The 56,694-nt window shown below is 61.7% G+C and carries 53 protein-coding genes (2 of these 53 running past the window's edge); 24 read left to right on the top strand and 29 right to left on the bottom strand.

The annotated features are described in order from the left end of the window. The 3 genes from C476_RS08495 to C476_RS08505 all read right to left on the bottom strand — a co-directional run. Positions 1-773: the 5' portion of an alkaline phosphatase family protein gene (locus C476_RS08495; RefSeq protein WP_049911692.1), read on the bottom strand. Its footprint begins 838 nt before the window's first position; 773 of the gene's 1,611 nt are visible here — the first part of the coding sequence; the start codon lies at positions 771-773; its stop codon lies beyond the left edge, outside the window. A 187-nt stretch (positions 774-960) separates the two neighbouring features. Continuing rightward, the gene (locus C476_RS08500; RefSeq protein ID WP_008011907.1) at positions 961-1,968 is read right to left on the bottom strand and encodes a lipid II:glycine glycyltransferase FemX; all 1,008 of its coding nucleotides are present in this window, start codon (positions 1,966-1,968) and stop codon (positions 961-963) included. A 233-nt stretch (positions 1,969-2,201) separates the two neighbouring features. After that, positions 2,202-2,786 (bottom strand): metal-dependent hydrolase, encoded by a 585-nt coding sequence (locus tag C476_RS08505; protein ID WP_008011909.1) that lies wholly within the window; start codon positions 2,784-2,786, stop codon positions 2,202-2,204. 119 nt (positions 2,787-2,905) lie between these two features. Here C476_RS08505 and C476_RS08510 point away from each other — a divergent pair, with 119 nt between their 5' ends. Together C476_RS08510 and C476_RS08515 are read left to right on the top strand one after the other, a co-directional pair. Beyond that, positions 2,906-3,949 carry a DUF1616 domain-containing protein gene (locus C476_RS08510; RefSeq protein WP_008011912.1) on the top strand — a complete coding sequence of 348 codons (1,044 nt, stop codon included), beginning with the start codon at positions 2,906-2,908 and terminating at the stop codon, positions 3,947-3,949. A gap of 96 nt (positions 3,950-4,045) precedes the next feature. Next, complete coding sequence (locus C476_RS08515) at positions 4,046-5,866, top strand: MFS transporter (RefSeq protein WP_008011914.1); 1,821 nt, start codon at positions 4,046-4,048, stop codon at positions 5,864-5,866. A gap of 18 nt (positions 5,867-5,884) precedes the next feature. On the opposite strand, the gene C476_RS19360 is transcribed toward C476_RS08515, so the two are convergent. After that, on the bottom strand, positions 5,885-6,592 hold the full coding sequence (locus C476_RS19360; protein ID WP_241430480.1) for a hypothetical protein: 708 nt from the start codon (positions 6,590-6,592) through the stop codon (positions 5,885-5,887). Between the two features lie 727 nt (positions 6,593-7,319). On the opposite strand from C476_RS19360, the gene C476_RS08525 reads away from it, so the two are divergent. Then, on the top strand, positions 7,320-9,260 hold the full coding sequence (locus tag C476_RS08525) for a right-handed parallel beta-helix repeat-containing protein (protein ID WP_008011918.1): 1,941 nt from the start codon (positions 7,320-7,322) through the stop codon (positions 9,258-9,260). A 194-nt stretch (positions 9,261-9,454) separates the two neighbouring features. On the opposite strand, the gene C476_RS08530 is transcribed toward C476_RS08525, so the two are convergent. Then, positions 9,455-10,987: a flippase gene (locus C476_RS08530; protein ID WP_008011921.1), complete on the bottom strand. Its 1,533-nt coding sequence runs from the start codon at positions 10,985-10,987 to the stop codon at positions 9,455-9,457. After that, on the bottom strand, positions 10,987-12,636 hold the full coding sequence (locus tag C476_RS08535; RefSeq protein ID WP_049911676.1) for an alkaline phosphatase family protein: 1,650 nt from the start codon (positions 12,634-12,636) through the stop codon (positions 10,987-10,989). The genes C476_RS08530 and C476_RS08535 overlap by 1 nt, the downstream gene beginning before the upstream one ends. Positions 12,637-12,990: 354 nt before the next feature. Between C476_RS08535 and C476_RS08540 the strand changes: the two genes are divergently transcribed. Continuing rightward, positions 12,991-14,064 (top strand): glycosyltransferase family 4 protein, encoded by a 1,074-nt coding sequence (locus C476_RS08540; RefSeq protein ID WP_008011926.1) that lies wholly within the window; start codon positions 12,991-12,993, stop codon positions 14,062-14,064. A 230-nt stretch (positions 14,065-14,294) separates the two neighbouring features. Here C476_RS08540 and C476_RS08545 read toward each other — a convergent pair whose 3' ends face one another. From C476_RS08545 to C476_RS08555, 3 genes are all read right to left on the bottom strand, one after another. Continuing rightward, positions 14,295-15,659: a sulfatase gene (locus tag C476_RS08545; protein WP_049911677.1), complete on the bottom strand. Its 1,365-nt coding sequence runs from the start codon at positions 15,657-15,659 to the stop codon at positions 14,295-14,297. Positions 15,660-15,788: 129 nt separating this feature from the next. After that, positions 15,789-16,802, bottom strand: coding sequence for a GNAT family N-acetyltransferase (locus tag C476_RS08550; RefSeq protein ID WP_008011930.1), 1,014 nt, complete (start codon positions 16,800-16,802; stop codon positions 15,789-15,791). 164 nt (positions 16,803-16,966) lie between these two features. Further along, the gene (locus C476_RS08555; RefSeq protein ID WP_008011932.1) at positions 16,967-18,289 is read right to left on the bottom strand and encodes a prenyltransferase/squalene oxidase repeat-containing protein; all 1,323 of its coding nucleotides are present in this window, start codon (positions 18,287-18,289) and stop codon (positions 16,967-16,969) included. Positions 18,290-18,541: 252 nt separating this feature from the next. On the opposite strand from C476_RS08555, the gene C476_RS08560 reads away from it, so the two are divergent. Beyond that, the gene (locus tag C476_RS08560; RefSeq protein WP_008011934.1) at positions 18,542-19,660 is read left to right on the top strand and encodes a DUF354 domain-containing protein; all 1,119 of its coding nucleotides are present in this window, start codon (positions 18,542-18,544) and stop codon (positions 19,658-19,660) included. A gap of 322 nt (positions 19,661-19,982) precedes the next feature. On the opposite strand, the gene C476_RS08565 is transcribed toward C476_RS08560, so the two are convergent. From C476_RS08565 to C476_RS08585, 5 genes are all read right to left on the bottom strand, one after another. Continuing rightward, a complete protein-coding gene (locus C476_RS08565) occupies positions 19,983-21,305 on the bottom strand; it encodes a PGF-pre-PGF domain-containing protein (protein WP_049911678.1) in 1,323 nt (440 codons plus the stop codon). Continuing rightward, positions 21,302-22,258, bottom strand: coding sequence for a polysaccharide deacetylase family protein (locus tag C476_RS08570; protein WP_241430481.1), 957 nt, complete (start codon positions 22,256-22,258; stop codon positions 21,302-21,304). The genes C476_RS08565 and C476_RS08570 overlap by 4 nt, the downstream gene beginning before the upstream one ends. 106 nt (positions 22,259-22,364) lie before the next feature. Further along, the gene (gene wecB / locus C476_RS08575) at positions 22,365-23,420 is read right to left on the bottom strand and encodes a non-hydrolyzing UDP-N-acetylglucosamine 2-epimerase (RefSeq protein ID WP_008011939.1); all 1,056 of its coding nucleotides are present in this window, start codon (positions 23,418-23,420) and stop codon (positions 22,365-22,367) included. Positions 23,421-23,597: 177 nt separating this feature from the next. Continuing rightward, entirely contained in the window at positions 23,598-23,852 is a 255-nt protein-coding gene (locus tag C476_RS08580; protein WP_008011941.1) for a hypothetical protein, read from the bottom strand. 349 nt (positions 23,853-24,201) lie between these two features. Next, complete coding sequence (locus C476_RS08585; protein WP_008011943.1) at positions 24,202-25,794, bottom strand: alkaline phosphatase family protein; 1,593 nt, start codon at positions 25,792-25,794, stop codon at positions 24,202-24,204. 303 nt (positions 25,795-26,097) lie between these two features. Here C476_RS08585 and C476_RS08590 point away from each other — a divergent pair, with 303 nt between their 5' ends. The 5 genes from C476_RS08590 (at position 26,098) to C476_RS08610 (ending at position 30,648) form a co-directional block, all read left to right on the top strand. Next, on the top strand, positions 26,098-27,036 hold the full coding sequence (locus C476_RS08590) for a polysaccharide deacetylase family protein (RefSeq protein WP_049911679.1): 939 nt from the start codon (positions 26,098-26,100) through the stop codon (positions 27,034-27,036). Positions 27,037-27,216: 180 nt separating this feature from the next. Then, entirely contained in the window at positions 27,217-28,329 is a 1,113-nt protein-coding gene (locus C476_RS08595; RefSeq protein ID WP_008011948.1) for a Gfo/Idh/MocA family protein, read from the top strand. After that, positions 28,326-29,252: a DUF362 domain-containing protein gene (locus C476_RS08600; protein WP_008011949.1), complete on the top strand. Its 927-nt coding sequence runs from the start codon at positions 28,326-28,328 to the stop codon at positions 29,250-29,252. The genes C476_RS08595 and C476_RS08600 overlap by 4 nt, the downstream gene beginning before the upstream one ends. After that, positions 29,249-30,247 (top strand): NAD-dependent epimerase/dehydratase family protein, encoded by a 999-nt coding sequence (locus C476_RS08605; protein ID WP_008011951.1) that lies wholly within the window; start codon positions 29,249-29,251, stop codon positions 30,245-30,247. The genes C476_RS08600 and C476_RS08605 overlap by 4 nt, the downstream gene beginning before the upstream one ends. 44 nt (positions 30,248-30,291) lie before the next feature. Further along, positions 30,292-30,648 carry a hypothetical protein gene (locus C476_RS08610; protein ID WP_049911680.1) on the top strand — a complete coding sequence of 119 codons (357 nt, stop codon included), beginning with the start codon at positions 30,292-30,294 and terminating at the stop codon, positions 30,646-30,648. Between the two features lie 154 nt (positions 30,649-30,802). Here the strand turns inward: C476_RS08610 and C476_RS08615 are convergent, their stop codons facing one another. Then, a complete protein-coding gene (locus tag C476_RS08615) occupies positions 30,803-31,789 on the bottom strand; it encodes a glycosyltransferase (protein ID WP_008011956.1) in 987 nt (328 codons plus the stop codon). 227 nt (positions 31,790-32,016) lie between these two features. On the opposite strand from C476_RS08615, the gene C476_RS08620 reads away from it, so the two are divergent. Continuing rightward, positions 32,017-33,117: a DUF354 domain-containing protein gene (locus C476_RS08620; RefSeq protein WP_008011957.1), complete on the top strand. Its 1,101-nt coding sequence runs from the start codon at positions 32,017-32,019 to the stop codon at positions 33,115-33,117. 116 nt (positions 33,118-33,233) lie between these two features. Next, complete coding sequence (locus C476_RS08625) at positions 33,234-33,440, top strand: hypothetical protein (protein WP_008011959.1); 207 nt, start codon at positions 33,234-33,236, stop codon at positions 33,438-33,440. Here the strand turns inward: C476_RS08625 and C476_RS08630 are convergent. The 5 genes from C476_RS08630 to C476_RS08650 are packed head-to-tail and all read right to left on the bottom strand — an operon-like array spanning position 33,425 to position 38,777. Then, positions 33,425-34,489 carry a glycosyltransferase family 2 protein gene (locus C476_RS08630; protein ID WP_008011962.1) on the bottom strand — a complete coding sequence of 355 codons (1,065 nt, stop codon included), beginning with the start codon at positions 34,487-34,489 and terminating at the stop codon, positions 33,425-33,427. The genes C476_RS08625 and C476_RS08630 overlap by 16 nt on opposite strands. Then, complete coding sequence (locus C476_RS08635) at positions 34,482-35,966, bottom strand: nucleotide sugar dehydrogenase (RefSeq protein ID WP_008011964.1); 1,485 nt, start codon at positions 35,964-35,966, stop codon at positions 34,482-34,484. The genes C476_RS08630 and C476_RS08635 overlap by 8 nt, the downstream gene beginning before the upstream one ends. Beyond that, positions 35,966-36,991: a Gfo/Idh/MocA family protein gene (locus tag C476_RS08640; protein WP_008011965.1), complete on the bottom strand. Its 1,026-nt coding sequence runs from the start codon at positions 36,989-36,991 to the stop codon at positions 35,966-35,968. The genes C476_RS08635 and C476_RS08640 overlap by 1 nt, the downstream gene beginning before the upstream one ends. Further along, the gene (locus C476_RS08645; RefSeq protein ID WP_008011967.1) at positions 36,988-38,190 is read right to left on the bottom strand and encodes a DegT/DnrJ/EryC1/StrS family aminotransferase; all 1,203 of its coding nucleotides are present in this window, start codon (positions 38,188-38,190) and stop codon (positions 36,988-36,990) included. The genes C476_RS08640 and C476_RS08645 overlap by 4 nt, the downstream gene beginning before the upstream one ends. Then, a complete protein-coding gene (locus tag C476_RS08650) occupies positions 38,187-38,777 on the bottom strand; it encodes an acyltransferase (RefSeq protein WP_008011970.1) in 591 nt (196 codons plus the stop codon). The genes C476_RS08645 and C476_RS08650 overlap by 4 nt, the downstream gene beginning before the upstream one ends. 465 nt (positions 38,778-39,242) lie before the next feature. Between C476_RS08650 and C476_RS08655 the strand changes: the two genes are divergently transcribed. Then, complete coding sequence (locus C476_RS08655; RefSeq protein WP_008011972.1) at positions 39,243-39,779, top strand: DUF7344 domain-containing protein; 537 nt, start codon at positions 39,243-39,245, stop codon at positions 39,777-39,779. Positions 39,780-39,923: 144 nt separating this feature from the next. Here the strand turns inward: C476_RS08655 and C476_RS08660 are convergent, their stop codons facing one another. From C476_RS08660 to C476_RS08670, 3 genes are all read right to left on the bottom strand, one after another. After that, complete coding sequence (locus C476_RS08660) at positions 39,924-40,904, bottom strand: DUF1616 domain-containing protein (protein ID WP_008011975.1); 981 nt, start codon at positions 40,902-40,904, stop codon at positions 39,924-39,926. 205 nt (positions 40,905-41,109) lie between these two features. Next, positions 41,110-41,385 carry a PadR family transcriptional regulator gene (locus tag C476_RS08665; protein WP_008011976.1) on the bottom strand — a complete coding sequence of 92 codons (276 nt, stop codon included), beginning with the start codon at positions 41,383-41,385 and terminating at the stop codon, positions 41,110-41,112. Positions 41,386-41,617: 232 nt separating this feature from the next. Then, a complete protein-coding gene (locus tag C476_RS08670; protein ID WP_008011978.1) occupies positions 41,618-41,950 on the bottom strand; it encodes a winged helix-turn-helix domain-containing protein in 333 nt (110 codons plus the stop codon). A gap of 671 nt (positions 41,951-42,621) precedes the next feature. On the opposite strand from C476_RS08670, the gene C476_RS08675 reads away from it, so the two are divergent. Both C476_RS08675 and C476_RS08680 read left to right on the top strand, forming a co-directional pair. Next, positions 42,622-42,783: a DUF7563 family protein gene (locus C476_RS08675; protein ID WP_449289259.1), complete on the top strand. Its 162-nt coding sequence runs from the start codon at positions 42,622-42,624 to the stop codon at positions 42,781-42,783. Positions 42,784-43,138: 355 nt separating this feature from the next. Next, entirely contained in the window at positions 43,139-43,642 is a 504-nt protein-coding gene (locus C476_RS08680) for a DUF7344 domain-containing protein (RefSeq protein WP_008011982.1), read from the top strand. A 224-nt stretch (positions 43,643-43,866) separates the two neighbouring features. Here C476_RS08680 and C476_RS08685 read toward each other — a convergent pair whose 3' ends face one another. The 3 genes from C476_RS08685 to C476_RS08695 all read right to left on the bottom strand — a co-directional run bounded on the left by C476_RS08685 (position 43,867) and on the right by C476_RS08695 (position 47,889). Continuing rightward, complete coding sequence (locus C476_RS08685) at positions 43,867-45,783, bottom strand: DUF7282 domain-containing protein (RefSeq protein WP_008011984.1); 1,917 nt, start codon at positions 45,781-45,783, stop codon at positions 43,867-43,869. Between the two features lie 153 nt (positions 45,784-45,936). Continuing rightward, positions 45,937-46,437, bottom strand: coding sequence for a helix-turn-helix transcriptional regulator (locus C476_RS08690; protein WP_008011985.1), 501 nt, complete (start codon positions 46,435-46,437; stop codon positions 45,937-45,939). Positions 46,438-46,902: 465 nt separating this feature from the next. Beyond that, positions 46,903-47,889, bottom strand: coding sequence for an NAD-dependent epimerase/dehydratase family protein (locus tag C476_RS08695; protein WP_008011987.1), 987 nt, complete (start codon positions 47,887-47,889; stop codon positions 46,903-46,905). A gap of 274 nt (positions 47,890-48,163) precedes the next feature. On the opposite strand from C476_RS08695, the gene allB reads away from it, so the two are divergent. Both allB and C476_RS08705 read left to right on the top strand, forming a co-directional pair. Further along, the gene (allB, locus tag C476_RS08700) at positions 48,164-49,534 is read left to right on the top strand and encodes an allantoinase AllB (protein ID WP_008011988.1); all 1,371 of its coding nucleotides are present in this window, start codon (positions 48,164-48,166) and stop codon (positions 49,532-49,534) included. Positions 49,535-50,101: 567 nt separating this feature from the next. Continuing rightward, positions 50,102-51,313 (top strand): hypothetical protein, encoded by a 1,212-nt coding sequence (locus C476_RS08705; RefSeq protein WP_152418190.1) that lies wholly within the window; start codon positions 50,102-50,104, stop codon positions 51,311-51,313. Between the two features lie 66 nt (positions 51,314-51,379). Here the strand turns inward: C476_RS08705 and C476_RS08710 are convergent, their stop codons facing one another. Beyond that, on the bottom strand, positions 51,380-52,450 hold the full coding sequence (locus tag C476_RS08710; protein ID WP_008011993.1) for a quinone-dependent dihydroorotate dehydrogenase: 1,071 nt from the start codon (positions 52,448-52,450) through the stop codon (positions 51,380-51,382). Positions 52,451-52,658: 208 nt separating this feature from the next. On the opposite strand from C476_RS08710, the gene C476_RS18710 reads away from it, so the two are divergent. Then, positions 52,659-52,823 (top strand): hypothetical protein, encoded by a 165-nt coding sequence (locus C476_RS18710; RefSeq protein WP_008011995.1) that lies wholly within the window; start codon positions 52,659-52,661, stop codon positions 52,821-52,823. 343 nt (positions 52,824-53,166) lie between these two features. Here the strand turns inward: C476_RS18710 and C476_RS08715 are convergent, their stop codons facing one another. After that, positions 53,167-53,499, bottom strand: coding sequence for a (2Fe-2S) ferredoxin domain-containing protein (locus C476_RS08715; protein ID WP_008011997.1), 333 nt, complete (start codon positions 53,497-53,499; stop codon positions 53,167-53,169). Next, on the bottom strand, positions 53,496-53,684 hold the full coding sequence (locus C476_RS08720) for a hypothetical protein (protein WP_160162897.1): 189 nt from the start codon (positions 53,682-53,684) through the stop codon (positions 53,496-53,498). The genes C476_RS08715 and C476_RS08720 overlap by 4 nt, the downstream gene beginning before the upstream one ends. 216 nt (positions 53,685-53,900) lie before the next feature. Between C476_RS08720 and C476_RS08725 the strand changes: the two genes are divergently transcribed. The 6 genes in view from C476_RS08725 to C476_RS08750 are tightly spaced (each overlapping or abutting the next) and all read left to right on the top strand, a layout consistent with a single transcriptional unit that may run on beyond the window. Beyond that, entirely contained in the window at positions 53,901-54,968 is a 1,068-nt protein-coding gene (locus C476_RS08725) for a monovalent cation/H+ antiporter subunit E (protein WP_008012001.1), read from the top strand. Further along, a complete protein-coding gene (locus tag C476_RS08730; RefSeq protein WP_008012003.1) occupies positions 54,968-55,246 on the top strand; it encodes a cation:proton antiporter in 279 nt (92 codons plus the stop codon). The genes C476_RS08725 and C476_RS08730 overlap by 1 nt, the downstream gene beginning before the upstream one ends. Further along, positions 55,243-55,611, top strand: coding sequence for a monovalent cation/H(+) antiporter subunit G (gene mnhG, locus C476_RS08735; protein ID WP_008012004.1), 369 nt, complete (start codon positions 55,243-55,245; stop codon positions 55,609-55,611). Before C476_RS08730 ends, mnhG begins: the two co-directional genes overlap by 4 nt. Continuing rightward, complete coding sequence (locus C476_RS08740) at positions 55,608-56,147, top strand: DUF4040 domain-containing protein (protein WP_008012005.1); 540 nt, start codon at positions 55,608-55,610, stop codon at positions 56,145-56,147. The genes mnhG and C476_RS08740 overlap by 4 nt, the downstream gene beginning before the upstream one ends. After that, a complete protein-coding gene (locus C476_RS08745; RefSeq protein WP_008012006.1) occupies positions 56,148-56,657 on the top strand; it encodes an MnhB domain-containing protein in 510 nt (169 codons plus the stop codon). Next, positions 56,650-56,694, top strand: the beginning of a protein-coding gene (locus tag C476_RS08750; protein WP_008012007.1) for a cation:proton antiporter subunit C. It continues 327 nt past the right edge of the window; 45 of the gene's 372 nt are visible here — the first part of the coding sequence; the start codon lies at positions 56,650-56,652; its stop codon lies off the right edge, out of view. Before C476_RS08745 ends, C476_RS08750 begins: the two co-directional genes overlap by 8 nt.

The raw sequence follows: 56,694 nt of genomic DNA on the forward strand, positions 1-56,694 counted from the left end.
TCGCGGAGGTACTCGTTGACCCGGAATTCGTAACCGTCGTACGGCCCCATTCCGTGATCGCTTGCGACGATTACGTTCGCCGGTTCGTGGGCTTCGAGGATCTCGTTGAGTTGTCGGTCGACCTCGCGGTAGATGGCGCTGATCGCTGCCGTATCGTCGGGCCGCTTGTGAAAGACCGAATCAGTCGCCTGGAACTCGAGAAAGCCGAACTCGGGATCGTATCGATCGGCGAGATACCGAAATGCCTCTCCTCGCATGCGCACGCAATCACTATATCTAGTGCTGAGATCGGCAGTGTCGTCGGGATAGACGCGATACTCACCGATTGCCTCCCGGACGTCCTCGAGTACGCCGTCGGGGTGGCAGTCCGGATCCTCCGGCGCAGTGTAGCCCGGAATCAGTGCCCCATCGAATGCCCGTGGTGGATACGTGACCGGGACGTTGACGACGACGCTCGTCACCCCGTGGCGATCGAGCAACTCCCACAGCGTCCGTTCGCGGACGTCGGTCGCGTTGACGACGTCCCAGTCGTAGCCGTCGAACGAGAGAAAGCCATAGACACCGTGTTTGCCGGGGTTCATCCCTGTATAGAGCGATGGCCATGCCGAAGCCGTCCACGGCGGGATCTGGGATTCAAGGGTCCCGCTCGTCCCGTTCCGATAGATCGACTCGAGGGTGGGAACCTCGTTGTCTTCGAACAGCGGTGCCAGTACCCGATCGCAGGCAGCATCGATACCGACGAGGAGCGTCTGAAGCGAAGATCCGTCGTCCATCGTCGATTCGTCCATCTCGGTCGGTCTTTGTTATGCCATAGATTATCAACAAGAAAAGACTGTGTTCGAATCCGTCCTTGGTCGACAGTCACGAGTCGATCGCCACCATGCGTTCGCCAGCTGAAGTAACGACCGTGTACCTGTCCCGACTGGCTTGCACTCGTCCGTCTCCGGTTCTATCTACAGCTCACTTGACACTATCGTACAGCGATGCGATCGTTTGCATCCCCCACGTACCGTGTTCGAGGCTATAGTACGTCCGCAGGTCGGGGTTGAACTTCGCTTTGTACCGGTTGATCCGGCGCGTATCCGCACCGACGAGGTCGTACGTCTCGAGGCCGCGCTCGCACCCGTCCTGCATGATCGCCCAGTCGAGCAGGTCGTTCGTCGGGAGGTCGACGTCGGCGTCGGTCCGGACGCCACCCATCCACCGGCCCGTGGTGTCGCCGTACTCGAGGGCCAAGATGCCACCGACGAACTCGCCGTCGACACGGAGGGTGTATGGCCGTACATGCCCGTTCGCTGTCTGCTCGGCGAGGTCGAGGACGAACTCGACCGGCACGTCGAAACTGATCCCCTGGGATTCGTATCGATTCTGGACCTGCTCGTGGATCAAGCGGATCTCCTCGGGGCCACCGATGTCGATCTCGTAGGTGTCTTCGTCTGCGTTCCGAACGTTGCTCCGTGCGTCGCTACTAAAGGCCATCAGGAGGTCGTCTTCGTCTCTCACGAGGTCGACCGCGTAGGTGTACTCCGGAGTCACGTTGTACGCCTGCCATTTGAACGGGCGCGCGTCTGTGAATCCTGTCGTGGTACGAACGTGGCTGTACTTCGGGTTCAGTTCGGTTTCGATCCACTCGAAGCAACCGTCCATGAACCGCTGTCGCCGGCGCTCGCGCTTTCGCTGTTTCAACTTTCCCATGTTCAGAAACGCCGGCCCGAGATACGGCACGCGGAGATGCGGCGGCGGCGAGAACGCCGTCGTCACGAACTGCTTTCTGATCTCGAAGACGGGAAAGAGCCCGACCGGTTCCTGTCCCTTGAACCCGATCAGCGGATGCAACGTCGCGCCGGCGTGGTCGGCCTGGACCTGTAGCGCTTCGAGTTCGTGACAGAGCGTCCCCTGTGGCGATCGCTCGACGTACTCGTTCCACTTCTCGAGGTCGTCGGTCGCGACGCGGACATCGATGCTCATGGCTGTGATCCCCCGCTGTCGGTCGGCCGTCTCGATTCGCTCGTCACGGTCCAGTCCATAGGGATCGCCTCGCGTCAGAGCTACTTTGTAAGCAGCCTGTTTCCGGCCTCACCGCAAGACAGGTGTGACCGTCTCAGTATTCGTGGGACCGGTCGATGTCGACAGCACGCGTTACGGTGGTCCTACCTGTGGCCATAGCCTTCTGCCTATCCCACGTCGTCGCTACCACGCCCTCAACTCAGCCGCTCGTAGAGCAGCCGGTTCCAGCGAACAACGAGTCGATAGCCCGGCCAGCCGTCGACGATCCAGAGCCCAACCGCTGTGAGGGCAATACCGACTTGGACGAGTAGAGACGGTGTCGGCTCGAGCGCAAGCACCTCCGCGAGATATGGGCCGAAGTTATGACGGAATCCCTCGAGCAGGCCGCCGTGATCGCGACCCTCGATGACGACGACCGGCCAGAGGAGGTGGTGGATCGTCCACTCGCCGCTCGAGAGGTAGATCGGGAGCACGTCGCCGACGAGATGCAGCGGATACCCAATGGCGAACGCGAGCCCGAGTTTGGCCTGTCCGTATTCTCGAGCGCTCAATCCCACGACGATCGCGAGCGGGGCGGCGATGAATATCGAATGGGCGAGCGCGTAGCCGGAGTGAAACACGTCGAACTGCCAGGCCAGCGTTTTGTCGACCACGTCCGGCAGAACGGACGCGATTAGGACGACCGCCGTTTCGTACTCGCCGGGCGCGTCCCGGTAGTGCGCGTGACAGACCACCGAGTAGACGACATACCCGAAGAGTGCGTGTTCCCACGGCCACATAGCTGGTTGGACGCCACTGTCGATATTGATAATGGCGCTGATACGCGATCGCGCGGGATCGTTATCTTACAAGTAACAATGGCTAGGGGATGCGAGGGGGGCGATAACTGCCAAGTACAATGAAAGGCCTCCCGTTTCAGTCCGTTTCGACCCTGCGTCGGCGAAGCAAGCGCCTCGCTACGTCACTCCCGACTGATCTGATCGGTGTCGCTGGCTTCACTGTCGTCTCGACTGTGGTCTTGGTCGTTGCGAACGTCTCATCACCGGTGATGCGGGCAGCAGTCGGATTTCCGTTCCTGTTTCTCGTGCCGGGCTACGTGACCGTCTCGGCGCTCTTTCCCCGCTCGACCCCTGTTCAAGAGTTTCAGACTGGTCGTCGGCAACTCGTTCAGCAAATGCAGACGCTGACCGACGTCGAACGCGTGGCACTCTCGTTCGGTCTGAGCTTCGCCCTTTTGCCCCTTCTCGGGCTCGGCATCGCGCTCACGCCGTGGGGGTTTACCGGCCCGGTCGTGGTGGGCACCGTCGCGTGCTTTGCCCTGGTCGGCGCCAGCCTCGCGACCGCTCGACGGCTCTCCGTTCCTCCAGCCGATCGGTATCGGGTCGGCTTCGGTCGCCGACTCGCAGCTGCCCGTGCGTGGCTCTTCGACGCGCCGTCGGCGTTTCACGTCGTCGTCAACGTCGCGCTTGTCATCAGTATGGTGCTCGCGCTGACGACGGTCGGCTACGCGCTCGTCTCGCCCCAGGACGGCGAGCAGTACACGAGCCTGCAACTGCTGACCGAAGACGAGACCGGCGAGCTCGTCGCGTCGGGGTATCCACCCGAAATCGACGCCGGTGACTCGATCCCCCTCGTCGTCGCCGTCGAAAACCAGGAAGGCCAGGCCATGGAATACACGGCCGTCGTTCAGGAGCAGCGACTCGAGGGCGGTGAGGTGGTCGAACGCACGGAGTTACAGCAGTTCGACGTAGCGGTCGCGGACGATACGACCACGCACGCCGATCGAGACATCGTTCCCGAGACGGACGACGGGACCGTTCGGATCGCGGTCCTCCTCTATACGGGTGACGATGTGCCTGAGCAGCCGACAACTGACAACGCGTACCAATCGGTGTACTTCGGGACCGAGGTGGTTGACGGGAGTCTCCTCGGAGATGGGTGAGCGCCGGTTGCGCTCGCACATGGTATTCGGCTACTGATACTCAGCAACTGGAGAATAACAAGGTGCGATATCGAACAATGATCGCAGGAGCTTCGAATGTCTTCCAACTCAGTCGCCGACGAATCCGTTCGAAAGCTAGCGCTTGCGCTCGGGTTCCTTGCAATTACTGTTAGCACGCTCGTCGCACATCGTTCGCCGGCAACCGGGTACGAGCTGTCGCTCTATACGAGGACTCCTTCAGGGGTCTGGGCGGGCCTGATTGTCGCGTTCGCCGTCTCTCTGGCCGTCGCGTTCGATCGCTCAATGGCGGCCAGTCGAACTCGTTCAATCGCGCTTGTTCTAGGTGGACTCGCGCTGACCGTGTTTGCTGGCTTGCCCATCGTTCGCGGCTATCACTTCTTTGGTCATCAGGACGCGTTGACGCACCTCGGATGGGCACGTGGAATCAGCCATGGCACGATCTCTCCGTTCGAACTTCTGTACCCCGGTATTCATACAGTCTCTGCGTTCGTGAACGCGGTGATCGGTATCCCCGTTCGGAGCGCGCTGTTACTCGTCGTCTTGCTGGCGACGGTTGCGTTCATCCTCTTCGTACCACTCAGCGTGATGGTGATCGTTCCGGACTCCCTTGCCGTGACAATCGCGACATTCATTTCTTTTTTCCTGCTTCCGATCACGACGATCGCGACGTTCATGCAACCTCACGCGATGACACAGGCGATCCTGCTGTTCGCGCTGTTCGTCTACGTCATTCTGAAATACGTTACTACAGACGCACTCTCCTCGAGAGCGCTTGCAGTCCTGTTCGCACTCGTCGCGACTGCCGCTGTCGTCTACCATCCTCAGTACGCCGCACACATGCTCGTCGTCTGTCTCGTTATTTGTTTCCTGCAGTTTCTGTCGCCGCGGCTGCCGTTTCTCTCGCGGACATCGGTTTGCGATCGGATGGGTGCCCATCGACGATTGTACGGCCAGACGCTGTTCCTGTCCGCCGTCTTTCTGGCTTGGTCCGAGAACCACGGCTTTTTCGCTGGTTTCGCTGGTCGCGCCATCTCGTCGGCACTTACCTTCTTGTTGGTCGGGTCTGGAGATGCGGGGACCTCGATCTCACAACAGGGTGGCTCGCTCGCCGCGATCGGCGTTAGCCTGACTGAGATCTTCTTCAAACTCTTCTTCCCTCACCTCGTCGTCACCCTGCTTGCGGCCGGACTGATCCTCGCCGTGCTGGTTCGCGGCCGGCCAGCTCGATTCTCTGACGTCCCGGCCGTCACGATCTATCTGGCAGCCGGACTCTTTGCACTTGGCATCCTGTTCGTCGTCTACTTCATGAGTGTGACCAATGAGATGTACTTCCGTGTGTTCGGGCTGATGATGGTGTTCGCGGCCCTTCTCGCCACAGTCGCGATCTATGAAGGGATCCTATTCCTCTCCGACTGGCTGTCGCCGACCGCGGTACAGACGATCGCTGCCAGCGCCTTCGCCTTCTTGCTCGTGTTGTCACTACTCTCCGTCTTCGCCTCGCCGTACGTCTACAGACAATCCCAGCACGTCTCGGAACAACAGCTACACGGCTACGAAACTGCGTTCGATACCGCGGCCGACGGAACAGCGTTTGCCGGATTTCGTGGCGTGCCGAACCGCTATGCGGATGCTCTCAACGGACAGGAAACGCGGACACGGTCCCACACGACCGTGACACCAGAAACCATCGAACAAGGGCCCACAACCTATTACGACGACGATCGCTATCTCGTCGTTTCGCAACTCGATTACGAACGTGAAGTAACCGCCTATCGTGGACTTCGCTACTCCGCCGACGATTTCGACGCTATCGCGTCTGATCCGACTGTCGATCGCGTCCAGTCGAACGGTGAGCTCACGACGTACTACGTGTCCGCGAGCGATGACTCGGCATAGAGATCGAGATACCGTGCGTCAGGAGTGGGCAGCGAACGCTCGAGTCGGAACCGGCCGAACGATGCCATCGTCACGGTCCGTATTGTACGGATTGATGAACACACCACGCTCTGGGTCGCTCGCGAGAAACACGTATGCGTTTGCCGTCGGCACGTATCCTCGTGGATTCCACCGGTCGGCCGGCGTCGTTCGCTTTCGATAGGTAGCGAGTTCGTACCAGTCGGTAAACTCCGAGGAGGACGATGCCGCAACGACAGTTGCACCGTCGGAGTGTACTGTCTGCGTATCGGGACCCGTGCCGTCTGTACCCGATTCCATGGCTGTCGAAAAGAGGACCCATTGTTCGCCATCGACGGCTATCGTTTCAGCGTAGTACACCGAACTCGAGACCTCGTGGACGGTTTCAGGTTCCGGATCAACGGTGTCGAACTGCGCTCGAGACAGCGCCCGGATCGGCTTTTGCTCGGTGTAGACGCTATCGACTCCCCAAAGAACCGCCGTTGGGGTAAACGCAAGCTCGACCGCCCGCCACGATTGATCACCGCTGCCGACGATTTCGATCGTGCCGTCCTGAAGACGGCCGATCAGACACTCCTCGTCCCTGTCACCGGTAGTAATCCAGATGTCGTCGGTGTAGGGATCCGTCTGGACGGCGTGAATGTGGCGAACGTTCGGGAGTGTTGCGGCCGTCGTCCACGTTTTGCCGCCATCGTTCGAGACAAGCACGCGTGACGTTTGATCTCCATCGAGCGGATACTCGCCCAAGTAAATCGACTCGTCTGTCACGCTGACTGCTGATGGGAGAACACCCATTGGTGGCGATGAATCCGGGAGCGTGCTGACGACGCTCCAGTTTCGGCCATTGTCGGACGAACGGAACATCCAGCGGTCAACGCTTGCTAATAGCGTGGTTTTATCGATCGACCAGATGTTCACTGCGGGGAACCGGCCAGTGACGGTCGTCACGAGTGTTCGATACGGGGCGGTGGTTTTTAATCGATGGTTGAGGCCCGCCGATGGCGGCCCGGGGAGCTGACCGATCCGTGTCATTCTCTCTCCCTCCGCTGACTCGATGTAGATCGACCGATCGTTCGTGGCGAGGACACGTCCGTCGTGAATCGTCTGTAGTTTCATTGGATCCTCTGGAAACGCGCGTTCAGCGTATACCGGTTCGACTGCCGGATCACGTTTTGTAATCCACCTCTTGAGTTGCGTCCCACCGGATACTCGGCGCGCTCTATCTAACGGCACGGGCAGGCACTTCTCCAGATCGAGAACCTCATCGCCCAGAAAATATCAATTTTCCGTACGTTAATTATGCAACGAATGTATATGGATAGTGACCAAGAGGGGATAGCCTTGTAAGAAATCACAATGAAAAAATTAAACTCTGGAAATATTATAGTTGGTATAACAGAAAGTTTATACAGGTATACTTGAATTACTGGATAGTATGGCACGCGATCCAGCGGTACTGGACGATAGCGAAACCAGTGATAGAAGCGCTGAAACAGCCGAATACGAAGGTAATACTGGATTAATCGACCGACGATCGTACCTCACGCTGGCGGGAACAGCCGCAGCGGCTCTTGCGACCGGCGCCACTGCTGCGACCTCGAGCGTTGCGGCTGCCAGCGACGATCCACAGGTCGCAGAACTCGATCAGATGTCCGAACGACGCCTCTCGATTTCGGACGGCGACGACCTCTCGTCGTACGTGGCGAACTCGAGCGACGGCGAACTGCTCGTCGTCCCATCAGGGTCCTACGAGTGGAGCCGAACACTGGCGTTCTCGCGTCGGAACTGGGGGATTCGCGGCGAAGGTGATGTCGAGATCTCCGTTCCCGGCAACCGTGGCCGAGGAACCAAAAACGGCTACGTGCTGAACGTGTCCGGCGACAACGTCTTCGTGGAGAATCTTACGTTCGACTCCGATGGCAGACCGGCGATCGGCTTCCGTTGTGTCGTCAATCAGCGTGCGGAGTTCCGTGACATCACGGTCGCAAGCGACGGACCACGAACGTGGAACGCACAGCAGACGAATATGTTCAACGTCGGTGCAGAGTCCTCGAGCGGCGAGGTCCTTCTCGACGGCATTGTCGCGTACAACAACGGGAATCTCTCCCAGTACAACGGCGGGAACTCTCGAGTCGGGATCTGGTCGTCACGATCCGGCAAGTTGACGGTTCGGAACTCGGTTCTCTCTGGCTTCCCGAACAACGGTATCTATACGCGCATGCCTGGCGAGCTGGAAGTCGACAACTGTGTGTTCGCCAACAACAACGTCAGCGCGATTCGACTCGGCGGCAGCAACGAAGTCGTGAAAAACAGTACGTTCTACTTCGATCTCTCGCTCGACGACACGACGCACTCCCATCCACAGCGTGGGGTTTCGAATGTGAGCGCGATCACAGCGGACAACCGCGAGAGCGCGTCTAACGGCGGCTACGTCCGGGGTTGTTCGTTCATTGTGCGGAACGTCCCGAACGCAACGGGTGCGATCAGGTTCCTCGAGAACGAGTGGGTCGAAGTCGAGGATTGTCAGTTCCTGCTCGATCAGCCGGACGTCCCCGGTGTCGGCTGGAACAACGGCGGCTCCGCTCGGCTCCGCAATCTCGTGTTCGACACCGAGAACGCGTCAGGCGCGACGGTTGCCGCATCCGGCGGCCAGTATCCGACCGATGAGAACATCTGTATCCATCCCGACCTTTCAGACGGTGCGATTACGGCGAGCAGGCGTGACCTCCGCTTCGATTGGAGTCAAGCACACTCCTACCCGAACCCATCCTTCGAGGACGGCTCCAGCGAAACGGATACGACGGGAAGCGAGGACACCGACGAGGCTCTCGAGAACACGCTGGTGATCGACGGGAACGGGACCTCCGAGCGAGTCGACTACCGGTTCACCGTCGACGGTGAGGTCGAACACAGCGAGCACTATTCGGAGTATGGGCTCGGTGGCGAGATCAACGACGGCTCTGTCGAAGGGTTCGTTCGCGGTGGCGCGGACGGCTTCTGGTTCTCCGGCGAACTCACCGATCTCCAGATCGGGGACGGCCCGACCGTTCGCGTCAACGGTGTCGAGGTTGACCCCGCCGAGATCGGTGGCGACGACTCTGACAAAAGCCTCGAGAACACGCTGGTGATCGACGGGAACGGGACCTCCGAGCGAGTCGACTACCAGTTTACCGTCGACGGTGACCTCGAGCACAGCGAGTACTACTCCGAGTACGGACTCGGGGGCGAGATCAACGACGGCTCCGTCGAAGGATTCGTGCGCGGTGGTGCGGACGGCTTCTGGTTCTCCGGTGAAATCACCGACCTCCAGATCGGGGACGGCCCGACCGTTCGCGTCAACGGTGTCGAGGTCGACCCGGACCGGCTCTGGCGCTAAGCGACGTCACCATCCCGAATAGCGACCCGATTTTCGGGCGGATTGCTATCATCACTGAACGCCGCTGTGGACGCGACCGTACGGCGCACCCGCAAGCGGTATCCCCCGGTCCCGGTTCGTATTGATCCCAGTCAGTGCCGGCGTACCCCCGTCCGCCCGGCGTTCGTGTCGGTCACCAGATACCACAGACCGTCTCAATTGTTACTGTAGCTGGCATCCGGGAGGTATCGGCGAACGATTGGGATCCTTACGTCGAGCCGTTGCTCGAGCAGCGAGATCGGGATGCGATCTGCAGGTTGCAGACAGCCGGTTACGGACACGATCACGATCGAGCAAAGACCGGTGGCGATGACGAACAGCGGGAACGTCACCAGCGTGAGCGAGATCGTTCCGCGAAGCAGGAACGCGGGTGGAAAGAGAGCGACCGGCAGGACGACGAACGTGCGGGCGGCCCACCTCGAGAACGGCGTGATATCACATTTCAGTTTTAGCACGGCGTAGACGGTCAGGTTGAGGACGACGAACGAGAGCATGGAGGTCACTGCGGCACCCATATAGCCGTACCGCGGGATGAGGATCAGGTTCAGCCCGGCATTGACGAGAAACGCGAATCCGTTTGCGCCCATGATCGCGGTGGTGAAGCCGAGCGCGGAGAGCGTTTCCCGGTTGCGGCCGAACATCGCGCTTGTAAAGAAGCCAATTGCGAGAATCGACAGTGCGTTTCCAGCTTCGGCGTAGCTCGCCCCGAAGACGATTTCGAGAACGTCTCCGGAGAAGACAACGAACGTGAGAAACAGCGGAAACGTGACGATGAATACCCACTTCGTCGTCAGTTCGTAGATCGAACCGACTTCGGATCGATCGTCTTCCGCGTCGAGTCGCGATGCCAACGGGAGGTACATGAATCCGAACGACGAGAGGACGAGCAGCATGCCGCTGGCGAGCGGGTAAGCAGCGCTGTAGAGACCGACTTCGTGAGACGAGCGAAAGTAGCCGAGCATCAGCGTATCGGTTCGGGTCAGCATGTTCGAAAGCACCGTCGCGAAGACGAGCGGGACGGAAAAGAACAGCAGCTCGCGGACATGCAACCGGGCCGAACCGACGAGCGGCACGAGTCGATTGAGAAGCGTACATGCCAGTGCACAGGCGACGACCGCGCCGACAAGGTAAGCCATCGCGGCAGCGTGGATGCCAAAGCCCGCGAGCAAGAATCCAACGAGAAAGAGCAACCGTCCGGTGGGGTAGAGCAGGTCCCTCGCGTACGTTCGGTACAGCGTATTTTCCTGTCCTCGTATCCCCGCAACGGCAAGTTCGAGGCCGACCGTGAACGGAATACACACCACGAACAGAGCCACGAGCCGGGTCGAATCGTCTCGCTCGAACAACAACCTCGAGATGAGTCCGGTACTCGAGAGCAGAACGATCGTAAGTACGAGCGTCGCGGTCCCCGCGATGAGGACGCCGGTCAGCCAGGCGCCGCGTTTGTTCGCTTCGTCGTCATACCGGGACATGAACCGAGGGATGCCGCCCTTGACGCCGAGCAGTCCGATCGTGGTTACGAACGTGAGGATCGCTAGCCCGACACTGATCTCGCCGTAGGCGTCGGTCGTCAACAACCGTGCGACGATGATCCGCTCGATGAGTTGCGACGCCGAGTAAAACACCTGCCCGGCGCCGATGAGGACCGCGCTCGAGAGAAGCTTCGAAACGTCGCGTTCGTCGACCATTAGAGGTAGCCGAGGTTCTCCAGCCGGCCGATCATCGCATCGTCTTCGGGCCGGTCTGAGTCCGTCTCGGATGATTCACGAGCCGTGTCGATCGTATCGTACTCGGCAATACGTGGCGGGTCGAAGACGAGATCCGGCGGCACGCGTCCTTGCATCCGTTCCGGAACCGGCTCGTCGAGAAGGGTCATCGCGATTGGAGCGACGTCGATCACCGAGAGCGGACCGACTCTCGACGGCCCGAGTTCGGCAATCCCTGGACCAGCGCCGATGAAGACGCCAGTCCGCTTGTGGTTGTGCTTGTCGATCGGCACGAATGCGGAACCGAGCAGGTTCGTGGCGATCAGGTTGTTCATTGCTCGCGGCATGAAGAGGACATCACAAGCTTCGTTGGTGTACGGCCCGTCATACACCGCCTCCCGCGGTTTCACCCACTCGAAGGCCGGCTTTCCGTTCGGCGTTCGGAGCGACTCGAGCGTCCCGATCAGTTCGGATCGAACCTGCTCGTAGTCCGCTGGCGGGACTACTCCATCATCGTCCCGGCCCTCGAGATTGATCCGGACGCCGAGTTCGGGTCCACTCCGGCAGTACGCTTGTGATCGGCGCCAGTCGACGTTCTCGCCGAGTGTTGCCTGGGTCCCGTCGGGTAGCAACCGCTTGACGACTCCTTCAGCACCGAGGCGCTGGACGAGCCGGTAGGCGTCACCCGGTGTCAGTCCGACAGCGCCCAGCGCGGATTCGGCAGCCGAGACCAATTGCACCGAGGTCGAACTGCCGTCGGAATCCGCTGCTGATTGCTCGCTGAGCGCGCCCTTACTCTCGCCGAGTGTCGGTGTTCGTCCGTGAGCGCACGTCTCGACGAAACCGTTCCGACGGAGTATCTCGTTGATATAGATGTTGTACCCGTCGGTTCGACCGATTCCGTGATCGGAACAGAGGAGAACGTTCGTCTCATCGGGGACCGTTTCGAGAACTGTCCCGACGAATTCGTCGGCGGCATTGTAGACTCGCCGAAACGCTTCTGTCCCATCGAACTCGTGGAACACCGTATCGGTTTTTTGGACCTGCAGGAACGCGAACTCCCAGTCCGTCGACTCGAGGAACGCCCGGGCGGCCCGCCGGCGGTGATCGATCAGCGACACGAAGTCATCGACGGTCGCGGTTCCATCGCCTGCTTCATTCCCACCGTAGATCCGGTACTGTTCGCCGAGTTCGCTCGAGAGGTCCTCACGGACGCCTTCTGGGGTGCCACTGGCGGATTCGGGAGCGAGATAGCCCGGAATCAGCGATCCGTCGAAGCTGTCTGCGGAATGTGTCACCGGAACGTTCAACACGGCTGCAGACACGTCATGTGTGGAGAGATACTCCCAGATCGCGGGTGATCGAACAGCCGCCTGCGAGACGATGTTTGCCTCGTCAGGATAGGTTTCACGAAAGTCGAAAAACGAGTAGACACCATGATGAGAAGGATCGACACCGGTATAGACTGACGGCCAGGCACTTCCCGTCCACGGGGGAAACGTCGACTCGAGTTCGGCCTCGACTCCGTGTGAGCGCAGAGACTGTATGTTAGGGAGTTCGAATTGATCGAGATAGTTGAACGACAGCGCATCCATTCCGATGAGAACAGTCTTGGGGGTATCAACAGCCATTAGCACACTCACCTACTGGTGGTTCACTCTGGCTGTCTTGCCGTCTAGTCATTGTTATAGCGGAGTTACCTCTCGAAAGAACGCTTCGATCTGCGTTCCGCCCCTGCTCGACATGAGCGCACCACCTGTGGTCGCGACTATCGACTCGCGGTAGCAACCACCTACCGGCCAGTCAGTGGACTCGAACGATTCGACGGTCTTTGAGCCGTCCGTGACTGTCCCACCGCTGGTAGATTCAGATTAACAAAACGAACGGGGCCGAACGATCAGGTACTAGTGATTCCCGTGGTTGCAACGAAAGAGCCGTCAGGGAGTTCCAGTGCAGACCCCACATCGGTAGCCGAGGATGCCGACGTGGATGCAACTGCTATCGATTCGGTACTGATCGTCTCCGAGCATCAGAACCCGTCGAAGATCGAGCGCCACTACGGCCCGCTGGCCGACGCCTCGAGCCAGACGACGATGGTCTGTCTCACCCCCTACGAACCGCTCGAGTCGATTACGTACAAACCCGTCCCGTCGCTCGGACACCGGCTCATCGGAATCGCGCTCATGTTCGTCGTCGCACTACTCGAGGGGATTCGCAACGACTACGACGCGATCGTCTCGATTTCGTTGTTCCCCTACGGGTGCTATGCGCTCGCGTTACGACCGATCGTGGGCGTGCCGGCGCATCTCGGCATCATCGGAGCGGACATCGACGTTCACGCGACGGCGTGGTACGGCCCGGTCGTCCGGATCGCGATCAGACGGTTCGATTCGGTGTCCGTTCCTGGCTCGGTTCACCGACAAGCGCTGCTCGGGTTCGGCGTTGCTGCGACTCGGATCTCGATTCTCTCGAACGCGATCGATACGGACCACTATGTTCCGCCTCCCGAACCGGTCGAGTCGACGTACGACTTCCTCTGGATCGGTCGATTCAGCGAGGAAAAGGATCCGGTGTTGTTCGTTGAGACACTCGACGAGCTCTCGGCGATGGGCGTCGAGTTTCGAGCGGTGATGCTTGGTGACGGGGCCAAATACGACGAGGTCGAGCGAGCGATCGACGCCCGTAATCTCGACGATTTGATCGATCGACCAGGCTGGGTCGACGATCCGCGTCAGTACTATTACGACGCAGACACGTTCGTCTTGACCTCGTCGCGAGACGCGCTCCCGCTGACGTTGATCGAAGCGATGGCAACTGGGAGGGCAAGTGTCGTTCCCAACGTCGGCTCCGTCCCCGATATTGCGACCCATAGCGAAACCGCGCTGGTCGTGGATGATCGGACACCGTCGGCGTTCGCCGATGCCCTTCGCGACCTCGCTACGAACGAGCAGTTGCGGACGCGACTCGGAACGAATGCCATCGCCGTTCGAGACGAGTTTTCGTACGCGAATGCACGGGACGACTGGCGACGGATTCTCCGGACACTGGCCGATACGTAGGGCGTTTTTGGCTGCCACGCTGCAGCCGCTGTCCCGCCCTGTTGTGTACTCGAGCAGATAGAGCCTAGTATCAATACGGGCTCCTGTCAGTCCCGTCCGGCGCGACTGCCGGACGGCTCGCAGGGGTGCCGCCAACTCGTGCCAGCAGACCGTATCAGACATAGCAACAGTCGCACTCGTTCGAACCGTAGGACGATAACCAGGTCGTCATTAGCTCTCGCATGCCATACTTACATGTATCCCAGATCCTTCAACTGAGCCTCGACGCTCGAGTCAATCTCCTGGTCAGTCGAGGACGCCGCACCGTCGGACTCGGTGCCGAACTGTTGGACGCGATCGGACAGTTTCTCGGCGTACGCATCGCAGCGATCGGGATCCGGCTGTGTCCGGCGGGTGTCAATCGGCCGATCATACAGGTATTCGTCGCCAGTGTCGTTTCGGACGTACTTGTGGTCCGCGTCGGCGGCGACTCGCCAGCGGGTGATGTCGTCGGGCGTGTTGCGGCCCGCGTGCGGGACGAAATCCTCCGCGATGGCAACGTCGGTGGTGTAACTCTCCGTCGGTGGATTGCCGTCTCGGATGACGTCGAACACTGAGGTGAGTTCGAACAGGTCGTCGACGGTCTCGCCGTCGCGCTGGCTGGGCCGTTTGATCCACAGCGGCACGTTGAGGTTGATATCACGGACATAATGGGGTGGTTGTTCCGTCCGCGGAAAGTCACCGAGCGTCTTCCCGTGATCGGAACAGACGACGACGAGCGTGTCATCGAACATGCCCTCGTGCTGTAACAGCCCGAGCAGTTCCGCGACCTTCTCGTCCTGGTAGCGCACGCTCGCGTCGTAGTACTCCATGACGCGTCGTCGCGTCTCCGGCGCGAGATCGGATTTTCCCATTACGTACGCGAGCAGCTTCGTGTTGAGAACGCGCGGCTCGATGGCCGACGGCGGCTCGAGATCGAGCACCTCGAACGCTCGTTTTGGCGGGAAGTATGGGCTGTGGGCCTCCATGAGGTTCAGGAAAGTAAACGTCGGTGCCGATGACTCGGCCTGCTGGGTTAGCCAGCGTTTTGCCCGACTGACGAGTCTGTCGGTGAAAAAGCGCCGCTTCAACAGGAATACCGGCTGGCGGGCCGCTTTGCCAAGCGCCGGGTGCAGCCGGGAGTAGAGCTCGTCGCGGGTCGTGTGGACGCCATCGGTTTCCGACTGCGAGATTTCGAGGTCCCACTCGACGAACTCGTCGAAGCCACGATCGAGGCCGGAGAGCTGACCAACCCACGGATTGTTCGAGAAACCGGCAGTGCGGTAGCCTGCATTCGAGAGGTGTTCGGCGAGCGTCGTCCGGGAGTTGGGGAGTCGGCTCATACCGTCGGAAAAGCCATTCGTCACCCCGTGTTCGGATGGGAACACGCCGGTGAACATCGACGTATGAGAGGGCAGCGTCCAGGGGGCCGGTGTGAACGCGTTCTCGTATCGTGTCGCGTACGTCGACAGCGCTGACAGCGTAGGGGCCGTCTCGCGGTCGTGGTCGTAGGCGGAGACGCGATCCTTGCGCAGCGAGTCGAGTACCAAGAACAATACGTCCGGTCTGTTCGACATACCGCTACCTACGTGAAGAGGGGCTTTGTTACAGACCTACTAACTCCCGTTCGAATGAACGAAGTTGCACACCGATTTTCGATTCGTCGGCTCTCGTCGCATCGACGTGGCAACAGCGTGCTCGAGTCGTTACTTAATGCTTGCGAGCGTCTGATAGGCTGACTTCGCAAGCGACATCTCGAGGCCTGCGGACTCGACGACGTAGTACTGGCGGAGATCGCTGTTGAACTTCGCCTTGTATTCACAGAGGCGCTCGGTGTTCGCACCGACGAGATCGTAGCCGGTCACTGACTCGAGTTGTGGATCGGTACAGATATCCTCGATTATTGTCCGGTGGAGGAGGCTGTTGACGCTGATCCCGTCGTACGAGGCGCTAACGCCACCCTGCCAGAAGTACGCGAGATCCGGGGAGTAGAGAGTGATGACGCCGCTTTTGTAGTCTCCGTCGGGCGTTCGCGCGACGTAAACGCGCCAGCAGTCGTCATCGAGCGATGAGAGGAGATTCTGGAGGAACGACCGCGACAGCGGAGCTGGATCGTCGTACTCCCGGTACTGGGCGACGACGTCCTCGTAGATCCGCATGGCCGCGTCGATCCCTTCCGTCTCGATCGAGAGGTCGATATCGTCTCGCTTGCGCATTTCCCGCCGCAAACTCTTGCTGAAGCGTTGTAACACGTTCTCGAGGGTCGTCTCCTCGAGATCGATGATGTATGTGAACCGAGGCGTCAGCGATAGGTCCTGCCACTCGTATGGCCGCGGATCTGTATACCCGATCGGACAGCTCATTCGGAACAGCGTTGTTCGCGTGTCGATGCCGACGGTCTCGATCACGGCCTCGGCCAACTGCTGGTTGATCCGCTCTTGCTTCCGGCGTTTCGGACTGTTTGGATCGATGACGGGCCCGAGTCGAGGAACGCTGAACGAGACTGGCGGAGAAAGAACCGTTCGACCGATCGACCGTTCGCTGACGAACACCGGGAGCAGTCCGACCGCTTGTTGGCCCTTGTACGCGCCGTATAGCTGTAACTCCGCGTCCGTGTGGTCGTCGAGGACGGCGAGCGCGTCCGGATCGTGAAATACTTCGTACCCATCGGCCGGCAGCGCCTCTCGCCAGGCCTCGAGTCCGATTCGGTTGACGTCCATACTCCCCTCGTGTTCCGACGACAGCCCTTGTTATTCTCTCAGTAACCGCCGATGAAAGTCATATACGGCTACTCTCGGGTCCGTATTCCCCGGAATAATCGAATCGTAGCGGTCCGTCGGTCTGTCATCTCAAATCGGCGGACTTCGCCCAGTGAACGTGGTACTCAGACACTGCCGCGTGATCCGTTGTCCTGTGCCGCGAGCAAAAACTCCGACAGCGCGTAGGCCATCCATCCCTGACACCACCGCATCAGCGTCACACGCTTCATGTGATGGCGATACTTCCGGTAGTAGAACCGCCCCTCTTCGCCTTCGACCTGCAGGTTCGCGAGCACCCACCGGAGGATTCGATCGGCCAACTCGAGGTTGCCCTCTCTGGTAAACACCAACATCCCCTGCGTACTGGCGTGGATGTCGCGGGGGTAGGCGTTTTTTTCGTCGAAGTTCGGTGCCCCGTCCAGTTCGAACAGCTCGGTCCGGTAGAACTCGAGGGCCGACGACAGCGTGTCGGCGTATCGATCCGTGTCGACGACGTCGCGGTAGCGCTGGAATGATTCGATGATGAACCCGTTGTGGTGGCTGTCCATCGAGAGGTGTGACGCCGAAGTCGGAACTCGATAGGGCCAGCCGCCCCGCTCGGTCTGGTGGGCCGCGACGTGATCGAGGATCTTCGTCGCGCGCTTGCGGAGTTCGTCGTCGTCGAAGTACGCATAGAGGTCGACGAGCATTCTCGCACCGAGTGCGGCGGAGTTGAGCGTGTAGGAGTCATCCGGGTGGTTCAGGTGGTAATCGATCTTGGCACCCTCGGGCACCTCCCGGTAGTTCAGCTCGTCGACCAGAAACGAGGTCGCGGTGCGTGCGATCTCTGCGTACTCCTCGTCGAGGTGGGCGGCTCGCAACAGGGCTTTCACCGCGTACGCGGTCGATACGATGTCGGGGTCGTTGGGGACCCCTTTCGTGTGGAAGTGCTGAATCTCGTGGCGATGACCCCCACAGAAGCCGCTGTACCCGGCACAGCGTTCCTCGACGAGCCAATCCGCGAGCCGTTTCGTTTCTGCGAGCGGATCGAAGTCGGGCTCACTCGCTGCGTCGCGCTCGGTGAGCAGCTCACGGTAGTTCAGATTCGCCATCAAAAAGAGGGCCCCTCCTTTGTAGTTTCGCCGGGGTTCGACACGGAGCAGCGGTCTGACGTCGACCGGGGCTCGTTTAACAGTCTCCTGGACGGCGATGTTGAGCCACCTGTTTTCGACCGGCAGTGCTTGCAGGAGAGCGCTGCTCATTCCATCGCCGTAATCCGGCCCAACATAGTCTCGCCGGCGAGCGTATTCGAGCGTCGACTCGAGCACGGACAGATAGCGGTCAGTCGGATGAACGGTCGCGTCCACGCTAGATCCCGCCGTCGACTCGCTGGCCTGCTCTGTCGGTAATGTGGAAGCGGTACTCGAACGCCGCTGGACATCGAGCCACGGAATCTCGTCGAACTGCATCTATCGTCGCTTGGACACGTATCTCCATTAGTATATGATAACTACCGAGACGTAGCGACGCGAGTGAAACGACCTGCGTAGCTGATACTGCCGGTTGGAAGTCAGTTCGGACACACCTGTGAGCCCCCGTACAGTCGTGTCGGTAACCAGTTACAACCGGTATTGTGAACTGTCCCTGTCGAACTGGTATGAGCGAGATAACAATTGTGGTTGATTATATCATTCTCCGTCACGGAACGGGTGGTTTCCAAGATGAGATATCTGTTCTTCACGAACACGCCAGCACACGTTCACCTGTACAAACACACCGTCCGGTCTCTGCGTGCGGACGGTCACGAGGTTCACGTCCTCGCTCGAGATTATACCTGCACGACCGATCTCCTCGAGTGGTACGATCTGCCCTACGAGGTCTACGGCTACTGTGGGACGTCGAAACAGTCGCTGCTGAGTCGCCTGCCGGCTCACTACGTCCGCGCGATCCGGCAGGCGAGACGGTTCGATCCGGATCTGATCTTCGGAATGGGCGGCTATGCGGCTCATACGGGTGCGATGGTCCGAACGCCGACGGTGTTGCTCATCGATTCCGAACCGGCGTCGTTCGACCACGCGATTTCGACGCCGTTCGCTCGCGCCATCCTCACGCCGAATACGTTCCAGAAGGACCTCGGGGAGAACCACTATGTGTTTTCGGGCCTGAAAGAATGCGCGTATCTCCATCCGGAGATCTACGAATCGAACCCCTCGATTCGTGACCGACTCGGCGTCGCCCCCGACGAACCGTACGTAATCCTCCGACTCAACGCGTTCGGCTCACAACACGACGTGGGTAAAGACGGAATCACCCACGAGCAGTGCCACCAGCTCATCGAGCGACTGAGCGACGACGCGACGATTCTCGTCTCCGACGAGGGCAAGGACGTGGATCTCGAGGACCTCCCGGCGCGGTCGTTCGACCTCCATCCTGCCCTCATCCACGACGCGCTCGCGGAGGCGACGCTGTTGATCGCCGATACGCAGACGATGGTCACCGAGGCGGCGCTGCTCGGGACGCCGGCGATTCGATCCAATTCGTTCGTCGGCGACTCTGATATGGGGAACTTCGTCGAACTCGAGAGCCAGGGGTTGATTCACAACGTGGCTCGCTTCGCCGAGATCGTCGATCTCTCGACGACGTTGCTTCGCGACGAGGGTATCGACGAGGAGTGGACGCGGCGACGAAACGACTTCCTCTCGGACAAGGCGAATCTCACGGAATTGCTCGTCGACGTCGCGACGGCACGTGGTCGTGTCGACGACCTCGACGCAGTCCGCCAGTTCAGCCGGGGGACGCCGCCCGAATCGAAGCCACCCGTTGGCGTCGGCAGCGATTGATATCACAGGCCACCTGTTGAGATACGGTCGTCGGCCGTCGCCCGCTTGATTCTCGAGAAAATCCCGCCGTTCACTGATACTGTCGGACAAGAGTTAAGACAAGGTCGTCGCGAATTCGTAGCTGTCATCGGTGGAGACGGCCACAGCAGAGCGACCCATCTTCGCGTCGTTCCGTCTGGCAGTATGAATCAGGATTTGCTCGTCGTTTCGCGGTACGACCATCTCACAACCTGTGCAGATAACAGGACAACAAGCAGTGCCAACGTGGTCACAGTGCGTGGCTCGTCGTCACGAGCGACGACGAATCTATATGGCGGTGCGATCAGTCACGGGCGCGCGTCGTCACCAGCCAGCCAAGGCCCAACACGGCGCCGGCAGCGAGCCCCACTCCGATCCCGATGAGGCCGATCGAACCCGCGCTGGCCGCATCCGGGTTCGGTGCGACGGCGAGTCTCGAGAGCGACGTCACGTCCGCTTCGAAGTGATATGTGCCGTCGGACTCGTCGCTGACCGTCGTTTCGACGGCAGTCCACTCGTCACCGCGTTGCTCATAGAGTGCAACCTCGTCCGCCTTGAGTCCGCGCTCCTCGAGGCGGTCTTTCGAGACGGTAAACGAGACCGCCGCCGACGCGTTATCGGTCCCTGACTGCTCCGCGACCGTCAGATACGAAAGTGGCTCGACGTCGGCGGGTGGTGTCTCGGAGAGTTCCGAGAAGCGGCTTTCGAACGTGAGCGACGCATCGCCGTCGATACCGGTCAGCTCGAGCCGTTCGAAGCGAACGCCGTCGTCCGTCCCTGCCGTCGGTTGCACGCCGACGGGGTCGTCCGGCGCGGCGTTCGTCACGGTTGCAGTGATCCCGTCGCTGGTCCGGTCGTACGTCACGGACGGCCCCTCACAGGTGCCGGTTCGGATCGTGACCGGCTCGTCGAGCGACGGAAGGGACGTCCGATCTGGGCTCTCGGCGCTGCCGGAGAGCACGTCCCACTCTTCGATCCCACCCTCCTCGGGAATTCCGGAGACGGGGAGGTCCGATCCGGCAAACGCCGCGTCCTCGTTAAATCGGGGGTGGACGGTCACGGCGAACTCGCCGTCGAGGCCGCCTCGCAGCGCCCCGCCGTCGGTGCGACCATCTCGATATGCCCAGGACGCTGACGCCCACCCGTCGCCGCGTTCGTACTCGTCCATTCGCGTCTCGCCCGTGTAGTTGTCGTCTTTCACCACCCACTCGCTCTCGTGGGGCAGCCCAGCGGCCTCGAGCGTGACGAGCGCCCCCTCCGACTCACCGCCGAGTCGATCGTGGACCATCCCGAGGCTCAGTCCGTTTGGCCCCTCATAGAGGAAGAGAGTGCTCGTGTCGTCGCGCTGAAGATGTGTCGTTCCGTACGAACTGTAGAGCCGCTCGACGTCGTCCGGGTGGGTTTCGTGGCTCCGATACTCGTAGAACGAGTCGATTGTCTCGTCGGACGATAGCGGTTCGATCGGTTGACAGAACTCTCCCTGTTCGACGACGTACGAGTCAGTCGGCGGTGCGCTCATCTGTGCCGATGACGAGACAGCAGTCGAGTGGGTGTGGCCGGCGGCACTTCCGATCCCGCCAATAATCAACATTCCGATCACAGCAATCGTTAGGTATCGTCCAGTCATGGGTTGGCTCTCTCGTGGGTGAAGTGGAACTCAGTGTCTGTCGCGTCTGTACGACTCGCTCGCTGGGGTCGGTCGTCTTCCTGGCTGGCACAGAGGGTGCGAGGCGGTCCGATCCACGCGCCGAGGTCGGATGCCCGCTCGATGAGCCACCGATACAAACGCCGGTAGCCGGGGAACTCGCGTTCATTAAAGTACCGCGGGTGCCAGAGGACCGTCATAACAGCGCCGTTCTCTGCGGCTTCCTGCAGGAGTCGCTCGCAGGTCTCGCGGGCGGCCTCGAAGTCAGACGCCGGATCCGGAAGCGCTTGCTCCATGATCGTCAGTGGAAAGACGAGAAAGTCGTCGTCGAAGGGGTGAATCGGGTGATACCCAGTGTGGAAGCCACAGTCCGTACTCGAGCCGAGCGTCGCGTCGTACGCGAGGCCGATCGCGCGGTGGTACTGCCACGTCTCCGGCACCGAGAGCCGCAGGTAGTGTTGGCGACCGCCGGTGACGGGGCCGCCCAGGACGTCCTCGAGCAGCGTCTTTTCTTCGCGGAGCCGCAGTAGATCTTCTGCGGAGTGATACGAGCCATGAAGGCCTACTTCCCACCCATTGTCATCTAAGTCGCGGATGACGTCGACGATCTCGGGTGCGGTCATGTCGTATCGGCCGAGGTGTTGGACCCAGTTATCCGGCGAAAGCCACTCGCGTAGCGGCAGCTCGCGCAGCAGGTGTTGCTCGTTCAGAAAGTAAAACGCCGAGCGAACACCCAAGTTATCCTCGAGGGCCATGATCTCCTCGAACTGCCAGTAGGGGTTGGCCGACGAGAGCGCTGTCCGCAGATGATACGCCGGCCGTTCTCGAGTCGCGTAGTAGAACGATCGAACCCCTTTGTACGGCCGATCGACGTCGTGTGTCAAACAGAGTGCGAACGTCGCATCGTCCGGCAGCGCGAAACGGTCTCGCGGCATGTCCTCGATGGTCTCGGCGGCCGGTGTGGGGAGTGCAGACGAGCGAGGTGGTGCGTCTGTCATCGTCGAGGCGGCGTTCGGCCGACGATCAGTTGTGTCGCGCATCTCAGTGAACGCTCCGCTCGAGTTGCTCGACGATGCGAGCGGCTGCGTTCCCGTTGCCGTACAGCTCCGGCTTGGCCGGCGGATCGACGGCAGTGCGAACCGCATCCACGATCCGGCTCGTCTCCGCGCCAACGAGGGTATTCCAGCCGGCGTCGACCGTTTCGACCCATTCGGTCGTCTCCCGGAGGGTGACACATGGCGTATCGAGGTAGAACGCCTCCTTTTGAACGCCGCCGGAGTCCGTCGCGACACAGACCGCGTCCTCGACGAGCGTGATGAACTGCCCGTAGGTAACGGGGTCGATAACGCGAGCCGCCTCGGTCGCTCGGTCCCAGAGTCCGTACTCCTGGAGTGCTGTCACCGTCCGCGGGTGCGCGGGGAAGACGACTGGGACGTGCAACTGCGAGAAGGCATCGATGATCGACTCGAGTCTGTCCCGATCGTCCGTGTTCTTCGCCCGGTGGACGGTTGCAAGCACGTATTCGTCGGGAACGTCGAGGCCGGTCTCGGTGCCGTGAAGCCGGTCGCTGATCTGTACCAGCGTATCGTACATGACGTCACCGGAGACGAACACGTTCTCCGAAATCCCCTCCTGTGCGAGGGTTTCCTTTGCGTGCTGGCCGGGTGCAAAGAGGATATCCGAACAGTGATCAGTCAGGCGGCGGTTGACCTCTTCGGGCATCGACCAGTCGTACGAGCGCAAGCCAGCTTCGACGTGTGCGAGCTGGGTCGACGATTTCGCCGCGACGAGGGCGGCTGCGAGCGTCGAATTGGTGTCCCCGTAGACGAGGACGACGTCGGGCGATTCGTCGTCGACGATCCGTTCTAGCTCGAGCATCATTTCGGCGGTCTGCGTGGCGTGGGAGTCGGAGCCGACGCCGAGGTGGAACGCCGGCTCGGGCAACGCGAGTTCCTCGAAGAACACCTCGGAGAGTTCCGGATCGTAGTGTTGGCCGGTGTGAACGAGGAGTTCGTCGTGAGCACCGCGAAGCTGCTGTGAGACGGCGGCTGCCTTGACGAACTGCGGCCGCGCACCGACGACCGACAGAACGTTCATCAAGCGATCACCTCGTCCGGGGGTGTACCTGCGAGCTGGATCATAGGCTGAGTGAACTGTATCTCGAGTGACACAGACACAGTGTTAGTAAATAATCGCGTAACCGAGTTTCAGCTCGGACTGTCACTGTGGCAGCTCGAGACGGCTGACGGGCGAAGTGGGGCGAACCGGGATCGGTTACGGTGTTCTGAAAATCGGATCAACGTGGCGTTTCGCCGACTCGCGGTGCGTCCTCGATCGGGACGGCTCGCGAGTCGTTGTCGCGTCGTCATGATCGAACTGGACGGTCGCGACTGTCTCGGAGTGGGCTGACTCGTGGGCTGACTCAGCTGATTCCTGGCGGTCGCGCGCGGAGAACACGCCGGAGCCGAGGAGGGCGAGGACGCCGAGCGCGACGCTTGTGATCCCGAACAGGGCTTTGTAGACATTCATTGGTATCACGGTCGGTGTCACACGCTCGAGCGCGCCACCAGTAGTCGATCCTCGTCGTCCGCGGTCGACTGGGGGTGGCGTCTCAGCATGTATAGGAAACCCTGTCTTCACAACGATGCTTAATTATACAATAACTTATATTCGACAAGCATTACTTGAGCGGCCGTAGCAACGTCCTACACTCCGTCGCAGCCGTCTGCGCCGTCGCGTAGCCCGCTCGGTGGGAGTCCAGCAGACGGGCTGTCGGCTCGAAAACGGCCACCAGCGGCTCAGCGGTACTGTGACGGGTGTCCGCTCGCCGTCTCGAGGGATTGAGCGAGAAAAGCCGCCGTCCACGGTGGACGAACCGTCACTCCATATAGCCGAGCCCTTTCAGCCGGTCCTCGACATCGTCGAAGTCCTCGTCGACGTCGCCACCGGCATCGACCTGGGCGACTGCTGCGCGCTCGACTTTCGTCGTCGCAGGGGACGTCTCCGCGGCAAATGCGTCGAACAACACTCTGCCGTCGGCGTTTTTCGGCACCGGTTCGCCGATCCCGTGGAGCAGGGTCGGTGCGATATCGACCACGCGTGCCCCGCGAAGCGTCGCGCCGGCGTCGATCGACGGCCCACGACACAACACGATCCCCTCACTGCGGTGGCTCGCATCGTAGACCCCGGTGTCGCCGAGGACCTCGTCGGAGACCGTACTGCGTGACTCGTAGGTTTCTCTCCCACAGACGACCAGGTCGGGGGCATCCTCGTCGGTCGGGAACAGCTCGTCGCCGTCGAAGACCTCGAGCAACGGCGTGCCCTCGGCGTCGGTCGCTGACTCCAGGGCAGCTTTAATATCTTCTTTCACCCGTGGGACTTCGCTCGGCGAGACGATGCCGCCCTCGAAGCGGTCGCTGTCGTTGATATAGCAGTTCCCGGTGTCGTGGACGAACGCGACGGTGCGGTCGAAGTCGACGTCGTAGAGGGCGTGATCGCCGGGGATCTGTGCGGCCACCGAGTCGACCAGCTGCCGGGGCAGCGACTCGACGAGCGTCTTTTCGGTGATCCCGACGCGACTGAGCGCGCTGGTGATCGCGTCCCGGGAGATCCCGAGGCTCGCGAGTGCGCCGCGGGTCCCGTCGTCTTCGCGGCGAAACAGATAGCCCGCGTCCTCGAGAATGCGGTTGACGTAGACGAGCTGATCAATCGGACCGAAACCGTGATCGGAGACGACGTAGAGGTCGGCGTCGTGGTCGTCGGTGTACGCCATGACTTCGCCGAGGATTTCGTCGAGTTGCTTGTAGTGTTCTAACAGCCGGTCCATGTCCCAGATGAGGTGCTGGAACCGGTCGGGGGCGGTGTAGACGAAGAAAAACAGCTGCCAGTCGTCGCCGGCCCGCTCCATCTGAAGACGCATCAGGTCGCGGCGTTTCGCGAGCATGTCGTCGACGGCGACTTCGAAGTCGTCTAACCGATCGCCGTATTTGTGGTAGTCGAGGCTGATCTCGTAGTCCGGAATTCGGGATTCGATCTCGTCTTGCAGATCCGATGGCCGCGTGAACTCCCGATCCGTCGAGGGGGTCATCATGCCCGTGACCATGGTGCCGTCGATCTCGCGGGCCGGATACGTCATCGGGACGTTCCCGACGTGGGACGGCCCGAGCAGATCCCACAGCGCCGGCTGTGCGAGATCGTGGCTCGTGTACATCTCGTGGCTGTATTCCGACGAGAGGTTTTGAAAGCCGTAGATGCCGTGTTTGTCCGGCCAGACCCCCGTTGCGATCGACGGCCACGCGAGTGGCGTCGTCGGCGGACGAGTGCTCTCGAGCGTGCCCGATGCGCCCTCCTCGCGCATCCGGGCGACGTTCGGGAGTTTACCCTCGTCGCTCCATTGCTCGATGAGTCTCCACGGCACGCCGTCGAGTCCGAGCACGAACGCTCGCTCGGAGGGGGCTGTAGATCCGCTCATGATTACAGTATGAGACGTCGAAGACGCCTGCTGTCCTGTGGGTTGACCGAGATCCGCTTTGTTATGGAGATGATTCAGCACTCCGAGCGACTGACGTGTCTCTGTTCTCGGCACTCTGGGTGACTGACGTGTCCCTGTTCGGTAGCATTACTACCCACTTCACGGGCTGCTCGAGTCGGTGTGTGTATGGTATCTGCATGCACCGTGTATGGGTCGCCGGCCGGCTGGCAAAAGACGGGCATAACAAAGCCTCCTACTGGAGACGGACCCGGATATGGCACCGGTTCAAATCGGGTGGTTGCTGTGGGAAGCGTAGTGCTCTCTCTCGATGCAGAACTCGGCTGGGGCTTTCACGATCTCCCGAATCCGCCAGCGAAGCGGGTTGCTGCCGGCCGTCGAGGCTGGTCAGCCATGGTCGACTTGCTCGAGGAGTATCGGATTCCGGCAACGTGGGCAATCGTCGGCCATCTCATGCTCGAGTCCTGCGATGGGCGACACGCCGATCATCCAGCCCCCGACGGCTGGTTCGAGCGGGAACGAACCGACTGGCAGGATCGAGAAGAGATCCGCTTTGGCCCCGATCTCGTCCGGGACGTCCTCGAGTCGGACGTCGACCACGAGTTCGCCAGCCACTCCTTCTCACATGTCCTCTTTGGACGCCCCGAGACGGATCGGGAACTCGCGGTTGCCGAACTCGAGCGCAGCCTCGAGATCGCGTCCGACTGGAATCAGTCGGTCGACTCGTTCATCTATCCGCGCAACGAGGTGGGGCATCGAGACGTGCTCGCTGAACAGGGGATACAGGCCTATCGAAGCCGGTCACCGACCCGGTACGGTATCCGGTGTATCTTCGACCTGACGGTGCTTAACAAATCGTTGCTCGTGACGCCGACGATCGATGAATACGGGCTCGTTGACATTCCTGCCTCGCTGTTTCTCTTCGGATTCGAGGGCTCTGCACGGACGGTTGCCGAATCGGTCTGGGACGATCCGATGGTGGCGCTCGCTCGCTACGGCATCGACCAGGCGACCGAACGTGACGGAATCTTCCACATGTGGCTCCATCCCAACAACCTGACACACGAGCGTGATGACCGTCGCATGCGGGCGATCCTGTCCTATCTCGCACAGCGTCGTGCCGAGACCGACCTCACCGTCGAGACGATGGCCGATGTCGCCAACCGCGTGACCGGCGGGATCACTGCTGAAGCCGACGCCCGACCGACGGTGACCCGGAGCTGACGCGGGTCGTTCGTTCTCAGACGATCGGATTGCGGCCCGTACAGACTCAACCGCGAGGTGCGTCTGATCGACCGCGAACACGTGTTGTCTGGCACTTTCGGTGAATGATCCCACTACACGAGTGCCACAAGCAGATACGACGACGATAACAAAGCCCGCTGCCGCCCCGTGTGCGAGCAGATGGCACCAACGCTTCTGAATCGATTGACGGACTCGAGCGCACTGTCGCTTGGCATCCTCGGCGTCGGGAACATCGGGCTGGTACACCTGAAATCGGCAGCTGCAATGCCGGGCGTCGAGGTCGTCGCGGCCGCCGACGCCGTCGCCGAGAACCGCGATCGAGCCGAACGCGCTGGCGTTTCGCGCACGTACGATGACTACACGACGCTGCTGGCCTCGGAGGAACTGGACGCGGCAGTCGTCGCTCTTCCGCCGTTTCTCCACGCCGATGCCGTCGAACAGGCCGCCGATACCGGCGTCGACGTCTTCGTCGAGAAACCGCTGGCACGCTCGACCGAGGAAGCCGACGACATGCTCGCGACCGCCCGCGAGGCTGGAATCGCCGTCGGCGTCGATCACACGCTGCGCTACCAGCCGGATATGGCCGGTGTCAAAACCGCCTACGACGAGGGTCGGGTCGGCCACGTTCCCTACGCCTCGATCACCCGGCTCAACGACGGCCCGCTCGGCCGACCGCCGGCAGAGCACGCACCGCCGTCGTGGCCGCTCGACCGGGAGGCAGCCGGCGGCGGCTCCTTACTCGAGCTCGGTGTCCACTGTTTCGACGTTCTCGAGTGGCTGTTCGGCGAGCTCGAAGTTCGAGATGCGTCGATGGGACGAACGCTCGAGGTCGACGTCGAGGACGCCGCGACCGTCCTCATGGATGCGCCGGAAACGGGAACGACGGTCACGCTGCACTGTGGCTCCTACCAGTGGGAGCAGTTGCCGGAGGTCAATACCCGGCTGCGCCTCGAGGGCATCACCGGCACGATCAGCAATCAGGATCACCTGCCCGAGAACTTCTACGCCAGTGCAGCCAAATCCGCCCTGTCGAACGTTGCGAGCCGATTCACGCGCGACGAGCCGGACGTCTTCGGGCCGACGTTCTACCTGCAAGCACACTATGACGCGCTGGCGGACTTCTGTAATGCGATTCGCAATGACGAGGAGCCCCCCGTCGACGGGGCCGACGGCCGGCGGACGCTCGCACTCGCCGAGCAAGCCTACGAACTGGCCGCACAGAAGCGCGACGCCGACGCTGACGCGCTCGAGACGCCGGAGGTGACCCTATGAGCGCGGCCTCGGTTCGTGCGGTCGCCGTCGACGCGGCCCGCCGCGGCGGCTGGATTCCTGACATTGATGCCCGGCTGACTCACCTCGAGTCGCCCGTACGAGACGTTCTTGCCCCCTCGCTCGAGGCACTCGCCGACGCCGATCGGATCACGCTCGTCCCCGACGCCCATTACCCGTTTCACCCTTCCTCGGGGATGGTCACTGACCCGGCCGTGATCGGCTCGATAGTGGCCCATCTCGAGCGCGAGACGGACGCGGAGATCGTCGTTGCGGGCGCGAGCGACGAGCGGATCTCGTTCGACCGGACGGCGGACTATCTCGGCTACACGAGTCTGCTCGAGCGATTCGACGCGACGGTTGTCGATCTAGCGGACGAACCACGACTCGACGAGGTCTGCTCGGTTGATGGGACACCGGTCGCGCTCTCGGTTCCCGAGCGACTCGTCGAGAGTACCGTCGTGGTCGTCCCGTCGCTTCGACCGACTGCAGCAGGGCCGGTCGCCGGTGCGATGCGAACGCTCGCCGCGTCGATCGACTGCGACGCGAAGCCGGCTCGCGTTCCCGTCGCAACGAGACCCATCGTCGACCCTGCGGTCGCCATCGTCGACGCGACGACCGCATACGGTGGCGAGCCGGTCGCGGCGAACGTCCTGTTTGCGGGCACGCCGTCGGCCGTCGACGCCGTTGCGAGCTCCTTGCTCGGGCGCTCGCTCGAGGCCGACGACGCGCTGAAGACGGTCCGCGAGGACGAGGAGCCGGTGTCAGTCGAAGGTGATGTCGACTTCGATCGGCTTCGGGCCACGATCCCGGACGGCGAGCTGCCGCCACCGGATTCGCCACATCCAGCCGTCTCGACTGCCTACCGCGTCTATGCTGCGGTCGCCGGCGACGCTGTCCCGCCACAGCTCGAGGGTGGTCGATGACCGCGATGACCGACGCCCGGACTGCGGCCGATGCTCGAACTGCAGCAGTTACGGGCGCGACCGGCTTTCTCGGCTCGCGGCTCTGTGATCGCTTGCTCGCCGAGGGCTGGGCGGTCCGCGGACTCAGTCGACCGACCTCGGATCGGGATGGACTCGGGGGGGTCGAGTGGCACGTCGGCGACCTCGCTGACGACGAGACGTTACGTTCGCTCGTCGACGGGGCCGACGTCGTCTTTCACCTCGCAGGAATCGGGCTCTGGAGTGCCGGTCCCGAGACCGTTTGGGCGGTCAACCGCGATGGCACTGAGCGGGTGCTCGCGGCCTGTCGCGACGGCGACGTTGGGCGGGTCGTCTTTACCAGCACCGCCGGGACGCGCCGGCCCCAAGGTGACGGCGACTTCGCCGACGAGACGGACGTGGCCGAGCCGATCGGGGCCTATCAGGACTCGAAGGCCGCAGCCGAGGAACTGGTCGACCGCTACGCACGGGCGAATGGAGACGCCGTCACGGTCCATCCGACGTCGATCTTCGGCCCGGACGATCGAGAATTCACGGCCCAACTGCTCGCGATGGGCGTCGAGCCCACGATGCCGGCTCACCTCCCAGGCGGTCTGAGTATCGTTGGCGTCGGGGATGTCGTCGACGGACTCCTGGCGGCCGCCGAACACGGCACCAGCGGCGAGCACTACATCCTCGGCGGCGAGAACCTCACCTTCGAGCAGGCAGTCGACAGAATCGCTGACGCGGCCGACGGCTCACCAGCACGGATTCGCGTGCCCGCAACGGCTATCCGCGCCGCCGGTCCCGTTGCCGAACTCGTCGATATCGTCGCCGACCGCCGTGTGTTCCCCTTCGATCGCGAGATGGCCGACCTCGCGACCCAGCGGCTGTTTTACACCTCGAGAAAGGCACACGACGAATTGGGATACGAGTATCGGCCGCTCGAAGCCCACGTGCCTGACGCGATGGAGTGGTATCGGGCGGACGTGCGGTAGCTGTTGAATCCTTCGTTGGTCACACTGTTGTCCCGGTTCGATGGATGTCCGGAGAACTATCGAGCAGTGCCGCGAAGTCGCTCGGGGACAACTGTCCGCTCAACGAGTACCGCGACTGCGAAACCGATGATACTGCCGAGTACGGCTACGTCAAGGAAGAAGAGAACCCGACCAACAATGAGTCCAACCCCGAGAACGAGCGGGACACAGAACAGGGCGACCCCAGCCGCAACGTAACTGAGGCGTTCACGCCGTTCGTCGGGAATTCGATCACGGATCGCCCATGTGATCGGGCCAAAAACGATTGCAGTCCCGATGGCGAATCCCGTAACCCAGCCCAACGAACGCGGCTCGTACTCGAGGACGCGCGCGGTCGTGACAAGCGCGATGACGCCCAGTGAGACAACTAGTACCCGTTGACGCCATTGTCGTGAATTTCGGAGGGCCACATCTCGATGTCGTTATCCCCCGCCAAATAATTTCAGCACGGTGATCGTTTCGTGATGGTCCGGCGGCAGTCGTGCAGTTCACGTACACTCTAGGCCGACTCGAGACTCACTCGAGCCAGGCCTCTCCCTGCACGCGCCGTATCCCGCTTTCGGCCCCGGTCTCGACTGCCTGTCCCGTGGCCGCCTCGTAGACCGCGAGCATTCGATCCGCCGTCCGGTCGATGCTCACCTCGCGGGCGGCTTCGCGACCGTTTGAGCGCTCGCCGCGCTCGAGAACGTCGATGAGCCCACGAACCAACTCCTCGTCGCTCGAGGCCACGTGGGAAGGCTCGACGCCGGCGAGTCGCTCTTGGACATCGCCGACATCGGTGGCGACGACGGGGCAGTTACAGGCCAGCGCCTCTTTCACTGAGTTAGGCGACCCCTCGCTATCGGAGGTCAACAGCAACGCGTCGGCAGCGTTCATATAGTCCGCGACGGCGTCGTGGGCGACGCCGTGGACGGTTCGGAGCCGCACCGGTCGCTCGAGGAGGTTATCGACGACCGTCACGATGCGCTCGGCTCGCGGGTGATTTTTCACCTCGCGAGCTGGCGGGTAGGGAAAGAGGACGTCGGCGGCGTCGCTGTCGTCCCAGCCGACCCGGCGTTTGGCCTGCGCCTGCGGTTCGGGCCGAAATCGCTCGAGGTCGACGCCGTCGGGGATCACCCGGCAGTCGACACCGATCGCGTCGTCCATTTCCTCGGACATGACGACGACCTCGTCGCAAAACCGCGCGGACAGTCGGCTGATCGGGGCCACGGGGCCGTGGATGTCTGACCCCCACAGCGAGAGGACGACGGGTATCCGAAGTTGGGCGAGCGCCAGCGGCCCTGTCAGCCCGTAGTGGGCGTGGATCAGATCGTAGCCGGTTCTCGCCTCTTGGATCACCCGCGGGACGGTCCGGAGGTAATCCATCGGACTCCGGTCGATGTCGGCAGCGACTTCGCCGGCCACCGACAGCGTCGAAAACGAGACGCCTCGCTCCTCGAGTGCGGCCTGCTGTTGGGTCATAAACGGCGCGTCCGCGTACGTGGTGAGGGTGAGGACGTCCATATCGAGTGTCGGGCGAAACGGCCCGACTGCGTTTTGTTATCCAGGGTACAGAGACCCTGACGCGCCGGTCAAGCCGCGAATACGCGCGGGTCCCGATGGGCGGCACAATCGGCGTTGACGGTTTTTCTCACGTACACCGACCCGTTGGATTCGCCGACGAGTGCGCTCGAGTGTCCCATCCTGTAGCGATCCGATTACAAAGAGTCGAGGACAGGTACTCGAGCGCGATGCGGATCCTCGTCTTTGCGAACACGCCCGCCCACGTTCACCTGTATCGACACGCCGTCGACCGCCTCGAGCGAGCGGGCCACGACGTGCTCGTCCTCACCAGAGAGTACGCCTGTACGACCGACCTACTCGAGTACTTCGAGCTGCCCTACCGGGTGTACGGGGACCACCGAACGGAGGGCTACTCGAAGCTCGGATTCGCCCGCGAAGTTGGCGGGCAGTTCCTGACGATCGGTATCGACGCGCTCCGGTTCGATCCCGATGTCGTCTTCGGCCGGGGGCCCTACGCGGCCTACGCCGGCACGCTCTCACGGACGCCGATCGTGCTCGTCCTCGACGACGAACCAGGTGATTTCAACCACACCGTCTCGCGGCCCTTTGCCGACTGTATCCTCTCACCGCAGGTGACGCGTCGCGATCTCGGCGATGCTCACTATACCTTCGACGGCTTCAAGGAGTGTGCCTATCTCCACCCCGATATCTTCGAGCCCACCACCGACGTCCGGACGTATCTCGACGTCGATGCAGACGAGCCGTACGTGCTGGTCCGGTTCAACGCCCTCGATGCGCTGCACGACGCCGATCTCGAGGGGTTCCGACCCGACCAGCGACGCGACCTGATCGAACGGCTGAGCGAGGTCGCGACGGTCTTCGTCTCCGACGAAGGCGACGAGTTAGACCTCCGAGCGTTGCCGGCACGGCCCTACGATCTCCATCCCGCATTGATCCACGACGCGATGGCCGAGGCCGAGTTGCTGGTCGCCGATACCGGGACGATGGCCACCGAAGCCGCGCTGCTTGGCACGCCCGCGTTCCGCTATCGCGGGACCGACGACCACGAGTACGGCGAGTTCCGAGAACTCGAGCGCGCCGGCCTCGTCGAACAGTTCGATACCTACGAGACGGTTCGGGATCGCTCGCTCGAGGTACTCGCCGACGACGATATCGCCGAGCAGTGGGAGCAACGCCGCCGGGAGTACGTCGGCGACCTCGTGAACCTGACCGACCTCCTCGTCGACGTCGCCGAGTCTCGCGGCACCGTCGAGCGCCTCGACCGATCGACCAAGCAAGTGCTCCGGCCCCGGTCACGGACGATCTGACGTCGCTTGCGGGCTGTGATATTGGGCAGTTGAACTGATCTGCGACCCTGACAATGAGCGACCTGTCACGAAAAACTTATATCGGTCTCCAGAAAAGAGCCGACTAGTTCCGTTCTATGAGTCTCTCTACACTGCTCAGTGACCTGTTTTCCGGCTCGGATACTGGAACCGAGCTGCCAGACGCCAACGCGGACAGCGGTGAGGGTATCAGTTCGGTTACGGTGGTTCGTGAGTGCCGACACTGTGGGACGAACGTCTCGGCCGGAACCGCCCAGTGTCCGACCTGCGATAGCGACGAGATCGTTACTTACTCCATCGAGTAAGCCGGCGCTCGAGCATCGTCGGCGCTTGCGTCCGCATGCTCGTCACACGGCACCTCGAGATCCTCGTTTGCCTCGGCGTCGAGGCGGATGGCGCTCCCAAGCGAGACGAGCCCAAGCAGGGTGGCGACGAACGACGAAAGCCCACCCGCAAACGCATCGTCACCGCGTCCTGCTCGGACGATCGACCCGCCAAGGCCAGCCAGTCCGCCGGCCAGCCCCAGCGAACCGACGGCGTAGTAGACGACGGCCGGATTGAACGAACGGACGATATACCGGGTCTTCAACCGCCAGTAGAAGCTCCGAAGTAACAGCAAAGAGACGAACCGGATGAACGGGCCGTACGTGATACTGCTGTCCTCGTCGCCGTAGATCGCCGACATGGGGACGTCCGCGACGCGACACCCCGCGACGTTTAAATGCGTCAGCAGGTGATTGAGGAAGCCGTACTGGTCGGTGATTTCGTCGAGCTCGAGTCGGTCGATCGCCTCGCTCGAGATGGCGGTGTAGCCGTTCTGTGGGTCGCCGAGCGACCAGTAGCCCGTGGCGAACTTCGAGAGCCCGGTGAGCATGGCGTTACCGACGAATCGGAACGTCGACATCCCATCACGGTCGTCGGCGCGGAGCAGCCGATTTCCCTTGGCGTAGTCGGCCTCGCCGGCCACGACCGGGTCGATGATCCGATCGAGGATCGTGGGGTCCATCTGCCCGTCGCCGTTCATCACCGCGACGACGTCGATATCGTCTGCGGCGGCACGACGGTAGCCGGTTTTGACCGCACCGCCGTAGCCCCGATTTTCCGCGTGGCGAATCGGCACGACCCGTCGCTCATCGCCACCGTCGGCCGCCGTAAGCGCCTGGTCGGCCGACTCGCTCTCGGCGTTGATCCGCGTTGCGACCCGCTGAATCACTTGCCAGCTGTCGTCCGGCGACGCATCGTCGACGGCGTAGATCCGATCGACGAAGTCAGGGATCGTCTCGATGACGCGACCGACGAACGCCGCCTCGTCGTAGGCCGTGACCACGACGGCGATCCGTTTTCCCTTATACATCGTTGCCTCCGTCGGTTGTCGCGCTCCTCGGCCCGGCCCCGTCCCGGCCGGCGCTGTCGCGGTCACGCGAGCCACCCGGCGGCCGACCGTCGCTCGAGCCCGCCAGATCGTACTCCCGGTGTGGCGTCTCCGAGAGGTCGACCGCGTCCCGTCCGTCGACGACGACCATCGGCTCGAGGACGGCCCAGTCGATTCGCTCGAACGCCGCGTGGGGCGTGACGAGCACGGCGGCGTCGAACGCCTCGTCAGACAGCTCGTCGATCGCCACCGGCCGTGCGCCGTAGTCAGCTGGATCGACGAGGGGGTCGACGCCGGCGACCTCGGCCCCGCGCTCGGACAGCGCGTCGATGACGCCAAGCGCCGGGGAAGCGCGCGTTTCCTCGACGCCGGGACGGTACGTAACGCCGAGGACGACGACCGACGCGTCCGCGAGGTTGGTGTCGGTTTCTGTGAGTTCTCGCTCGAGTCGATCGACGACGACCGCGGGCATCTCGTCGTTAACCCGACGAGCCGTCTCGGTGACGGCCATCGGCTCGTCGGTCCGGCCGAGCAGGAAGTGTGGATAGTACGGAATGCAGTGGCCGCCGACGCCGGGGCCAGGATCGTGGAGCTGGCACATCGGCAGGTCGTTAGCCGTGTCGATCGCTTCCCGAACCGAAATCTCGAGTTCGTCCGCAAGCCGGCCCAGTTCGTTGGCCAGCCCGATGTTCACGTCTCGATAGACTCCTTCGAACACCTTGACGGCCTCCGCCGTCGTCGCGTCCGAGACGGGGTGGACCTCGTTGTCCGAGAGTTCGTCGTAGACGAGTGCGGCTGCGCGTGTACTCTCCGGGTCGATCCCGCCGACGACCTTGGGATACTGGCCGCGGATGTCGCGCAAGGCGGTGCCCGAGGACGTTCGCTCGGGACAAAAAGCGAGCCCGAACGCGTCGGGTGCGAGGCCACTTTCGCTCGCGAGATGGGGCTCGAGGACGTCACGACAGGTTCCCGGCGGCAGGGTCGACTCGGCGATCACTAAATCACCGGGTGCGAGCCCGGCTGCGATGTCGTCGACGACTGATTCGACAGTCGTGAGATCGGGATCGTTCTCGTCGTCTAAGAGCGTCGGGACGATGATGACGTGAATCCGAGCCGAATCGGCTGCCGCCGCCCCATCCGTCGTTGCCGCGAGTCGCCCGGCACCGACCTGGTCGGCGACGAGATCCTCGAGTCCGGGCTCGCCGACGACGTGGCTCTCGCCGTCGGCGATCGTCTTGATGACAGTCGGATCGATGTCGACGCCGGTTACGTTCCCCGTCGTCTCGGCGTAGACTGCCGCCAGTGGCAGCCCCATTTTGCCGAGCCCGTAGACGGCGACCGGCACCTCGCCGCCTGTCAGCCGCTCACGCTGTCGGTCGGGTTCAAGCCGCGAGCCGTAGAGTCCGCTCGTCGCTTCGGAGCCAGCGCCAGCGCTCGTGTCAGTCGAGCGCTCTGCCATCAGACTTCCACCTCCGGTCCCCGTGACGACTCGTCATCCGCGTCGTCACTCGGCCCCATCGCGAGCCGATCGATCAGCTGGACTGTTTTGAGCGCCTCGATACCATCCTCAGCCGTTACCTCGGGGTCTGAGCCGGTTCTGGCTGCGTCGACGAACGACTCGAGTTCGTTGCGGAGCGGCTCGCCGGTGTCGACGCGAGGTCGTTCGACGACGCTCTCGTGGCGATATCGGGACTGGCCGTCGTCAGCGAGGTATTCGGGATAGGAATCGCGGTGGATCAGCACCGACTGCTCGAGGTAGTCGACCTCGACGAGACACTCGCGAGCGGTCACAGTGAGCCGGCGTACTTTCTTCTGGGTGACGCGACTCGCCGTCACCGTCGCGACGACGTCGTCGTACTCGATCGTCGCGGTGGCGTACTGGCCGTCGTCGGTGCCCATCGCGGCGACGGAGTGGGGTCGCTCGTCGAGGATCGCACCGACGACGTCGACGTCGTGGACCATCAGGTCGTAGATGACGTTGCCCGGTGCCACGCGATCGACCGGTGGACCGAGCCGTTCGGCTGCGACGCTGATCACGTCGAGGTCGTCGATCAACTCCGCGACCGTCTGTACTGCCGGATTGAATCGCTCGATGTGGCCGACCTGTAAGACCAGCCCTGCATCGTGTGCCTGCTCGGCCAGTTCCCTGCCCTGTTGGACGGTTTCGGCGATCGGTTTCTCGACCAAGACGTGAACGCCGGCCTCGAGACAGGTCGAGACTGTTTCGTAGTGGGCGTGGGTCGGGACGGCGACCGTCGCGACGTCACAGCGCTCGAGAAGGGTCTCGAGCGAGACTGCCTCGGTGTCGTACGCGGCGGCGACGCGGTCGGCGACGTCGTCGTCATGATCAGTGATGCCAACGAGGTCGACGCTGGGCAGTTCGGCGTAGACTCGCGCGTGGTTTTCGCCCATCGAGCCGACGCCGACGACGCCGGCCCGAAGCTGTTCGTCGACCGTCGCGTCAGCTACTTGTTCCGTGCTCATTGGGTCGTGAAGTGATCTCGCACTGCTTCGATGACGGTTCGCCTGTCGCCGGCCGAGAGTCCCTGGTGGACGGGCAGTGACAGCACCTCGTCGGCCGCCCGTTCGGCCGCCGGGAGCTGTGCTGCAGCCGTGCTGACCGTCTCGTAGGCTGGCTGGCGGTGGATCGGCGTCTCGTAGTAGATTCCGGTTCCGACGTCTCGTTCCGCGAGCGTCGCGGCGAGTGCGTCTCGGTCGTCCGTCCGCACCGTATACTGGTGATAGACGTGTCGCCGATCGGTCGGTACCGTCGGCGTCTCAAGCGGGAGGTCGGCGAGTTCTTCGTCGTAGACAGCGGCGTTCTCGCGGCGCGCGCGGTTGAATTGGGGTAGTCGCTCGAGTTGCACGCGTCCGATCGCCGCCGCGATACTGGTCATCCGGAAGTTGTGCCCGAGGGCGACGTGGTCGTAGCCGCCGGTCCCGCTGACGTCCCGGCCGTGATTGACGAAGCTCGCGGCGCGGTCGGCGACGTCGTCGCGGTCAGTGACGACCATCCCGCCCTCGCCGGTAGTCATGTTCTTGGTCGGGTAAAACGAGAAACAGGCCGCATCACCGCAGGTGCCGACGCGGTCCCCGTCGACTTTGGCTCCGTGGGCCTGGCAGGCGTCCTCGACGACGAACAGGTCGTGCTCGTCGGCGATCGTACACAGGGCGGACATGTCGGCGGGCAGCCCGTAGAGATGAACCGGCAAGAGCCCGACGACGTCGTCCCGGTCTGTGAGAATCCGTCGGACGTCAGCCGGGTCCAGGGTGTACGTCTCGGGATCGATGTCGGCGAAGACCGGCGTCCCCCCGGCCAGCCGAATCGCGTTCGCACTCGCGACGAACGAAAACGGTGACGTGATCACCGCGTCGCCATCGTCGAGGCCGACCGCCTCGAGTGCGGCGTGTAACGCGGTCGTCCCGTTCGACGTTGCGACTCCTTTCTCGGTCCCACAGTAGGTCGCGAATTCTTCCTCGAAGGCCCTGACTTCGGGGCCGTCGGCGAGTCGGCCGTCCTCGAGGATGGCCGTGACGCGCTCGCGAGCGTCGGCGCTGAGTTGGGGATCGGCGATCGGGACGGGTGTCGCGCCTCCGCGGGAGTCGTCATCATATCCCGATTCGGTGCCCGTGCCGGTGTCGATACCACCATCGGTCTCGGGGTTCGTCTCGGTGTCCGTCATGCGAGCTGGTTTGCTCCATCGAGGGGGTCCGGAAGCGGTTGGACGGTCGCCGGCGTGCCAACAGCTAACGTGTCGGCCGGGACATCGTCGGTGACGACCGCACCGGCCGCGACGAACGCGTTCTCGCCGATCGTCACACCTGGCAACAGCGTCGCGTTCGCACCGATCGACGCGCCGTCTTCGATCGTCGGGCCCTCAAGTCCGTTCTCGGTCCGGATGGGATACTCGTCGTTCGTCAACACTGCTCCCGGGCCGACGAAGACGTTACTGCCGATCGTCGTCTGGGTCGGGACGTAGACGTTCGTCTGCAGGCTGACGTGCGAGCCGATCTCGGTCTGGCCGTCGATAACGGTCTTGGTGCCGACGAGGACATCGTCGCCGATCGTCGTCCCCTCACGGACTAAGACGTCGTGTCCGGTCACGAACCCGTCGCCGATCGTCACGTCACTGTAGACGATCGAGCCCGCTCTGATCGTCGCGCCGTCACCGATCCGGGCCGGTTCGTCGAACTCGCCGTAGCCGACCGTCGCGTCGTCGTCGATTGTACAGCCATCACCGGCGACGACGTCTCGTACGGTCTCGCTCATGGACGGCCACCTCCAGCGCCGTGGCTACCCCAGTGCTCGATCGAGCGACTGTGATGTGTAATCGTGACACGCGTGTAAGCCGCTCCGTGACGTCGTGAGTGATCGTATATTCGTTGCATAGTCAATCGATACCCGCGTGGGTGATCGTGCAGAAACAGCCGGTAACGAGGCTTTGTTATCCCCGGCTTGCAGGGGGTGTAGCCACGAACTACGGCAGCACCAGAGCGGTTCCTCGCGCAAGCGGCGTGAGTCGGCCGTTTGCGGCCACGGACGAACGGATGGGTCCCGTTCTCATCTGGAAACGTTGGATTGGGCGTCTGTCACGGCCGCTAACTGGTACAAAACCCTTTCGCGACGGTAGTCGAGTGATAGTAAAGTGTCACAGTCTGGCACTCGGCGGTGTGAGGTATCCGAGCACATCCGACTGCCGGAATCGGCACCGGAGACGACGGGACGAGGGGAGCGATGTCTGAGACCGAACTCACCCAGGCCAAGCTGTTCGACGTCTTTAGCAACGCGCGGCGACGCCGAACGGTCCAGTTCCTCAAACAGCAGGGTGGTTCCTGCGATCTCGCGCCGCTCGTCGAGCAGGTCGCTGCCTGGGAAAACGACACCGATCCCGACGACGTGACCCGAACCCAGCGCCGACGGGTCTACATCTCGCTGTACCAGACCCATCTGCCGATGCTCGAGGATCACGGCATCGTCGACTGGGATCCGGAGGGCCACGAAATCGAGTTGCTCCCGAACGAGGAGCGCTTCGAGCCCTACCTCGATCGGCACCTCGAGAGCCAGCACGCGTGGCACCGCTTCTATGCAACCGTCACGGCTGTCGGCGTCGTCGCGTTTGGGCTGTCGGTGCTCGCGATCGGGCCGTTGACGAGCGGACTCGCGCCGGTTGTGGCGTTAACACTCTGTGTCGCCGTGTTTGCCCTCTCAGTGGCCCAGCATGTCTCACGTCGTCCCCTCACCGAACTTCCGCTTGGTCGTACGAGCCGGTAGCCCGTCTTCGCTGTCCCCGTCGCCGGGAGGGGCAGATCGATAGCCGAGCCGGTCGTGTCGATCGATCCCCCGCGTTCCTTCTGCGGATACAAACGCACCTCACGGGCTTGGCTTGCGGGAAGTCCGCGTTCAACGCGGCAGCTGTCATCTGTCGGTCACGTCCACCCAGAAGTGGGTTTCCTCTGCAGCGTTTTCGTTCGTCGGAGTGGTCGGCGGCTCGTCGTGATAGAGTAAGACACTGATTCGGACCGTTTCGTTGGCTGCCACCGTCGGTGTCACCGATCGCTCGCTGCGTGCGGTCGTCCCGTCCGCGACGGTCGTATTGAGCCGCTGTAACTCGGTTCGCTCGACGACGGCATCGTCCTCGAGGACCTGCTGTTGGATGACGACCGTGTAGTCTTGCTGAGTACCTTCGTGATTTTCGATCGCGATGGTCATGGGAATCGACGTTCCCGGCGCGACCTCGCTCGGGAGTTCGCCGGCGACCAGCTCGCCGTCGTCGGTTTCGCTATACAATGCGAGTTCCGTGTGTCCGCCCGCCGAGACGGGCAGTAACACCCCTACGAACAGTGCGCTGACTGCCGCCCCGATCGCTATCACGAGGACGACCGACGACGCCGTGAGGCCTGCATTGCGGAGCCGCCCGAGACTCGCGATCGGAGCGACGGTAAACCGCTCGGTGTCCGGCGTTCGAACTCGTCGTACGACGCCGAGTTGTGCCAACACGACCGTCACGGCTGCGAGTGCCGCGGCGATCGACTGTGCGCTCAGCCCCCAGTCGGTGACTGGCAACACGAGGACGATCAGCGGCACGATCGCAAGCGACAGGACGAAGGCTAGCCCCATACGTTCGATGACGTCGATTCCGCGAGGGCGGGCCTCTGCTGCCGTCGCCGCCGTTCTGTTCGCGCTTCGCTTGTCGGTCGGAAATAACGTCGAGACGAGCGCATAGCCCGGCAGAAACAGGACAAGCGGTACCATCGCGAACAAGCGGAGCCCGCTTTCGGTTCCGAATCGCGTCACCAGCAGATACGCGACGGCCGCACCGACCGAGACGGCTGCGAGATCGAACGGGTAACGACGAATGAATCCGAACCGCAGCCAGGTGCTCGCTCGATGACTCATCGACGGTCCACCGACTGTCGCTGTTTGGCATCCGAGTTCGGTCCCTGTGCGGAGAAGACGAGTGCCATACTCGTTGGACGATGCAGTCTTCCGTGCTTTGTTATGGCTGTATTACCGGCACGAGCGGCGCAGCGAGGTCAGTCGTTCTAGCACCGTCGCTACCGCGTTACTCGCAGCTCTCGTATCGGCTTCCCGAGCGTCCGGTCTAAAAGTCGACGTACTGTTCCTCCCACTCCCGACGAGCTTCGATCTGTTCTCGACCGGCATCGGTGATCGCATAGTAGTTCGTTCGTCTGTCGAGCTGTCCTTTCTCGACCAGCTCTTTGTTGACGAGCGTATCGAGATTCGGGTACAACCGCCCGTGATTTATCTCCGAGCTGTAATATTTCTCGACCTCGTCTTTGACGGTCTGCCCCGACGGGCGGTCAGCTCCTGCGATCACGTACAGCAGGTCGCGCTGGAAGCCGGTCAGATCGTGCATTGCTCAATCACACAGACCGTTCCACTGAGTGGATATTTGTTATCCGTATCATACAGTGACCCTTCCGTCCGTCCATCCTGCGTTACTCGAGCGTAACTGCGGCTTCTCGTGACAGTCACTCGATCGTCAGCGGGGCCGTTGTGACGGCGCTCGAGGATGCTGTCGTCCGGGAAACGTGCTGGTGGGGACAGCGAACGGATAGCTATCGCGTCGGTAATACGATCGTCGGCAGTCAGCCGTCGCCCTCTGCTATCGCGACGGTAATGCCGTCCGCGTCGATTCGGACACGGAGGACGTCGACGGTCGACTCGTAGGCGGTCGTATGTGAGCCGTCGTCTTCGAATCGCACGCATTCTTCGATGAGATCGCTCTCGAGGAGATTGTTGATTCGTCGGTACACCGTTGCCGACGAGCTCTCCGTTCGTTCGGTCAGTTCCTTTGCCGTCTTCGGCCCTTCGCTCGTTGCGATGAGGATCGTCCGGGCACAGTCGTCCCCGAGGACGTCGAGTTGGGCCGCTGGATCGGCGGTCGATTCCGATCGGGTGTTACTCGCTTGTGTTGACATGATTGTGATCACCCGTCTATGACGGGGCGTATCTATTCGCTCTCTGGGAGAGGTGCCGATTCGAGAGGGCCGAGATACTGCCGGCCGTCACCGGACGTGAGAGTCGCCGAGATCGTCCGGCGAACCCACCGTACGGACAGCCCACAGTATCGCTGGACCACCACTGCCGGGGATACCACGGTTACATTCCGACACGAGGATCGGTAAGCGATAGTGGTATTTTATAACGATGTACCTTACAAGCTGCCGCCACTTCGTTCCACGACGTAAGATCGTATTTCGAGGCGGAAACTGCAGCTTTCAACACCGTCCTGGCATCGTCAACAACGCGTTTGCTCACTGAATGAACGCCAATACAGCTGAATTCGGGTTGAAGTCGAACGACGCGTCTTCGGCGACAATCCGGGTATAACCCTGCTACTGGACGATCTCGGCCAGCAAGCGGTTGTTTCCCGACTCTCTAGACCAACGTCACTTATGAACAGTCAACGTCCTTTATTCGCGTTTGCTTCCCTCGATACGACGATGTCCGGACGCGTATCGGGCTGGCAGAACGGTCTCGTCGCCACATCGGGACTGAGCGCGACTGGTTCCGCCTGCGGCGAGACCATCGATACGCGTCCGCATACACCCCCAAACCCATGAACGCCAAACAACACGACTGGAAGCCCATGGAATCGTCGACAGCAGGCGCTCGATGCCGAAACTGTGGGACACACGTCACACAGCAGTTCGCTCGCGTCTTCGGTGATAACGGCGATATCGTCCATGGCTGTCCGTCCTGTACGACGTATCGGGAGATGCAATCCGGCGGCCATCTCCCCGGCGAATAAGTGCGAAACCGTCCGCGTGTTTTCCGGCAGTTTTCGCTTCTCGAGCGTCCACCGCTATCCCTCGAGTCCGTACCCTCGGTTGGTGACGGGTGTGGTGGACTGATACGGACTCCTATCAGCGAGGTTTAGTGTACCCGTGACCGCCCCGCCGATCCCGAGTACTCGGGACAGCAACCTGTCTGACTGCCTCCCTGTACCGTCTTCCTACCACAGGTCGCATGCGTCTCAGTCACGTGAATACTGTCAGCACCCACCGTAACCTGCAAAAGTTAAAGTTAGTGGTCAGTGAAGTGGGGATACATGGTCATTGGTGGTGGACGGCCCCTCGAGAACCCTCGCGTCTTCTCTCTCATCGATGTCAGTTCAAACGAACAGAACTGAGCCACTCGAGGAGAGTGAGGTCTTTCACATCCTCGGCAACGATAGACGGCGGGCTATCGTTCAGTTGCTCGCAGCGGCGGACGGACAGATCGACGTCTCCGACGTTGCGACCGAGATCGCCGCGACCGAATCGGACACCACGCCCGTCCCGAATAACCTCTACAAGAGCGTCTACGTTTCTCTCCAGCAGACACATCTCCCGCAGCTGGAAGAAGACGCCGTGATCGAGTACGACTCCGACGCGAAGACGATTCGCCCCGGCGGCCACTTCGACGAGGTCCTCCGGTACGTCGACGGCCACTCGGACGACTACTCTCGCGTCTTGCAGCTCCATCTCGGACTCTGTACCCTTGGCCTCGTGATCATCGCGCTGGCCGGTCTCGAGGTACCCGTGTTCTCGAGCATCGATCCGGTACTCTCGAGTGTCATGATGTTTCTCGCCGTTGCCGCAAGCAGTCTGTATCAACTGCTTGGGTGAGATGAGCGTCGGTGGTCACTGATACGGTCTGCTGTCAGTCAGTTCCGGCGGGACCGCGAGCCGTCCTGCGGTCCCTCCGGTAAACAGTTACAGCAAACCGTATGACGGCTCGCTGGCTGTCCGTCGATCGACGCTGACCGCCCAGTCATCCGCGCACATCGACTGCGAGAAAAGACGCGTGTCCGGTAGTGCGGCAGCGCAGTGACGAGCCGAACTGGAACCGATTAGTCGGCCGTCACGCCACTATCGGCTCCGTCATCGAAACCGTCGTCGGTTTCGTTGATGCCGATCTCGTCTTCATCCGTCTCGTTTTCGAGACCGGTATCGTCTTCGGTCTCGTCAACGCCCGCTTCGACACCAACATCGTCGGCTTCGGTCAACTCGATCGTCGCGACTTCGCCGGCTTCGTCACCCAGCACCATGTGGATGTACTCGCCAGGCTCGAGGTCACTGGTGTCGACCTCGAACTCGACGATTTCGCTGTCGCCACTCTCGAGCGTCACGTTCTGGTCGGCGACGAGGTCACCCTCGAGACGGAACTCGATCGCCTCGGTGCGTTCCGCATCGGTGGGGTTCGAGACGTTTGCCGTCACGGTGATGTTCTCACCGATCGTGGCGCTGTCTGGAGCCTCGAGATCACTGATGTTGAACGCGGTCGCCTCGAGATCGTCCTCGACTTCCTCTTCTTCGGTGACGTTATCCTCCTCAAGGTCTTCGTCGATCGGTTCTTCTTCGGTGACGTTATCCTCTTCAAGGTCTTCGTCGACCGGTTCTTCTTCGGTGACGTTATCCTCCTCGAGGTCTTCGTCAACCGGCTCTTCCTCGGTGACGTTGTCCTCCTCGAGGTCTTCGTCAACCGGCTCTTCCTCGGTGACGTTGTCTTCGTCCTCCTCCATCTCGTCGTCGACTTCCTCTTCGTCAGCTGGCATCTCCTCGACGGTGACGTTGTCTGCCGAGACGTCGCCGTCAGTGATGTTGTTGATCTGATCAACGATCTGATCAGTGTCGATGTCTTCACCGACGACAGCGATGTACGCGGTGACGTTCTCGAGGGTTACGTCCTCGATGGTTGGGTTTTCGACTGTAATGAAGACCGGTTGCCCCTCACCCTCGACCGGAAGTTCGTCTATCGGCATCTCGTCTTCGTCCGGCACTTCTTCGGTGACGTCATCGACGTCCGCTTCATCGTCAGCCATGTCGTCTTCAGCCGGCTCTTCTTCGGTGACGTCATCGACGTCCGCTNCTTCTTCGGTGACGTCATCGACGTCCGCTTCATCGTCAGCCATGTCGTCTTCAGCCGGCTCTTCTTCGGTGACGTCATCGACGTCCGCTTCATCGTCAGCCATGTCGTCTTCAGCTGGCTCTTCTTCGGTGACGTCATCGACGTCCGCTTCATCGTCAGCCATGTCGTCTTCAGCCGGCTCTTCTTCGGTGACGTCATCGACGTCCGCTTCATCGTCAGCCATGTCGTCTTCAGCCGACTCTTCCTCGGTGACGTTGTCCTCGGCTGGCATCTCGTCAGCCGGTTCCTCCTCAACTGCGCCCTCGACGGTGACCACTGCCTCGTCGGTCACCGGTTCGCCGTCAGACGTGAGGAACGGAACGTCTTCTTCACCCTCAGTTTCGACGAAGTCGTACGTCTCGTTCTGGTTCGTATCGCGATGCGGCATCGCGATCAAGGTCTCGGTCTCCTCGAGGGGCTCGTCGAGCGTCACCGTGACGTTCTCGTGGGTCCCCGCGTCGAGGTACTCCGAGGTGCCGATGACGCTGTCGATGACGTTGCCAACGAGGAGGCTACTGTTGTGGATCGACACGAACCCGGGGCTCGCCAACGTGACGTTCTCGACGACGACCGTCTCGCCGTCGGTCGTCTGATCGTTAAACGTCACGTACGCGGGCTGTTGCGCGGACTCGTTGTCCGCTGCCTCGGTTTCGTCCTCGTCGTCACCCTCGGCGGTGACGCCGTCCTGTTCGTCGACTACAGTCTCGTTTGCTGTTTCGTTTGCCGAGTCGTACTCGTCCTCGCTGGTGTCGCTGCTCTGGATGGCGTTGCCGTTCGCTGCGGCTGTTACCATCGCCCCGCTCGAGCACACGAGCATCAGCGCGGTAAGTACGACGAGCACCTGATTGCGTGCGTTCATGGTTGCCGTAAAGGCATCTTCCCTGTTGTTCGTACAGCGGATAAACCGGCAGAACCATTACGCTGAGAAATCGGATACTACGGCTCAGCGGGCGTGTACGCAGTGGCAGCTTCGCTCATGGAAAACAACGATTGTTGATAGGAACGGTCCCCGCTAGTCGTCATGGGGCTGTTCGGACGATTTCGACGCTGTCGGTTCGTGACCTGGCAGACAAACCAGATTTTCCCGCCCGAGGCGTAGTTTCGTGACCTGATCGTCCTCCTCGAGATCGGCAAGCAGTCGGCTGACCTTCGCTTTCGACCAGTCGACGGAGTCAACGATGTTCGACTGCTTCATTCGGCCGTCGTTTTCCTGGAGGAGTTGCCGAACGCGCTCTTGGTCAGTCAGAAACTCCTCGTGGTCCGTCTCCGCATCGGATGTGAGCGAGGCTGCGTTCCCGTATCGGTTTCGTGCGACGAGTATCGCTCCGAGAAGCGCAAGCGCGAGCATGCCGATGAGTGCGGCGAGGTGGGCACTTCCATCGAGTTGGAGCGGTCGAACCGACCACGGTGCGAACCCGGATCGCGAGCCTGCGCCCGCCACACCGACGACCGCGTTACTGATCGACGGAACGAACGCTGCGGTGGACGCGGCAACCAATTGATAGATGCTCATGGCTGTAGGGAATCCGTATTCGCCTCGTTCATGTCCTGTACGGTCGTGACCACTCTACAAATCCTTTTTTATAGCCCATATGCTGTTAGTATTCTATCTGTATCTCTTCCCGTCCGTGAATTCCACTCGACCGACCGATACCGAGACGCCGTCGTCGCTGGCCAGTCACTTCGACTGCGACGCTGTCGACGCGACTCGTGAGCGCCCGGCCGAAACAGTCACCAATCATGGGATAGACCGCCTTTGTTCAACGGATCGAATAAACTAGACCGGACGTTTGGGACGGTTAGTGCGGATTTGCCCCGGATTTCCGGAGTAAAAAAACGTTGGTGTGACTCTCTCCGAATCAAACACGACGCGACGAGTCCCGCGTCTCGGTCGGTTCTGACTCCGTTGCCCATCGATTTCGTGTTCGACACACCGACGAGATTCAACCGGTGTCGTCCCGATCCCACTGGATCGAGCTCAGCTGTACGACCCGCTTTCCTGACGTTCTTGGACGGGACCGGTATCCTCGTCTGGCAGCGTCGCCGTCCCCTCTCTGACCAGCGACCGAATCCCCGACTCGAGGCTGATTCGCGTCTCGAATCCGAGTTCGCGCGTCGCCTTCGACGTGTCCGCGCCGCTGTGTCGGATGTCGCCAGCGCGGGGCTTGCGGTGGACGATCGGTGACGAGGACCCCGTTGCATCACGGATCGTCTCGGCCAATTCCTCGATCGTCGTTCGCTGGCCCGTGCCGACGTTGTACGCCTCGCCGACCGCATCGGTCGTCGCCGCCCGCAGGTTCGCCCGGATGACGTCGCTGACGTGGACGAAGTCACGACTCTGCTGGCCGTCTCCCTCGATCGTGATCGGCTCACCTGCCCGCGCCTGCTCGAGAAACGTCGAGATGACGCCGCTGTAGGGGCCCTGCTGGCGCGGTCCATAGACGTTGAAATACCGTAACGCGACGGTCTCCAGTCCGTACAGTTCCTCGTAGAGGCGCGTGTACTGGTCGAGGGCGAGCTTCTGGACCCCATACGGCGAGGTCGGGTTCGTGCGTGCCGTCTCCGAGATCGGGAGTTCGTCGGGATGGCCGTAGACCGCTGCGCTCGAGGCGACGACGACCCGCGCATCTTCCTGGCGGGCCTGCTCTAAGAGTAGCAGGCTCGCCTCGAGATTGGTTTCGTTGCTCTGTCGGGGCGCGTCGACGCTCTGAGAGACGCTAACGAGCGCGGCGTGGTGAAAGATGATGTCGACGCCGCGGGCAGCCTCTTGGACGGCGATCGGGTCGCGAACGTCGCCGTCGATCACCGTCACGTCCTCTGGGAGGTAGTCCCGGTCGCCCGTCGTGAAGGTATCGAGGACCCTGACCTCGTTGTGCGGGTGGAGCGCATCGACGAGATGGCTGCCGATAAAGCCCGCACCGCCGGTCACGAGCACTGTTCGGTCGCGAATCGCTGGCGAGTCCATCCCGCCTCGCTACCAGTCCCTCGCTGTTTAGTATCCGACTCGTACCCCTGCCTCTGCGGTCAGTATCCCGTGGAAGGCACTGCCTACAGGCTCGTTCGTCGCCAGTGTGCGGTGCCACGGAAACTGACTCGAGTGCCTCCCGCGTTCCTCGTGTGCTGTCGCCTGTGCGAACGCAAACGAGGCGAGCCGACGAACTGTGTCGGCATCCGGTCCGATCCAGTACCGCGAGCCGTTTGGGGAAGCTATATGCGCGGCCCTCGGCAACCCCAGGGCAATGACCGTCGATCTCGCCGTGCGTAACTGTACCGTCGTGACGCCCGCGGGACGAACCCCCAACGGGGGCGTCGCAGTCGAGGACGGCACCATCGTCGCCGTCGGCCGCAGCGACCGGCTCCCCGACGCCGACCGCGTCGTCGATGCCGACGGAAACGTGCTCGTCCCCGGCATCATCGATGGCCACATCCACAACCGCGAGCCCGGACTCGAGTACAAGGAAGACTGGGAGTCCGCGACGCGAGCGGCTGCTGCCGGCGGCGTGACGACCGTCGTCGGCATGCCCAACACGGACCCCGTCATCGACCGGCCCGACCACCTCGAACTTAAGTTCGAGCGCGGCGAGGCGTCGGCCCACGTCGACTTTCAGAGCTACGCCGTCGTCACCTCCGAAAACATCGAGCAGATTCCGGCGATCGACGAGGCCGGCGCGCTCGGTTTCAAGATCTTCCTCGGCTCGACGGTCGGCGACGTGCCACCGCCGAACGACGGCGAGGTCCTCGAGGCGATGGAACGCATCGGCGAGACGGGCAAACGGCTGGGCTTCCACGAGGAAAACGGCGAGATCATCGACCACTACACCGAGCGGTTCCAGGCCGAAGGGAGAAACGAGCCGATCGACCACTCCCACTCCCGCCCCGTGATCGCCGAACAAGAGGCTGTCGAGCGAATGATAACGTTCGCCGCGGAGACGGACGCGAAGATCCACATGTTCCACGTCTCCTCGGGCTCAGCAGCCGAGGCCGTTGCCCGCGGCAAAGCCCGCGGCGTCGATGTCACCGCCGAGACCTGCCCCCACTACCTCTGGTTCACTGAGGAAGTCATGCGCGAGAAGGGCAACGTTGCCCGCGTCCAGCCACCGATTCGGGACGCCGACGAGCAGGCCCGACTCTGGAACGCACTCGAGGAGGGCGCGATCGACACCATCGCTACCGACCACGCACCCCACACGCCTGCCGAGAAGAAAGTCGACGACCCCTTCGGGAACACCTGGGACGCGATTTCGGGCTTCGTCGGCCTCGAGACAGAAGTCCCCGCCATGCTCACCTTCGTCGACGAGGGCCGGTTCACGCTCGAGGAGTGGGTCCGTCGCCACTCGACGCGTCCGGCGCAGGTCTGGGGCATGTACCCCCAGAAGGGCTCGCTGCAGGTCGGTACCGATGCCGACTTCACAATTGTCGACCCAGATCGAGAGTGGATGCTCGAAGATCGCGACACCCTGCACTCGAAAAACTGCGTAACGCCGTTCGAGGGCGAGTCCTTCACCGGCAAAGCAGTCACGACGATCGTCCGCGGCGAAGTCGTCTACGAGGACGGCGACGTCGTCGGCGAGTCGGGGTATGGGATGCGTGTCGACGTCGATAACAGCTAGTTACCGCCTCGAGTCACCGTTTTCGGAGCGAGTTTCGACTTTCGCTTCGCGTGAACCCGATTGCTGCGTTCGATTGTGTGTTGTAATTACCGATGCGGGCGCTTTACGGGGCGTCTAGTGGTTCGTCACGCCTGACTGTGTGGGTCGAACCGATCGCGGTTCTCTGGTTCGACTCGCACGTCGACGCGTGACGGAGTGCTAGCCGATTATTCGTTTCCCTGAACGTCACCGCAGAGTATCCGCTTACTTCCAGTCTTCAGGACTGATCTACACCAACAATTAAAATTATCTACATTTAGGTCGCAGGGTCGTCGGGACAGCCGGATTGACGCGATGGCCAGTAGCTACTCCCGTGACTGAAAACCTACGACTCGAGCAACCGATCGAATTCGATCGAGTTGATGCTTCTTCTCCGCGATTGTATCCGTGGTACTGTAGCGCATACTAGAACCTGAGAGATTACTTTTAGGCGTAGATACCGTCGGATAGTAGTTATGTGCTACTCTATAAAACAGGATACAGGACCTCTATAACAATACTGTGACAGGTGGCGACACTATCTGGCCTATGAGAGAAGACAACAAGGAGTGTCGTAGTGTTAATCGCAGACGGTATTTAAAACGAATCACTGCAGGGAGCATAAGCCTCGCTGCACTCGGTGGCTTCCCGGCGACAACCACTGCACAGAGTGGGGACAGCGATATCGAAGCAGAGTTCTGTGGGGAAGCTAGCACACCACCGGAGGACCCACCCGGTGGGCAGGCAGGACAATGTATCAACTGCGTGCGCGAGGTGTGTGACACTGAACCAACTGCTGTTGCCTTGTACACCGGTCTCTCCGGGACCTGCTTTACGCTCCCGGCAGAAGCTATTCCGGAGGATGCCGACTATCTGACGCTGAAAGCCGGACAGAACTGTTTTCTGGCGGACGTCCCCCAAAATCCGGAAGACGATGTTACATGGTGCTTGCCGGAAGGAGCACAGGAAATTAGCAACGCAACGTTCTACGCGTGTGACGGCGAGGACGTTCCGACGGTTGACAACGTGATCGTCACCTGTGAAAAAATAGACATCACTACGTCGAACATTCCCAGTGGTGAGACGCTCACTGTGACAGTTACATTCGGGGATGGAGAGGAAACGTACGAACCAACTGTTGGGCCCGACGGCACCGCGCACGTTACGCTGCCTGGTGATCGAGATATATCGGCTGTCGTTATTACGTACGACGACACGGTGTTATACGCCGAAATAGTCGATATTCAATGCCCGAAACCGATGCCGGAGTGTCCTGAGGGACTCAACATCGCGTACAAGTACAAGTACGGCGAGTGGTGGCCAGATACCTATGATGATATTGGGGACGAAGTCGATCCGGATGTCTTTACCATCGAGGGAGATCAAAAAGAAGTAACGATCTGTGCACCCTTCCCATTTGTTGTCAGCTATGCCACCCGCAAGAAAGGCGGTAAAGGCAAAGGTGGCTGGAAGGGCTGGAAAGGCTGGAAAGGTTGGCACGACAAGAAAGACCATACGAAGCACAAGAACATGTTCGATCAGTTCTTCGGGGACCACGGCAAGCACGGTGGTAAACACGGTGGCAAACACGGTGGCAAACACGGTTCGTGTGGTTGCTTCGATGACTGTAAGGAACAAGAGCCGGTTCGCGCCGAGCCAGTTGACGACCAATATTGTGCAACGATCACGAGTGCCATGGATGGCAAGCCGAAGGAGAAAGCAGAGATCTGCTGGTTCCGCGTGCACTGTCCAGAAGAATAACGAAAGCGGTCGGAACCGATCAAGATCGCGGTCAAGACAGAGGCCGTGACGAACGCAGTGGGTGGGTCACTCGAGACCTGCACCCACCGCGTCTTCGACCGACGAAAAGCCGTCGCGCTCGAGCAACTCGACGAGTCCCTGATTGATTTGTTTTGCCGTTGACGGCCCCTGATAGACGAATCCGGTATAGAGTTGAACGAGCGAGGCACCCGCACGGATCTTGGCGTATGCGCTGGCGGCCGAGTCGACACCGCCGACGCCGATAATCGGCAATTCGCCGTCGGTATATTCCGCGATCGACCGGATCATGGCCGTCGAGCGACGTTCCAGCGGCTTCCCGCTGAGGCCGCCCCACTCCTGTTTGTTGGCCGAGACGAGCCCGTCGCGACTCGTCGTGGTATTGGTGGCGACAATGCCGTCGAGGCCGAACTCCTGGACGATGTCGACGAGATCGAAGACGGAGTCTGTAGGCGAGTCAGGCCCGATCTTCACCAGTAGCGGGACGTCCGCGTCGTTTTCGGCCTCGAGCGTCTCGAAGATCGCTCGCAAGTGGTCCGGCGAACCCTCGTCGAACTCCTCGGGCGTGTTCGGACAGGAGACGTTGACGACGACGTAGTCGGCAAACGGCGAGAGCCGGTCGAAGACGCGCCGATAGTCCTCGATCGCCTCGCGTTCGCTCGAGGAGTTCATCTTCCCGATGTTGACGCCGAGTGGAATCTCGGGGGTGCCGTCGGCTTCGAGGCGGGATTTAACCACTTCCATTCCCTGCCCGTTGAAGCCCATCCGGTTGACCATTGCCCGGTCCTCGCGCAGGCGGAACAGCCGGGGGCGATCGTTACCCGTCTGTGCGTACGGCGTGACAGTACCGATTTCGACGAAGCCAAAGCCAAGCGCGGCGAGGGCGTGTGTCACTTCTGCGTTCTTGTCGAACCCGGCGGCGACGCCGACCGGATTCGGGAACGTCGTGTCGAACAAATCGACCTTGAGCGCAGGGTCCTCGTACTGATAGGCGTACGACAGCGCCCGCCGTGTCGGCCACGTCGACTGGACTGTCCGGAGCGTCCGCTTGCCGAGCTCGTGGGCCGTCTCGGCCGGCAGCTTGAACGCGAGGGGGCGAACCCGAGAGTATAGCGTCATTGCCCCCACGTGGGAACGGCCCATAGGTAAACGTCTCGAAGCGCTCGAGAGTGTGTCACGACGAACAGCCGTGAACGGCTAGTGATATACGACAGACAATGGCAATATCCAAAATAGGGGGACAAATGTCTAGTTCTAGAATGGTAAAATAAACAAATATCCACAAAGTATTTGCCAGAACACTCTCGAAATCCATTCGAAATCACGAATGTCCTCCTTCGATGGACTGTTCAGCGTCATCGGGATCGGTCGCGACTCGACCGAGCAACCGCCCATCCACTACGAGTGTCGTCGGTGTGGCAAGACGCTCTCGAAACGCGACACTGTCTGTCCACTGTGCGGATCGACGGACGTCGCCGAAATTCAGCTCTGATATCCTCCATACAGCTACAGCTGTGGGGTTCCCCGCTGGAGGTAAGTCAACGGAACTGAAACGATTCGGAGGATCGTCGTCACGGTGGACGATGACCTGCATTTCGGGCCGTGTCAATCCGTCGACCGTGGTCGATTCGGAGTCGTTCTCATACTGCCGGACAGAACGACGTGACGATCGGTCGCGCTGCTGCGGCCGTCACCGGTGGAGACGGCCGCGAATCCGCGACCGACTTCGTANCCGGACAGAACGACGTGACGATCGGTCGCGCTGCTGCGGCCGTCACCGGTGGAGACGGCCGCGAATCCGCGACCGACTTCGTATTGACTTCTGTCTGATAGTATCAGCACTCGTCGCGGACACGTTCTGCGTCCGGGCCGAACACCGACTCGAGCACGTCTGGCACGTCCTCCGGCTGTACGTCCGAGTACCAGACGTTTCGCGGCTGAATCGTCATCGCGGTCCCGTTCTCGCTACAGAGCCCGAGACACGAGGTTTCGCTGACCGATACCGCAGTCCAGAACGCGTTTCGCTCGCGGAGCCAGTCTTTGACCGCCTCGAGGGTCGTTTTCGCTCCCGCCGCGCCACAGCTCGCGTACTCGGCGTCGCGGTCAGTGGTACAGACGAATACGTGGGCGTCGAAACGATCGCGTTGGTGAGCCGTTTGCTCTTTCATGGGCTCGTCAGCAGGTCCTCATGGCGCTCGGTTGCTGACTGGACGCCGGCTCGCGCCTGTAGCCACGCCAACCAGCTGGCGACGATTGCCCAGCGCCCTGCCCGATTCAGGACAGTCGTCGGTAGCTGTACGGTCGTATGCTCGTCACGTCCGGTCCCGATTCGGTCGTGCACGGTTTCGGCCATCATACAAGTTAAATTGTCTTACTGAAAATTTAGTTGTAAATCTATCGGTCTCTCACCGACGGCAGCGGTATCAGCTTCCTGTTGACTCTTCAACGAAGACGAGACTGAAATATCATGAATGTCCAGTAGAATCCGCGGGAACACGCGACTGCTGGTCGATAACGAAATCGTTTTCCCATGGCTGCCGTTTAAGTCGACTAACAACGACAGTCATGAATGTCCACCGACGGTCACCAGGAGGGAGCCGCCGTGGCGGTTGAACGCCTGCTCGTCCCGCTGTCGGACACGGTGACCGTCCGGCAGACGGTCGGCTACGCCGTCCAGACGGGACTCGAGGACGCCGATTCCCTCGAGTGTCACCTCGTCGTCGCGATGCCGTACGACGCCGACGTGCCCGAGAGTGACCGGTATCGCGACGATGCCGAGAACCTGCTCTCGCGGGCGCGAAGCTGGGTCGAAGAAGACGCCGGTACCGCCGATGTGACGATCGAGACGGCGACGATCGGTGTCGACGAATACCTCTTCGGACCCCGTGACTACGCCGAGATCTTCGACGCCTACGCCGCCGACCATGAGATCGATCGCGTCGTCATCGATCCGGAGTACCAGCCCGGCGTCACCGCACAACTGCTCCAGCCGCTCGAGCGCGAACTCGAGCGAATCGGGCTGACCTACGAGGAAGCACCGGTCGAGCGACCGGCTCGTCGCGGTCGACTCGTCGGTGAGACCGAGGACTTCGATCGACTGTTCGCGATGTTCTGGATCTCCTATGGATTCTATCTCGTACTCGGCGATCCGACCTACTGGTTCGATCTGCTCACCGGCGCGGCGGTCGCCGGCATCGTCGCCGTCTCGCTCGCGCAGGTGACCTTTACCGTCCCGCTCGATCGTGTCCAGTCTCCCATTCGTGTCGTGCGGTTCGCCATCTACGTCCCATATTTGCTCTGGGAGATCATCAAGGCCAACATCGCCGTCTCGGCGGTGATCCTCAGACCGTCGATGCCGATCGATCCCTCGCTGAGCCGGGTTAATTCACGCGTCCGGAGTGGGCTGCCACTGACCGCGCTCGCAAACAGCATCACGCTCACGCCGGGCACGCTGACGGTTCGGGCGACCAATCAGGAGCTGCTGGTCCACTCGCTGATCCCCGACGCTCGCGAAGACCTCTTCGACGGCGGCTTAGAGCGGGGCATCCGCTTTGTCTTCTACGGTCGCGACGCCGCAGCGATTCCCTCGCCGCGCGAACGCGATGACGCCGAAATCGTGGGAGGTGAGGAACTGTGATGCCGTGGTCGCTCGAGACGGTATTCCTCGGCGGAGCCGCCGCATTTGTCGTGCTGGCGATCGCGATGTTTTATCGTGCCGTCGTCGGCCCGACGACGCAGGATCGGCTGCTGGCGGTCAACGTCCTCGGGACGAACACGGTCGTCATCCTCGCCCTGCTGGCGGCAGGACTCGATCAGGCGTGGTTTCTCGACGTGGCGCTGATCTACGCCCTGTTGAACTTCCTGATGTCGATCGCGATCTCGAAGTTCACCGTCGAGCGAGGTGGGGTGTTGTGATCGAGACACTCCAGTTCTGGGCGGTCGTCGCCCTCCTCGGTCTCGGCGTGTTCTTTACCTTCGTCTCGACGGTCGGCGTACTCCGCCTGCCGGATATCTACGCGCGAGCCCACACTGCCTCTCAGACGGACACGCTCGGCGCGGGATTCGCACTGGCTGCCGTCGCCGTCGCCTTCGGCTGGCAGCAGGCGACGGTATATTCCGTCTTGTTGTTGTTTTTCGTGTTCATCACGAACCCGACGGCGGCGCACGCGATCGCACGCTCTGCAGCCGAGACGGGTGTCGAACCCCTCCTTACAGAGGACCCTGATGACGCCGATGACGACGCCACGACCGCTGTCGAAAGCGAGGGTGAGATACAATGAGTGTCCTCGCGTACACGCTCGCGGTGTTTATTCTCGCAACGGCAGTCGCGACGGTGCTGTTCCGCGACGTGCTGTCGGTCATCATCGTCTTCGGGGCCTACAGCCTCGGCATGGCGATCCTCTATACGTTCCTGCTGGCACCCGACGTGGCGATGACCGAGGCCGCGATCGGTGCCGGCGTGACGACACTGCTGTTGTTGCTGACGATCGCCCGGACGACTCGTCCCTCGACCGACAGGCTCCGAGAACGGATTCACCTGCCGGCGGTCGCTGTCGTCGGCGCGCTCGTCCTCTTACTCTGTGTGGCCGTGGTCCCCGAGATGTACGCCGTTGGAATCACGGACACCCCAGTCTGGTCGAACCCCGAGGTGACCCAACACTACATCCAGGAGACGTACGCCGAGACGGGCGTCGAGAACGCCGTCACGTCCGTCCTCGCCGCCTACCGTGGGTTCGACACCTTCGGCGAGGCGGTCGTCGTCTTCGCTGCCGGCGTCTCGACGCTGCTCGTCCTAAAACGCGAGGTGTTTGCTTGAATGCCAGACCCGTACGACGATACATATACCGAGAGTCAGGTGATCATGACTGCCGTGAAGATCATCGCACCGTTTACGCTCACCTACGGGCTGTTCATGACCTTCCACGGGGGCGGTGCCCCTGGTGGCGGCTTCCAGGGTGGGACCATCGTCGGCGTCACGGTCCTCATGCTCGCCTTTGCCTTTGGCATCGAACCCACCCGTCAGTGGCTCCGCAACTCGTTTCTCGTCGGCCTCATCACCGGCGGCGTCGTCATCTTTGGGGCCATCGGCCTCGGGATGATCGCCCTCGGCGGGAACTTCCTCGAGTTCTACCAGCTCAAGGAAGTCTTCCACATCAAACCCAAGTGGGGGCTCGAGGCTATCGAGATCGCCGGCATCTCGCTGATCGTCTCGGGAGTCATGATCTCGCTTTTCTTCTCGATGGCAGCCGGGTTCTCGCCCGAACGCCCGAGCGGAACCGGCGGACGCGAGGAGTCGGCCGATCGGGGGGTGAGCGACGATGATTGAGCTCCTGACGAGCCACTACACGTACGTATTGGTCTTC

The organism is Natrinema limicola JCM 13563 (assembly GCF_000337475.1).
GTDB classification, from domain to species: domain Archaea; phylum Halobacteriota; class Halobacteria; order Halobacteriales; family Natrialbaceae; genus Natrinema; species Natrinema limicola.

Excerpts from the sequence above, each read along its gene's own strand:
- C476_RS08570 (WP_241430481.1), bottom strand. The coding sequence starts at position 22,258 with ATGCCGCGAGACCGTTTCGCGCTGCCGGACGATGCGACGTTCGCACTC.
- C476_RS08635 (WP_008011964.1), bottom strand. The coding sequence starts at position 35,966 with ATGGCAGAGCGCTCGACTGACACGAGCGCTGGCGCTGGCTCCGAAGCG.
- C476_RS08585 (WP_008011943.1), bottom strand. The coding sequence starts at position 25,794 with ATGAGCGGATCTACAGCCCCCTCCGAGCGAGCGTTCGTGCTCGGACTC.
- C476_RS08675 (WP_449289259.1), top strand. The coding sequence starts at position 42,622 with ATGGAATCGTCGACAGCAGGCGCTCGATGCCGAAACTGTGGGACACAC.
- C476_RS08555 (WP_008011932.1), bottom strand. The coding sequence starts at position 18,289 with ATGCAGTTCGACGAGATTCCGTGGCTCGATGTCCAGCGGCGTTCGAGT.
- C476_RS08690 (WP_008011985.1), bottom strand. The coding sequence starts at position 46,437 with ATGAGCATCTATCAATTGGTTGCCGCGTCCACCGCAGCGTTCGTTCCG.
- C476_RS08745 (WP_008012006.1), top strand. The coding sequence starts at position 56,148 with ATGCCAGACCCGTACGACGATACATATACCGAGAGTCAGGTGATCATG.
- C476_RS08650 (WP_008011970.1), bottom strand. The coding sequence starts at position 38,777 with ATGAGCGAGACCGTACGAGACGTCGTCGCCGGTGATGGCTGTACAATC.
- C476_RS08660 (WP_008011975.1), bottom strand. The coding sequence starts at position 40,904 with ATGAGTCATCGAGCGAGCACCTGGCTGCGGTTCGGATTCATTCGTCGT.
- C476_RS08615 (WP_008011956.1), bottom strand. The coding sequence starts at position 31,789 with ATGGACGTCCTCACCCTCACCACGTACGCGGACGCGCCGTTTATGACC.
- C476_RS08515 (WP_008011914.1), top strand. The coding sequence starts at position 4,046 with ATGTCTTCCAACTCAGTCGCCGACGAATCCGTTCGAAAGCTAGCGCTT.
- C476_RS08740 (WP_008012005.1), top strand. The coding sequence starts at position 55,608 with ATGAGTGTCCTCGCGTACACGCTCGCGGTGTTTATTCTCGCAACGGCA.
- C476_RS08705 (WP_152418190.1), top strand. The coding sequence starts at position 50,102 with ATGAGAGAAGACAACAAGGAGTGTCGTAGTGTTAATCGCAGACGGTAT.
- C476_RS08725 (WP_008012001.1), top strand. The coding sequence starts at position 53,901 with ATGTCCACCGACGGTCACCAGGAGGGAGCCGCCGTGGCGGTTGAACGC.
- C476_RS08505 (WP_008011909.1), bottom strand. The coding sequence starts at position 2,786 with ATGTGGCCGTGGGAACACGCACTCTTCGGGTATGTCGTCTACTCGGTG.
- C476_RS08620 (WP_008011957.1), top strand. The coding sequence starts at position 32,017 with ATGCGGATCCTCGTCTTTGCGAACACGCCCGCCCACGTTCACCTGTAT.
- C476_RS08625 (WP_008011959.1), top strand. The coding sequence starts at position 33,234 with ATGAGTCTCTCTACACTGCTCAGTGACCTGTTTTCCGGCTCGGATACT.
- C476_RS08730 (WP_008012003.1), top strand. The coding sequence starts at position 54,968 with ATGCCGTGGTCGCTCGAGACGGTATTCCTCGGCGGAGCCGCCGCATTT.
- C476_RS08565 (WP_049911678.1), bottom strand. The coding sequence starts at position 21,305 with ATGACTGGACGATACCTAACGATTGCTGTGATCGGAATGTTGATTATT.
- wecB (WP_008011939.1), bottom strand. The coding sequence starts at position 23,420 with ATGAACGTTCTGTCGGTCGTCGGTGCGCGGCCGCAGTTCGTCAAGGCA.
- C476_RS08600 (WP_008011949.1), top strand. The coding sequence starts at position 28,326 with ATGAGCGCGGCCTCGGTTCGTGCGGTCGCCGTCGACGCGGCCCGCCGC.
- C476_RS08710 (WP_008011993.1), bottom strand. The coding sequence starts at position 52,450 with ATGACGCTATACTCTCGGGTTCGCCCCCTCGCGTTCAAGCTGCCGGCC.
- C476_RS08595 (WP_008011948.1), top strand. The coding sequence starts at position 27,217 with ATGGCACCAACGCTTCTGAATCGATTGACGGACTCGAGCGCACTGTCG.
- C476_RS08510 (WP_008011912.1), top strand. The coding sequence starts at position 2,906 with ATGAAAGGCCTCCCGTTTCAGTCCGTTTCGACCCTGCGTCGGCGAAGC.
- C476_RS08525 (WP_008011918.1), top strand. The coding sequence starts at position 7,320 with ATGGCACGCGATCCAGCGGTACTGGACGATAGCGAAACCAGTGATAGA.
- C476_RS08640 (WP_008011965.1), bottom strand. The coding sequence starts at position 36,991 with ATGAGCACGGAACAAGTAGCTGACGCGACGGTCGACGAACAGCTTCGG.
- C476_RS08545 (WP_049911677.1), bottom strand. The coding sequence starts at position 15,659 with ATGTCGAACAGACCGGACGTATTGTTCTTGGTACTCGACTCGCTGCGC.
- C476_RS08610 (WP_049911680.1), top strand. The coding sequence starts at position 30,292 with ATGTCCGGAGAACTATCGAGCAGTGCCGCGAAGTCGCTCGGGGACAAC.
- C476_RS18710 (WP_008011995.1), top strand. The coding sequence starts at position 52,659 with ATGTCCTCCTTCGATGGACTGTTCAGCGTCATCGGGATCGGTCGCGAC.
- C476_RS08695 (WP_008011987.1), bottom strand. The coding sequence starts at position 47,889 with ATGGACTCGCCAGCGATTCGCGACCGAACAGTGCTCGTGACCGGCGGT.
- C476_RS08655 (WP_008011972.1), top strand. The coding sequence starts at position 39,243 with ATGTCTGAGACCGAACTCACCCAGGCCAAGCTGTTCGACGTCTTTAGC.
- C476_RS08605 (WP_008011951.1), top strand. The coding sequence starts at position 29,249 with ATGACCGCGATGACCGACGCCCGGACTGCGGCCGATGCTCGAACTGCA.
- C476_RS08535 (WP_049911676.1), bottom strand. The coding sequence starts at position 12,636 with ATGGCTGTTGATACCCCCAAGACTGTTCTCATCGGAATGGATGCGCTG.
- C476_RS08530 (WP_008011921.1), bottom strand. The coding sequence starts at position 10,987 with ATGGTCGACGAACGCGACGTTTCGAAGCTTCTCTCGAGCGCGGTCCTC.
- C476_RS08715 (WP_008011997.1), bottom strand. The coding sequence starts at position 53,499 with ATGAAAGAGCAAACGGCTCACCAACGCGATCGTTTCGACGCCCACGTA.
- C476_RS08550 (WP_008011930.1), bottom strand. The coding sequence starts at position 16,802 with ATGGACGTCAACCGAATCGGACTCGAGGCCTGGCGAGAGGCGCTGCCG.
- C476_RS08580 (WP_008011941.1), bottom strand. The coding sequence starts at position 23,852 with ATGAATGTCTACAAAGCCCTGTTCGGGATCACAAGCGTCGCGCTCGGC.
- allB (WP_008011988.1), top strand. The coding sequence starts at position 48,164 with ATGACCGTCGATCTCGCCGTGCGTAACTGTACCGTCGTGACGCCCGCG.
- C476_RS08720 (WP_160162897.1), bottom strand. The coding sequence starts at position 53,684 with ATGGCCGAAACCGTGCACGACCGAATCGGGACCGGACGTGACGAGCAT.
- C476_RS08665 (WP_008011976.1), bottom strand. The coding sequence starts at position 41,385 with ATGCACGATCTGACCGGCTTCCAGCGCGACCTGCTGTACGTGATCGCA.
- C476_RS08680 (WP_008011982.1), top strand. The coding sequence starts at position 43,139 with ATGTCAGTTCAAACGAACAGAACTGAGCCACTCGAGGAGAGTGAGGTC.
- C476_RS08645 (WP_008011967.1), bottom strand. The coding sequence starts at position 38,190 with ATGACGGACACCGAGACGAACCCCGAGACCGATGGTGGTATCGACACC.
- C476_RS08670 (WP_008011978.1), bottom strand. The coding sequence starts at position 41,950 with ATGTCAACACAAGCGAGTAACACCCGATCGGAATCGACCGCCGATCCA.
- C476_RS08500 (WP_008011907.1), bottom strand. The coding sequence starts at position 1,968 with ATGAGCATCGATGTCCGCGTCGCGACCGACGACCTCGAGAAGTGGAAC.
- C476_RS08560 (WP_008011934.1), top strand. The coding sequence starts at position 18,542 with ATGAGATATCTGTTCTTCACGAACACGCCAGCACACGTTCACCTGTAC.
- C476_RS08630 (WP_008011962.1), bottom strand. The coding sequence starts at position 34,489 with ATGTATAAGGGAAAACGGATCGCCGTCGTGGTCACGGCCTACGACGAG.